This is a genomic window from Kingella sp. (in: b-proteobacteria) (genome assembly GCF_030527935.1).
GTDB lineage: Bacteria > Pseudomonadota > Gammaproteobacteria > Burkholderiales > Neisseriaceae > Kingella_B.
Genome location: NZ_JAUMZV010000016.1, coordinates 1 through 49,410, shown reverse-complemented (window position 1 = coordinate 49,410; position 49,410 = coordinate 1). Strand labels below are relative to the sequence as shown.

Genomic DNA, 49,410 nt, shown 5'->3' with positions numbered 1-49,410 from the left:
TAGGGGAAATTCTAACTTAATGTGAATTTCCTGAGTTATCTAGGACAGCCCCTAATATTTTTTAATAAAGCTCTACTATGCCCTTCTGCTTGGTTAAATAATTTAGCAGACACGGTTATTAATCGAATTTTATCTTCATAGCTGCTGTTTTGATAAAGTGCGGTTTCACGCAGGGGATCAAGAATAACTTTTTTAATTTTAGCAATTTGCTTTACATCGTAGCTATGTGTAAAGGCAATACCTTCATCAGAAGCTAAAAAAGCATTTACAGCTGGCTGAATTTTTGCTGGTAACGGTGCTTTCCCATCCTTTCTGATTTCTTTACCTGTTCTAGCTATTTTATTGATAAATAAATCAATCTCTTTATCCTCAAAAGCCAAGTTAGGTTGATGACTTAATGCCCATCTTTGTGTTGCATGGATTAAATAGGGCGTAGTATCTTTTCTTTGCCCTAAATCATTTTGCATCATGCTAAAAGAATAGCCGCTATTGTCGCGAGGTTCTAGCATAATAATGTTTCCACTACTATCCTTTATTTCTGTGCCCGCAATAACAAGTTGGTATGCTCTTGTTCTTGCTTCGGATGCCGCACCTACGGCAAAATAGGTAATGGCAAATAGCTCATTATCTGAAATTTCATATGATTTTTGTATTGACATAACTATCCTCTCGTTAAGCAAATAAACTCATAAATTAACAACCCCCAATTTTTTTTACAGAAGCTGGCTTATTTTTTCTATCTCTATAAAACATATCAGGCTTCCCCTTTCTTTCTAAATGACTATAATCATTATTATATTTCTTGTAAATAAAATATCGTTTCAATGTATTGTTATTTTTTTTAACAAAAAAATAGTATATGTGTGAATATTTTGGACACACATCAATTAGCGTTCTATATTCATCAGGAGTGCTACATTCTTGAATAAACAGCCTATTTCCTTTAATTACTCCTCTAACTTTTCCTTCATCATAACCTTTTCCTGCTGATGCCCCTCCATTGTAAGTGCCCCATACCTTATGGTCTTTTTGCTTAAAAACATAATTTTCAGCCATATACAAATCGCGTTCACAAAGCAACTCAACAAACCCCCAATGACCCGAAAAATCAGGTATTTTTTCTTTCTGTTTCGCAAATATCTGCGAAGTAAATAGCAAGCCTAATAAACTTGTTGTTATAAACGCTATTTTCTTAACATTCATCATATTTTCATCCAAACCAAATACATTTCAGGCTGCCTAAACAATGCTCTCAGGCAGCCTGAAAATCGGTTTACGAGCGGCGCGCGTTTTTTTGCAACACCAACACTTGCTCTACTTTTTGAGCGGCAGGTTCTGCCACGGGTGCAACAGGGTTGGCAGGTTGTGCGGGCGCGGCGGTGTTGCCCACATCAGGTTCGTTGCCTGCTTGCATTCGTTTGATGTTGTCGCGATGGCGCATAATCACCAGCGCAGCCACCACCGTCAACGACCAGCCCCAGCTGGGGTGATACGGATGTGTCATCACGATAAATGCGGTAAACGGCGCACACGCGGCGGCGATTAAAGCGGCGAGCGAAGATTTTTTGAACTTAAACGCAATCGTTGCCCAAATCAACGCTACCCAAAATGCTGTCCAAAACGACATCGCTAAAATCACGCCAAAGCCTGTTGCCACGCCTTTGCCGCCTTTAAAGCCGAAGAAAATGGGATACATATGCCCCAGCACCACTGCCATCGCCGCCAAGCCCACGGTGTAATCGGGTAAGCCCAGCCAAGTGGTTAAGCAACGCGCCAAGCCAATCGCCAGCAAGCCTTTAAACGCATCGCCCAGCAGGGTAAACGCGGCGGCTTTTTTGTTGCCGCTGCGCAGCACGTTGGTTGCCCCAGGGTTGCCCGAGCCGTAGGTTTTGGGGTCGGGCAAGTTCATTTTTTTGGACACCAAAATGGCGGCTGAAATAGAACCGATTAAATACGCCACTACCGCAATCATCAATGCGAATAAGAACATACAAACACCGCGCCTTTCGTTTACAATAACAAAAATCGTGCATATTTTAACGGAACTTTAAGCAAATGGACAAAATTTTCTTACACGGCATGAAGGCGGATACACTCATTGGCGTGTATGACTGGGAACGCCAGCATAAGCAAACGCTTATCTTGGATTTAGACATTGTTTTGCCCGAAAACAGCCATCAAGACGACAACATTGAACACACCATTCATTATGGCGAAGTGTGCCAGCTTATTCGCCAAGAGCTGGCCGATTGCGATTTCAAATTGCTGGAAAGCCTTGCCGAATTTGTTGCCCAGCTTGTGTTTGAACACTATCCCACGCCGCAGCTGCGTTTGCGCGTGAGCAAGGCGGGCGTGTTGCCCGATGTGCGCGAAGTGGGCATTGAAATTGAACGCCAGCGTGTTTAAGCCGATGAACGGGATGACACACCGCAAAAGCCGTTTAGGCAGCCTGAAACGCCTTGCCAACAAGATTATCCGCTGGGCGCGGATTCGCACACGCCGCGTGATAGGCAGCCTGAAAAACCATTTGCCCGCCAAACCGCCGTTTCCTGTGATGCTGATGCTTCGGCAGTATCGTTTTGTGTGCGCCAAATTGCTGCGCTTGCTGGCGATTAAAGGGCGCACGGCGTGGATATTTTCGCCCGCCTGCCTTGCCTATTTTGTGAACGGCGAGCATCCCGAAAGCCCGAAGCGGCTGGAAGCGATTGAGTGCGTGTTGCGCAAATCGGGCTTGTGGCATTTGTTGCAAAAGATTGAAGCCCCCGAAGTAACCGATATTCAACTCGCGCGGGTGCACACGCGCAAATATTTGAATAACCTAGAAAACCAAATCCCCAGCGATGGCACGGTGAAAATTGAAGAAGACACCTATTTAAGCCGCGACACGCTCGCCGCCGCCCGCCATGCCGCTGGCGCAGCCATTAAAGCGGTGGACATGGTGATGAAAAAGCAAGCCAAAAACGCCTTTTGCGCCATCCGCCCGCCCGGCCATCACGCCCATGCCGATAAGGCCGCAGGTTTTTGTTTTATCAACAATGTTGCCGTTGCCGCCATGCACGCCATCGCCGAATACCGCTTGGCGCGGGTGGCGATTGTGGATTTTGATTTGCACCACGGCGATGGCACGGAAGACATTTTCCGCGACGACCCGCGCGTGATGTTGTTGTCATCGTTTGAGCATCCGCTGTATCCGTTTAGCGGCGTGCCGTTTACGGGCAGCAATCCGAATGTGATTAACTCGCCGCTCAAAGCAGGCGATGGCAGCGATGCGTTTCGCGATGTGGTGCGCGCCCAATGGCTGCCGCGCCTTGCCAGCTTTCGCCCGCAGATGATATTTTTTGCCGCAGGCTTTGATGCCCACCGCAACGACGATTTTGGGCATCTGAACCTAACCGAAGCCGATTATGAATGGATAACCAAAAAAATCATGCTGATTGCCAATCGCCACAGCGAAGGGCGGATTGTTTCGGTGCTAGAAGGCGGCTATAAGCTCACCAGCCTTGCCAAAAGTGCGAAAGCGCATATTGCGTGTTTGGTGAAAGCAAGTCCGTTTATTTAAGGCAGCCTGAAAAATTAAGAAATGCCGTCATTCCCGCGCAGGCGGGAATCTTGCTTAATATTTATAAACTCATGCAAAAACAAATCATTGCGTTAGCTTAACCAAGATTCCCGCCTGCGCGGGAATGACGGAGAATTGACTATTTCTTGTAGTGTTTTAGATTTTGCAAAGGTTTCAGCCTGAGAATGGATGGAAGATATTTTCAGGCTGACTATACCGTGCGCTATGGTTTATAAGGCAGCCTGAAAAAACCATCCGCCAACCCTATTTCAGGCTGCCTAATCCCCCCCCACCAAAAAAACTCTCTTACCATGAACCCCAGCAAATTCCACCGCATCGGCATACTCACCCGCCCCAACACGCCCGACATCGCCCCCGTTATCCACCAACTTATCGCCTTTTTGCACGCGCAACAGCTTGCCATCGTGATAGACAAACCCTGCGCCGACAACGGTTTAGTCAGCGAAGCCGACCAGCAGCTTTGCGCCATCAGCGACAACATCGGGCAAGATTGCGACTTGATTTTGGTGCTTGGCGGTGATGGCACATTTCTTTCCGCCGCCCGCGAAGCCGCACCCTATCGCGTGCCGCTGATTGGTGTAAACCAAGGGCATTTGGGCTTTCTCACCCAAGTGCCGCGCGAAAACATGGTGGCGGAACTGAGCAAAATGCTGGCGGGCGATTATTTGGCGGACGACTGCATCCTGCTGGAAACCACCGTGCAGCGCGGCAGCGAAACGATTTATCACGGTATCGCGCTCAATGATGTGGTGCTGTCGCGCGGAGGCGCAGGGCAAATTATTGAATTTGAAGTGTTTATCAACAACGAATTTGTGTACACCCAGCGCAGCGACGGCTTAATTGTGTCCACGCCCACAGGCTCAACCGCCTACGCGCTGGCGGCGGGCGGCCCGATTCTGCAAACCGCCATCCGCGCCCTGACGCTGGTGCCGATTTGCCCGCAATCCATGACCAACCGCCCGATTGTGATTGGCGATGCCAACGAAATCCGCATCCTGATTACCAAAGCGGGCGACGCGCGCGTGCATTACGATGGGCAATCGTTTGTGGATATTCAAAACATGGATGAAATCATCATCCACCTCTACCACAACGAACTGCGCGTGTTGCACCCGAATAGTTATCAGTATTACAAGACATTGCGGCAAAAATTGCATTGGGGGGAGCAGTTGATTTGAGGGAGCACGCCAAGCAATAGGCAGCCTGAAAACGAGTAAAGCGCGTTTTCAGGCTGCCTTTTTGTTACGCATCGCGCTACCCTGCCCGCCGCGCCAAAAAATCCCGCGCCGCTTCGTCTGCGCCTTCTGTCCGCTCGGCAGCGCGTACCGTTTCATCGCCCGCGCGGCAATCCAGCAAGCCTGCCAGCAGTGATGTTTTCCAAACCGCATCATCGCCGCGCAGCACCGCCGCAATCTCCGCATCAAACGCTTGCTGATGCGGGCGCAAAACCTCTGCCAGCGGCGCAGCAATCAACCAATTGCTGTCTTGCAGCCATGCCAACAGTTCGGGCAGCAGCGGGCGCAGGGTGGGCGCATCGGCGTGCACCAGCGCGACAACGGCGGTTAGGCCAAATTTGTCTTGCGGCGGTTTGATTGGCATTTTCAGGCTGCCTTTTGCCCGTCGTTCCAAAACCGAAGCGGGTACGACCATTCGTTAGACATAAAGTGCGTGCTGTATTGGTTTTGGCAGTCGGGCAGGTATTGCTCGCGCACGGAGTGTCCGTTTACTTGGAGCAAGCCTGCGTAGGAGAGGGCTTGCAGCACTTCTTGGCGGAATTTTTTGTTGCCTGTGCAATGGGGCGCGAGGGTGGTGAGTAGGTCGCTGAGGGTGGGCGGCGGGGTGCGTTGCACGGCGGCGAGAAAGTCGTCTAGCCAGCGGCTTGGGGTGTAGTCGGTTTGGGTGTAGGGCAGGGGCAGGACAAGGCAGACGTAGGGGTGGCAGTCGTGGTAGGCGGAAAAGACTTTGAAGAAGAGTTGCTTGGCGATGGCTTCGGGGGTGAGCGGTTGCGGCCAGCGGGCGATCAGGCGTTCGGCGGTGGCGTGGCGGTAGAAATGGTAGCGGGCGTATTCTTGCACGATGCTGGTGTCGCCGCGCTGGACGGCGGCGGCAAAGCGTTGTTGTAGCTCGGCTTCGTTGGTGTGGGCAAGGGCGTGCAGCACGGCTTGGGCGGCGGCATCGGGGGCGATGGGGGGTTCAGGCTGCCCATGTGGCGAAGCGGAGTGCTTAATATTGACTGCGTGGTTGATGCGGGCGATGGCGGCGGCGAAATCGGCATCGGCGGCGGGCGTTACCCAGCCCATGGCTTCGCGCCCGACTTTGTCGTAGTTCCAATGCAGTCTAAGCAGGGTGTGCAGCCATGCGGGGTCTAGGCGCATTTTCTTTGCCATGTTGGCGATGGTGCGCTTTGCGCCTGTGCTTTGGTTGATTTGGGATAGGGGGAGGGTTTGGGACATTTTGGGGCTTTCTTGGGGATATTGGGAAAAAGGCAGCCTGAAAACGGGTTTAGATGCTGTTTTAGCTTCGCTGAAACTCGCTTCGCTCGTTTTCAGGCTGCCTTTATCCATCAAACCCGCATCGTTACCGCTCAATCAAATTCTCGCCATCCAGCCGATGCAGTCGCGCAAAAATCAAGCCTGAAAACAGGGTAAAGCCGCCGATTGCCAAGAAGGTGCAGCGAAACGCGGTTTGCACATTGCCTGCCAGAGCGGGCAGCGTGGAAAAATAATGCAGCAACGCCGCGCTGATTGCCGTGCCAAAGCCCACTGCAAGCTGTTGATTTACCGACATTAAGCTGGTGCCGCTGGCGGCTTGATAAGGGCGCACATCCGCCAGCGTGATGGTGTTCATGCCTGTGAACTGGATGGAATTGCACGCGCCCAGTAGCAGCAACAGCGGAGTGAGCAGCCAAAGCGGCGTGTGGGCGGTGGGCAGGGCGAGCAGCATAATCATCGCGCCGATGATGGCGGTGTTGCTCATCAGCATTTTGCGGTAGCCAAAGCGCGTTACCAGCGGTTTCACCAGCGATTTGGCGAAAATAGACGCGGCGGCAATCGGGGCTAACGCCCAGCCCGACACGCTTGCGTTGCGCCCAAAGCCCACTTGCAGCAGCAAGGGCAGAATAAACGGCAGCGAACTCATGCCGATGCGCCCCGACAGGTTGCCCAGCAGCCCCAAGCGATAGGTGCGCACTTTGAGCAGATTTTTGTCGTACAAAGGCTCGGCGGTGCGCTTGGCGTGCCACACATAGCCCGCCAGCGCAGCGATGCCCAGCAGCATTAGACCAGCGGCAAGCCATGCTTCATCGGCGCGTTGCAGCGTTTCCACCGCCACGCTCAGCCCCACCGCACCCGCGCCAAATAACAAAAACCCTGCCAAATCAAACTTGCGCGGCGCGGCAACTTGCGCAAAATCGGGCATGATTTTGCGCGTGAGATACGCCGCCGCCAGCCCCACGGGCAGGTTAATCAAAAAAATCCAATGCCAAGAAGCGTATTCCACCAAGTAGCCGCCAACAATCGGGCCAATAATCGGGCCGATGAGCGCGGGCATCACCACATAATTCATCATGTTAATCAACTGGGTTTTGTCGTAGGCGCGCACCATCACAAGGCGCGGCACAGGTGTCATCATCGCGCCGCCAATGCCTTGCACCACGCGGGCGGCAACCAGCAGCGGCAAATTGGTGGCGGCAGCGCACAGGGCCGAGCCGAGCACAAAAATCAGCATCGCGCCAAAAAACACTTGGCGGATGCCGAAACGGTCGCTCAACCAGCCGCTTAACGGCATCAGCAGCGCGAGCGTGAGCGCGTAGGAAACCACGGCGGATTGCATTTGCAGCGGCGATTCGTGCAGGGCGGTTGCCATGGTGGGCAGCGCGGTGTTGAGCACGGTGGCATCCAGCATTTGCATGAAAACGGCGGTGGCAAGGAGCAGGGGGAGAAGACGGTGGGGGATGGGTTGGGTGGTCATGGTGGGGTTTTTTGGGGGATGGGTTCAGGCAGCCTGAAAATGGAAATGGGTGTGGACGAAAATGGGCTTTTGCTTGTGGGATAAGATGTTAGCTTCGTAGAACGGAGTTTCAGGCTGCTTTTAAACATAGCTATTTTTTGCCAGGGCAGGCGTTTCGCCGCCTACCACGAGCAGGGGCAAGCCCCTGCACCCCGTGTAGTGTCAGCCATTCTTGGTATGTTTCAGGCTGCCTTAATCCGCGCCATCGTGTTCGCAACAATGATTTGTGTTAATCATTTAACTAATGTTGTCCGTGTGAAATAGGCAGCCTGAAAATCTAAATACCGCATTTAAAAAACGTTTTAGCTTCGCAGAAACGCACTTCGCTCGTTTTCAGGCTGCCCTAACCCGCCACCCTGTTCACAAAAACAACTCAATCAAATCGTTCAAAAACCGTTGCCCCAGCGCGGTGGGGCGGAAATACAGCGGGTTGCTGTCCAGCAGCCCTTTTTGCTGGGCGGCTTGGATGGCGCGGCTGATTTGGGCGGCGTTGATGCCTGTGCGTTCGGGCAAAAATGCGCTGGGCACGCCGTCCAGCAGGCGCAGGGCGTTCATCATAAATTCGCCTGCTAAATCTTGCGGTGCGATGGGGGCGCGGCGGATGGCGGTTGCAGGCTGCTTTTGCATGGCGGCAAGGTATTCGCTGGGGTGGCGGCTGCGGCTGGTGCGTTCTATGTGGCTGTGGTAGCTGATTTTGCCGTGCGCGCCTGCGCCGATGCCGATGTAGTCGCCAAATTGCCAGTAGTTTAGGTTGTGGCGGGCGCGTTGGCTTGGGGCGGTGGCGAATGCGCTGGTTTCGTATTGGGCGTAGCCTGCGGCGGCTAGGGCGGCGTGTACGGTGTCTTCTATGTCTTGGGCGGTTTCGCTGTCGGGGATGCCTTGCGGCGGGGTGTGCCCGAATGGGGTGTTGGGTTCTAGCGTGAGATGATACGCGCTGATGTGGCTGGTGCCGTGGGCGATGGCGGCTTGGGCATCGGCTTGGGCTTGGGCGAGGGTTTGATGCGGCAGGGCATACATTAAGTCTATGTTTACGCGCTCAAAAATCTGCACGGCATCTTGGATGGCGGCGTGGGCTTCGGCGGTGTTGTGGATGCGCCCGATGCGGGCAAGGTGCGCATCGTTGAAACTTTGCACGCCGATGGATAGGCGGTTGATGCCTGCTGCTTTGAAGCTGTGGAATTTTTCGCGCTCAAAGGTGCTGGGGTTGGCTTCTAGCGTGATTTCGGCGTCGGGCTGGATTTTCACGCGGGCGCGGATGGCGGAGAGCAGCTCGTCAATTGCTTGTGCGCTGAACACGCTGGGCGTGCCACCGCCGATAAAGATGGTTTCTATCGGGCGACCCCAGATGTGCGGCAGCTCGGTTTCTAGGTCGGCAATCAGGGCTTGGATGTAGCTCTGCTCATCCAGTGTGGTTTTGATTTTGTGGGAATTGAAGTCGCAATAGGGGCATTTTTGGATGCACCATGGGATGTGGATGTAGAGCGAGAGCGGGGGCAGGGATGTGAGCGGGGTGGGCTGGAATAGGGGGGTGAGCTGCATGGTGGGATGGGGTTGAGTGTGTTTACAGGGTTTCAGGCTGCCTTTGAGTGGTGAGCATAGGCAGCCTGAAAACGATTATTTGCTGTTCATAAAAAGCAACGACAGCAAGCCGCCCGCAATCAGCGGACCAACAGGAATGCCGTTAAAAAACGTTACTCCAATCACCGTACCCACCAGCAAGCCGATAATCAGATTGGGCTGCGACTGCATCACGCCGATGCCGCGCCCCGCCAGCCACGCCACAAAAATGCCTGTGGGCACGGCGGTGAACAGCTTGATGTCTAGCAATTGGCTGATGGGCGGCAGTTGCACCTTGCCCGATACCAGCGGCGCGAGAATGCCGATGGTTAAAATCAAAATGCCCAAGCTAATCAGCGGGCGGTCGGCTTGCGGCAAATAGCGCGTGAGCACGGTTTGCTGCACCACCAGCAAGATGCTGGATGAAATCCAAATTGCGCCATTTTTGCTGAAATAGCCCAGCGCGATAAACACAATGAGCAGAATGCTAACGGGGTTAAATGTCCAGTTCATAATGCGAAGCCGTTTTCAGGCTGCCTTTGGGGGAAAAGGGGGATTGTAAACCGATGGCGGTATCCCAAAAAGTATGCTGACTTGATTATTGTTGATGGGCAGGCAGCAAGGACTAAGAACCTGTATTCACTGTTTTCATAGGCATCTTTTATGTCCTAAAAACGCGGCTACCGTGTTAAAAATGCTCGCAAGGTGTCCAACCTTGCTGTGCTTTTTGCCTTGTATCCACGTTTTTATGCCATAAAATCTACCTATGCAAATAATGAATACAGGTTCTAAAACTTCTGCAATCTGTTCCTTCCCCCGCTGGCTGGGGAAGGCTAGGATGGAGGTTGTAGGTTAAACAGCCACTCCCGCCAGCGGGAGAGAGAATTACGGCACAACATACTTTTTAAGACACCAACAAACCGATTTGCGGGGCGGGGTTATCGGGATGGCGATAAGGCAGCCTGAAAACCCATTTCGCATAGATAAAACCACTTCACAACCATTCAGGCATTTCAGGCTGCCTAATGCCCCATTTTTCGGGGTAGTCCACGCCCGTGAAATACAAACCGTCCGCCATAAACGTAGGCGGCGCGGTCAAACGGCTTTGCGCGGCAAACATCGCAGCAAACTCGTTCACGCTTAACCGCCCGCAGCCCACATACACCAACGCGCCCACAATATTGCGCACCATGTGATGCAAAAACGCATTGGCGTGAAAATCTATTTTGATTAGGCTGGGGCAGCCTGAAAACGTCAGCGCGTACATCGTTTTCACCGGCGATTTGGCTTGGCACTCGGCGGCGCGGAAGCTGGAAAAATCGTGCTCGCCCAACAGCAGCGCAGCGGCTTGGCGCATGGCGGCAACATCCAGCGGATAATGCGTCCAGCCCGCCCGCCCCACCAGCAACGGCGAGCGCACAGGCGCAGATTGCAGCAGATAGCGATAACGCCGAGCGCAGGCATCAAACCGCGCGTGAAAATCGGGCGCAACGGCTTGGGCGTGCAGCACCGCAATGCCATCGGGCAAATGCGCGTTCACACCGCGTACCCAAGCCGTGAGCGGGCGCGTGGCGTGGCTGTCAAAATGCACCACCTGTGCAGTGGCGTGCACGCCCGTGTCGGTGCGCCCAGCGGCGGTGATGGCAATGGGTTCGCCCGCAATTTGTGCGAGCGCGTGTTCCAGCGCGGTTTGGATGGTGGGGATGCCAGCGGCTTGTTTTTGGAAACCGAAAAATGCGCTGCCGTTGTAGGAAAGGGTAAGGGCGTAGCGGGTCATGGTGGGAATGGGTTACAAAATAATTGGTGTATGCTGGCTTGATGATGGTTGATGGCAAGCAGCATGGGTTAAAAATCCAGCCATCTGTTCCCTCCCCCGCCAGCGGGAGAGGGAACAGCGGTGCAGCGTACTTTATTAAGACACCACCAAATAATTTTCAGGCTGCCTTGGAGGCAGCCTGAAAACAATCACACGGTCAAACGCAAAACATCAAACCCCGCGCAACAACTCATTCACGCTGGTTTTCGCCCGCGTTTTCGCGTCCACTTTTTTCACAATCACCGCGCAATACAAGCTGTGCGAGCCATCTTTGCTGGGCAGGCTGCCCGATACCACCACCGAGCCAGCGGGCACGCGCCCATAGTGGATTTCGCCTGTTTCGCGGTCGTAAATTTTGGTGGATTGCCCGATAAACACGCCCATAGAAATCACGCTGCCTTCTTCCACAACCACGCCTTCCACAATCTCGCTGCGCGCGCCGATAAAGCAGTTGTCTTCAATAATTGTTGGCGCAGCTTGCAACGGCTCTAACACGCCGCCAATGCCCACGCCGCCGCTCAAATGCACGTTTTTGCCGATTTGCGCGCACGAGCCCACGGTAACCCAAGTGTCCACCATCGTGCCTTCGTCCACATACGCGCCAATGTTCACATAAGACGGCATCAGCACCGCATTTTTCGCCACAAAGCTGCCGCGCCGCGCAATCGCCCCTGGCACAGCACGGAAACCCGCAGCCTGAAAATCCGCCTGCGACCAATTAGCAAACTTAGTCGGCACCTTGTCAAAATAACGGTTCACGCCATCGTCCGCCAACTCGTTGTCCGCAATGCGAAACGACAGCAACACCGCCTTTTTCGCCCATTCGTTCACCAACCAATCGCCCACGCCACGGCGTTCTGCCACGCGCAACGAGCCGTTGTCTAGCTGGCGCAAGGTTTCCAACACCGCTTCCTTTACTTCGGGCTGCACATTAGCAGGTGTGATTTCAGCGCGGTTTTCAAAAGCGGTTTCAATAATTTGTTGCAAAGACATGGCTTTATCCTTATAGAAGTTGAGCAAGAAAGGCGCGATTGTAGCGCAAAAACCGTTTTTCAGGCTGCCTAATCCGCCCAATCCCTTTACAATGCCGCCTTTTTTTGGGAAACAACACAATGAAAAAAATCCTTTTTATTTGCTTGGGCAACATCTGCCGCTCGCCGATGGCAGAATATATTTTCCGCGACATGGCAGCCAAGCGTGGCATCCCCGTGCACACCGCCAGCGCAGGCACATCAGGCTGGCACGATGGCGAAGGGATGCACTGCGGCACAGCCGATGTGCTGGATGGATTGGGCATCGCTTCGCGGGATTTTGTCAGCCGCAAAATCAAAAAAAGCGATGTGAACGGCTACGATTATTTAATCGTGATGGACGACAGCAATTTGCGCGATGTGGAAAAACTGTTTGGCAGGCAGCCTGAAAAAATCTTCAAAATCACCGACCTGTTGCCCGCAAGCAGCCGCTACGACCACGTTCCCGACCCGTGGTACACAGGTAATTTCAACGAAACGCGCGATATTCTCACCGCCTGCTGCGATGCGCTGCTCACGCGCTTGCAAGATGGCGCAATGTAGCGAGCGGGGGCAAAACAAATGGTTAGCCTGCGTAATGAAATGTAATTTTCAGGCAGCCTGAAAACGGCTTGCGCTAAAATGCAGCCGCTTTTGGATAACTGGGGCGAGCGTTTTTTGCATCCTTTTCCTGCTAAACCTGCGTTTACAAGCAGACAATGATTACAAACGCAGGTTTTACGATAAAGACGCAGTTCGCCACAATGCCCGCCCTAAGTTATTCAAAGCACCCCAAATTTTCCGAAAGGACGCACGATGAAAAACATCCTATTCGCCTTGCTACTGGGCACGCTGGCTACCACCGCCCACGCAGAACTGATGTATTACGGCGACGACAGCCCAAGAATTGAACTTGACCGCGGCAGAATAGACATTGACCGCAGCGACCGCTACGACCGCCGTTACGACAGATACGACCGTTACAATCGCCGCTACGACCGCGACCGCTACGACCGCCGCTACCGCGACTATGATAATTATCGCCGCCACAATCGCCGTTACAACCGCCGAAATTATGATTACGGCTACGATTACGATAGCAACAACGGCTTCAACATCCGCTACGGCTGGGGCAACGACCGCACCCGCATTGATATGCGCTACGGCAATGACTACCGCAATCGCTATTATGATGACGACTATTACCGTTATCGCGACGGCTGGTAACACGCCCGCATAGGCAGCCTGAAAACAGAAAACACGGCTAATCGCAGGATTGCCGTGTTTTTTTGTGTTTACGATTTAAGCGATACCAAATTGAAACCTTTGCAAAACCCCCAATGACAGCCTGAAACCTAAAATGGAGCGGCGACGGCTCGTTGCCCAATGGTGGATGAAATTAGGATGGCGTTTATCATCAGCCAAAATATTGGCGTGCCATTTTCAGGCTGCCTTTGGGGAATGATTGAGGCAGCCTGAAAACGCCAAATGGTAGGGTGGGCAATTCACTTGCCCGCCAAAACGTTGAAGCTATCCGCCATGGTGGGCAAGCAAGTTGCTCACCCCACACACTGCTGCTAAGGTTTTGCAAAGGTTTTAAATTGGTTTTCAGGCTGCCTATTCCGCTCACCCCATAGGCAGCCTGAAACCCACTAAACCACCCTTGCCCGCAGCAAATCATGCATATTCAACGCCCCCACCAAACGCCCGCCATCTTCGCACACCAACAGCCCGCCAATCCGCTTCTCCTGCATCATCCGCAAAGCCTCGCTCGCCAGCTTATCGGGCGCGATAAACTTCGGCTCGCGCTTCATCACATCATCCACCGTTAGCCCCGCAAACGAATCACGCACTTCAAACAAACGGCGCAAATCCCCATCCGTCAGCACGCCTTTCAGGCAGCCTGAAACGTCCACCACCGCCAGCATCCCCAATCCCTTCTCGCTCATGGTAACAATCGCCGATTTCAACAACGTCTGCTCCGCCACCGCAGGCAATTCATTGCCCGCGTGCATTAAATCCCCCACCGTCAGCAGCAAACGCCGCCCCAAGCTCCCCGCAGGATGGCTCAACGCAAAATCTTCCGAAGTAAACCGCCGCGCTTTGAGTAACACAATCGCCAACGCATCGCCCAACGCCAACACCGCCGTGGTGCTGGATGTGGGCGCAAGGTTAAGCGGGCAAGCCTCGTGCGACACCGCCGCGCGAATATGAATATCCGCAAACCGCGCCAAGCTAGATTGCGCGTTAGACGACACGCCAATCAACACCGTATCCTTGCGCTTTAACGCAGGCAAAATCGCCAAAATCTCATCGCTCTCCCCTGAATTAGACAACGCCACCACCACATCGCCATCCACAATCATCCCCAAATCGCCATGCGCCGCCTCCGCAGGATGCACGAAAAACGCAGGCGTACCCGTGGAAGCCAGCGTTGCCGCCATCTTGCGCCCAATATGCCCCGATTTGCCCATGCCCGTAACAATCACCCGCCCACGGCAAGCCAACATCGCCTGAGCCGCGTGCACAAAATCTGCGCCCAACGCCGCCGACACTTCGCCAATCGCCGCCGCCTCGCTTGCCAAGGCATCACGCGCCCATAAAAGATATTGATGAACCATTGCCACCTCTATTTATAAAACAAATTTAACAGTTATAAAACAAATTTAACAGCATAGCTTTGCTTTGCTGCGTTGTCTCATCCCATTTGATATTTAATATTATTTGCAATAAACCATTTTGCCGTTCCAAATGAGAATTATTTGACTAAAAACAAGATTTTATCACAACAGTTTGGCAAAACTTCGCCCGCAAAAAAGCAAAAATAAAACAAGCATATAGCGCGGTTTAGAGTCGGTGCCTAAAAAATAATATTGTATGAATATTCAGGCTGGATGATAATAACGAAATCACACAAAACTGTGATTTTCCTATGATTTTGGAGATAGGAAACCGTTTAACTTACCCATGCTATAAAAGGATAAAACCATGACACTCGTGTATTGGACACAAGACCTTAACACAGGCTTTGCCGATGTGGATGAACAACATCAAATTCTTGTTGACCACTTTAACAAACTAGACGACGCATTCAAATCCGCCGACTACGAAGCCACCAAAAAAGAACTGCAAGATTTGATTGATTACACCATCTATCACTTTGGCGAAGAAGAAAAAATGCTGGAACAAGCCAACTACCGTATGACCGAGCCACACAAAAAAGTACACGCTAACTTTGTTAAAAAAATGGGCGAATTGCAAGGCCGCTTTGAAAACGGCGACATCACCGCCTTGCAAGAAGTGTTGGATATGTGCGATGGCTGGCTGTTCCGCCACATCCGCTTAAACGACCACGGCTACATCGCCGATGTAAAAGCCGCTGGCGTGCGCTAAACCAGCCACAAAAAGCGTTTTGCAAACCGATTGCGAAACGCTTTTTTGTTTGGGTGATGATGTTGGTGATTATGAGATTACCGTTTTCAGGCTGCCTATTGCGCCCACCATTAGGCAGCCTGAAAACCGTTTCGGCAGAACCCACCCCCCCAAGCCAATAAACCGCCCCTACCCAAATTGTAAAAAAACCTTTACGATTGCCCCTTTTCACGCCACAGCAAAGGAAAACAGCATGACCACCATCAAACAAGTCAAACAACTCGGGCAACAAATCTGGCTAGACAACCTATCGCGCAGCTTGGTGCAAAGCGGCGAGCTGGGGCAATTTCTTGCTGACGGCGTGTGCGGCGTAACGTCCAATCCCGCCATTTTCCAAAAAGCCTTTTCATGCGACGCGCTCTACACGCCCGAAATCGCCGCCTTGAAACAGCAAAACCAAAGCCCCCAAGCCATCTACGAAACCCTTGCTATCGCCGATGTGCAAGCCGCGTGCGATGTGTGCCGCGCCGAATACGACAGCTCAAACGGCAAAACAGGCTTTGTGAGCCTAGAAGTTTCCCCCGAGCTGTCGCACGATGTTGCCCGCACCATCGCCGAAGCGCAACGCCTGTGGGCAGCCATCAACCGCCCCAACGCCATGATAAAAATCCCCGCCACCGATGCAGGTTTGGAAGCACTCACCGCCCTTGTCGCCAGCGGCATCAACGTCAATCTCACGCTATTATTCTCGCGGAAACAAACACTTAAATCCTACGCTGCCTACACCGCAGGCTTAACCCAACTCGCAGCCAACGGCGGCAACCTTGCGCAAATTCAAGTGGTCGCCAGCTTCTTTATCTCGCGCATTGACAACGCACTGGACGGCACGCTGCCCGAACACCTGCGCGGCAAAATCGCCATCGCCCTAGCCAAAGCCGCCTATCAAGATTGGTACGACTACTTCGCCAGCCCCCAATTTGCCGCCCTTGCCGCGCAAGGCGCACACCGCGCGTCGCTGTTGTGGGCATCCACAGGCGTGAAAAACCCCGACTACCCCGCCACGCTGTATGTGGACGCGCTGATTGGCGAACACACCATAAACACCGTGCCCGATGCCACGCTCAAAGCCTTTATCGCCACAGGCACAGCCGCGCGCACCCTGCCCGAAAACATCCCCGCCGCGCTCGCCCAGCTTGCCGAAGCCGAAAAACTGGGCATAGATTTAGAAACCTTGGCAACGCGCCTGCAAAACGACGGTTTGAAGCAGTTTGAAGAAGCCTTTGCCAAGCTGCTCGCGCCATTGGCAGCCTGAAAAGGTATGAGCGTGGTTTCGCCGTTTTCAGGCTGCATCAGCATCCCAAAGGCAGCCTGAAAAAGCATAGATGATGGCGTTTGACCATTTTCATGGCGTTGCGCCGCCATACCCACGCTTTGAGTGCGCAGGTTGAAATACCCTTTTCAGGCTGCCCAACCATTGCAAAGGCAGCCTGAAACGTTTGCGAAATCTAAAATAAAACAAGCGATGTAGGGTGTGCAGCTTGCTGCGCACGCGGTTGGCAGAAACGCAGTTCAGCGCAGCCAAAACAAACAAAGCAAAAACCGTAGCCAAAACCATTTTCAGGCTGAAAACTTTGCAAAACCCAAAACGCAACAAGAAATAGTCAATTTTCCGTCATTCCCGCGTAGGCGGGAATCTTGGTTAAATTTATACAATGGTTTGTTTTTTCGTAGATTCTTGAATATCAAACAAGATTCCCGCCTACGCGGGAATGACGGCATTTCTTACTTTCAGGCTGCTGTTAGGGTTTTGCAAAGGTTTCAGGCTGCCCTAACTCCACCCATTCCCAAGGAAACCACCATGCAAAAAGTCATCGCTATTGACGGCCCATCCGCATCAGGCAAAGGCACCATCGCCGCCCGCGTTGCCGCCGCGCTGGGCTGGGCATACCTTGATTCAGGCGCACTCTACCGCCTAACCGCCTTGCACGCGCAAAATCAACACGCCGATTGGGCAGACGAAGCCGCCGTCGCCGCGCTTGCCGCCCAACTGCCCGCCGAATTTCGTGGTCAAACCGTGCTGCTCAACGGACAAGACGTAAGCCAAGCCATCCGCAGCGAACGCATCGGCATGGGCGCGTCTGCCGTTGCCAAACTGCCCGCCGTTCGCGCCGCGCTGTTGCAACGCCAACGCAGCTTTTTAACCGCGCAAGGCTTGGTAGCAGACGGGCGCGACATGGGTTCAACCGTGTTCCCCGAGGCCGCGCTCAAAATTTTCCTGACCGCCAGCGCGCAAATCCGCGCCGAACGCCGCGCCAAACAAATCGGTGTAGCGGTAAACAGCCCCGCATTCGCGCAAATTCTCGCCGATATTGAAGCCCGCGACGAAGCTGACCGCAACCGCGCCGCCGCCCCCTTGCAGCAACTGTCCGATGCCAAGCTGCTGGACACATCCCACCGCAGCATAGAAGACACCGTGCAGCAAGTGCTGGATTGGTATCACGCTAGCCAAAAGGCAGCCTGAAACGCAGTAAACACCTTATCGCCCAAAATAACAGCAAGCCTTTTAACCGCGCTAAACTGCGTTTCAGGCTGCCTAATTCAACCATCCAAAGGCAGCCTGAAACACGCGCTTCAACATTCCCCAGCATAAAAAACACACCCCACCTGCGCAAAAAGCACACCCCCATTTTCAGGATGCCCACTTGCTCCCAATAAATCTCCATCACCAAAAAACACACAAAAAAACAGCCTTCTACCCTACACAAAAACCAAAAAGCGCGTATAATGCGCCGTTTTCCTTTTCCAGCGCAGCCCCGTTTAGGCAGCCTGAAACCACCTTGTTTATGAGCCAAGGGCATAAGCAAATCAACCAACCCAACCCCGCACACCTTGGCGGTGCATTGAAAGCAAAACCAAACATGGAAAATTTTGCCCAGTTATTGGAAGAGTACTCTAACACCCAAGAAATGAACTATGGCGAAGTGATTACCGCCGAAGTAGTGGACATCACCGACAAATTCGTCATCGTGAACGCAGGCTTAAAATCAGAATCGCTGATTGACATCGCCGAGTTCAAAAACCCCTTGGGCGAACTGGAAGTTAAAGTAGGCGATTTCGTAACCGTAACCATTGAATCCGTAGAAAACGGCTTTGGCGAAACCAAACTCTCACGCGAAAAAGCCAAACGTGCAGCCGATTGGATTACCTTGGAAGAAGCCATGGAAGACGGCGAAATCCTATCAGGCGTTATCAACGGCAAAGTAAAAGGCGGCTTGACCGTGATGGTTAACAGCATCCGCGCCTTCTTACCGGGTTCTTTGTTGGACGTACGCCCCATCAAAGACACTTCACAATTTGAAGGCAAAGAAGTTGAGTTCAAAGTCATCAAATTGGACCGCAAACGCAACAACGTAGTCGTATCCCGCCGCGCCGTGCTAGAAGCCACTTTGGGCGAAGAACGCAAAGCTCTGATGGAAACCTTGCAAGAAGGCACCATCGTAAAAGGCATCGTGAAAAACATCACCGACTACGGCGCATTCGTAGATTTGGGCGGCATCGACGGCTTGCTGCACATCACCGACCTAGCATGGCGACGTGTGAAACACCCAAGCGAAGTGCTGGAAGTGGGCAAAGAAGTAGAAGCCAAAGTATTGCGCTTTGACCAAGACAAACAACGCGTTTCCTTGGGCTTGAAACAACTGGGCGAAGACCCTTGGGAAGGCTTAGCTCGTCGCTATCCACAAGGCTCACGCCTGTTCGGCAAAGTGTCTAACCTAACCGATTACGGCGCATTTGTAGAAATTGAACAAGGCATCGAAGGTTTGGTTCACGTTTCCGAAATGGATTGGACCAACAAAAACGTACACCCAAGCAAAGTCGTGCAACTGGGCGACGAAGTGGAAGTGATGATTTTGGACATCGATGAAGACAAACGCCGCATCAGCTTGGGCATGAAACAATGTCAAGCGAACCCATGGTTAGAATTTGAAGCCAACTACAACAAAGGCGACAAACTCAAAGGCGCGGTTAAATCCATCACCGATTTTGGCGTGTTTGTGGGCTTACCAGGTAACATTGACGGCTTGGTGCACTTGTCTGATTTGTCTTGGACTGAATCAGGCGAAGAAGCGGTTCGCAAATACAAAAAAGGCGAAGAAGTGGAAACCGTTGTGTTGGCGATTGATGTTGAAAAAGAACGCATTTCTTTGGGCATCAAACAGCTTGAAGGCGACCCATTCAACAACTTCTTGTCTGTAAACGACAAAGGTGCGTTGGTGAAAGGAACAGTGAAATCTGTTGAAGCCAAAGGCGCAGTGGTTGCCTTGGCAGACGAAGTGGAAGCCTACTTGCCTGCATCCGAATTTGCTGTCGACCGCGTGGAAGACTTGACCACCAAGCTGAACGAAGGCGACGAAGTAGAAGCCATCATCTTGTCGGTTGACCGCAAAAACCGCAGCATTAAATTGTCTATCAAAGCCAAAGACCGCAAAGAAGACCAAGATGCGTTGAAATCCATCAACGCCGCCAGCGCAGTCAATGCAGGCACAACCAGCTTGGGCGATTTGCTTAAAGCATCTTTGAACAAAAGCTAAATAAGGTAAAACACAATGACCAAATCAGAGTTAATGGCTCGCTTGGCTGAATTGTTTATTGAAAACAACGAAGGCACGGAGCTACAAGCCAAAGACATTGAATACGGCGTAAAAGTTTTGGTGGACACCATGACTCGCTCGCTTGCAAAAGGTCAGCGTATTGAAATTCGCGGGTTTGGTAGTTTTGACTTGAACTACCGCCCGCCCCGCGTTGGACGCAATCCGAAAACAGGCGAACGAGTGGAAGTGCCCGCCAAGCGCGTGCCCCACTTTAAACCAGGTAAGGAATTGCGCGAACGCGTGGACCAAGCCTTCGCAGCTTGATACGTTTATTGGTTTGCTTATGATGAAGAAACCGTATCTTTTGGGATACGGTTTTTTTGTTGGGCGGCGATGATAGGCAGCCTGAAACCTAAAATGGAGTGTCGGCTCACCGCCTTGTATAAAACTTAATTGAAACGACTATAAACATCGCATGACTGATTTGCCAAAATGTCGGCGAGCCGCCGATGCTCCATCGGTTACAGGTTTTGCAAAGGTTTCAGGCTGCCTTAATCGCCTGACGAGACATAAAAGGCAGCCTGAAAACCCATCCATCCAACAAAAAACCATTTGGCGAAACAGCAAACGGTTTTGTTTTCAGGCTGCCTTATCATGGCGACAACGCTAAATATTCGCCGTGAGCCGATTTCTTAACCAGCGCACCGTTTCGGCAATCTCGCCCGCCAGCAAGCCAATGGGTCCGACTTGCATATACGCCAAAATCTCCGATGCCGCGCCGTGCAGCCAAACTGCTGCCGATACGGCTTCTTCCGCCGCAATGCCTTGCGCCAGCAAGCTGCCCACAATGCCCGATAGCACATCGCCGCTGCCTGCGGTTGCCAAGCCTGCGTTGCCTGTTTTGTTAATGTGCAAAAAGCCACGCGCCGATGAAATCACGGTTTCATGCCCTTTTAAAATGCACCACGCGCGATAGCGGTTGGCGATTTCACGCGCCGCCCATGCGCGGTTGCTTTGCACTTGGCTGGGGCTGACATCCAGCAAATGCGCGGCTTCACCAGGGTGGGGCGTGAGCACCAAATCGGTGTGCCGCGCGGGCGGGAACAATTTGGGATGGTTCACCAGCAAATGTAGCGCGTCCGCGTCTAGGATAAGCTGCGGATGGCTGCTGTTCCAGATGGCGTGCAAGGCGCGGGCGGCGGATTCGTTTTGCCCCAAGCCGCAGCCAATCACCCATGTGTTGATGTGGTCGCGCTGAACCGTTCGCGCGGCAGAATCTAGTATTAATTCGGGATGATAGGCATAAGCCGCGCTGGGCGGCGTGGCTTGGTTGAAGCCGATGAACACTTTGCCGCAGCCCGTTTGCAAGGCGGCAATGCCTGCCAACAATGCCGCGCCTGCCATGCCATCGCCGCCGCCAATCACGCCCACCGTGCCAAACGTGCCTTTGTGGCTGTTGTTGGGGCGGGGGCGGAGCAAGCTGGGGAAATGTTGTTGCGCGTGGGCGCGATAGGGGGCGATGTTGGGCGGGGCAATGTGGAACATAATCAATCCTTGTTGAATAAAGGGTTTCAGGCAGCCTGAAACGCTGTTGGGCGAGCCGTAATACGCATTTCAGGCTGCCTATTGCATCTCATAGGCAGCCTAAAAATCATTTTCCGTATTCGCGTTTCGCCAAGCGTCCTTGTTTGCGCACCTGCGCGCGCAATTCTTCATCGCTGTTGCGCGCTTTGGTGTCCAAGCAAAACGCATCGTATAACACGCGGCGCACGTGGTCGGTGGCGTTGCGCTTGCCGCCCAGCGTAACCCATTGCGAATGGCGCGGCTCAATCCAGCGGTGGTTGACCAAATCGGCATAGCCATAAGTTTTCAGCTTAGAGCCTTCCGAATCCAGCAGTTTCGTGCCCGTAACGCACAGCAGCCCTTCGGCGGTGATGTTGTCGTAGCCCGCTTCGGAGCGATTGTTGAACACATAACGCACGCTGCCATCCTGCGCCTGCGTGATGCTGCTCAACAAAATGCGCGGGCTGCCTTTGTACATATTATCAATATACAGCTCAAACCAATCGCCTTCGTTGGGATTGGGCACGGCAGGCATCGGCACGTCCACTTCGCTGAACTCTTTGTTGTATTCGGTAATATTTTGCATAAAGATTTGTTGCCGCCTATCCAAATGGTCAGCCCCATCCGCCAAGGCAGCCTGAAAACCGCCGCACAACAATGCCGCAAGCCAAATTCTTTTCATCGTTTGCATCCTTTCTATGCTTTAAGGCAGCTTGAAAACAGGTTTGGCAATATTGCTTTCGCTTCGCTAAAACCCGCTTTACTCGTTTTCAGGCTGCCTTATTGTTGATTATTGCTTCAACGCCGTTATCACATCGTCTTTTACGCGTTCAACCGCTTGCGTGCCATCCACCTTAATATAACGCGGCGCGTGTTCGCCTGTTAATTGGCTGTAAAAGCCCACCAAAACTTCGGTTTGCTCGTGATACACCGCAAGGCGTTTTTTTACCGTTTCTTCTTTGTCATCATCGCGTTGCACCAAATCTTCGCCTGTTTCGTTATCCTTGCCAGCCACTTTGGGCGGATTGTATTTCACATGATAAGTGCGCCCTGATGGCAAATGCACACGTCGCCCGCTCATGCGCTCCACAATCGCCGCATCGGGCACATCAATTTCCACCACTGCGTCCAAATCCACCCCCGCTGCCACCATCGCCTCGGCTTGTGCCAACGTGCGCGGAAAGCCGTCAAACAAAAAGCCGTTTTGGCAATCGTTTTGCGCGATGCGCTCTTTCACCATGCCGATGATGATGTCATCGTGCACCAAGCCGCCCGCATCCATGATTTTTTTCGCTTCCAAGCCCAAAGGCGTGCCCGCTTTAATCGCCGCGCGCAGCATATCACCCGTAGAAATTTGCGGAATGTTAAATTCGCGTGTGATGAATTGTGCTTGTGTGCCTTTGCCTGCGCCCGGTGCGCCCAGTAGTAAAACTTTCATGTGTTTGCTTTCGTTAACAAGAGTGGGAAAAACACATAATAATAGGTTTTCAGGCTGCCTAAAAGGGGCGGGGGTGTGCTGTTGCGTTAAGTTGTGGTAAGTAAGCTATATTCTGGGCGGTTTAACGCAGTTCTACTTGGCAGAAACAGGGATAAAAGGCTATCATAACGTTTTAAGAATTGTTAAGAATCTGTATTCACTATTGGCATAGGCAGATTTGATGACATAAAAGCGTGGATACAAGGCAAAAAGCGCAGCAAGGTTGGACACCTTGCGAGCATTTTTAACGCAGTAGCCGCGTTTTTAGGGCATAAAAGATGCCTATGCCAATAGTGAATACAGGTTCTACGCTTTGTATCAGTCCGTTTGCGGGCGTTCGCACGGATAGGGAGATGAATTTTGAAAACGAATACAAAAATGATTGCCGCATCGCTGTCGCTAATCACATCATTTAGCGCAGTAGCGGGCATGGGCGGCGTGAACGTGCAATCCAATCTGGGCGAACCTTTTTCAGGCAGCATCGTGGTAACAGGGCAAGAAGCCCAAGCGGTATTGCAAAACGGCGCAAGCGTGTCAGGTAGCGGCATCAGCGGCTCTGTTGCCCCGCATGGCGATGGCAATGCTATTATTCGTCTCCGTTCCAATTCTGCCGTAAACGACCCCATTTTGACTTTCACTGTTCGCGCGGGCAATCAAACTCGCCAATATACCGCCATGATAAATCCTTCGCACTATCGCCCTAATCTTTCACAGGCGCATTCTAATCGCGGCACGCGCAAAGCGGTTGAACTGAAACCACAGCAACAACGTCGCGTTATTGAAAGCGATGATATTGAAATTCAACAAGAAACAGCCGAAGTTGCACCACGCGCAGAAAGAACACACGCCGCTAGCCCGCGCTACCATCGTGTGCATTCAGGCGAAAGTTTGGCTTCCATCGCCGCGCGTTATCGCCCGCATGGCATGAGCGTACAACGCGCCATGCGTGCCTTGATGGCAGCCAACCCACGCGCATTCCGCAATGGCAGAATGTATCGCAATGTAACGCTGTATATCCCCACCGCATCGCAATTCCATGCCTACGCCAAATCAGCGCAGCGCAAACATCAATCGCCACGCATTTCGCGCGGCGCAGCCATTGTTGCCCCCGCCGTAACCGAAAATACAGCACCTGATGCAGTTGAAACCACACCAAGCAAAGTGGTTACACCGCCGCCTGTAAAAGGTAAGTCTGTTAAACTTGTTGAACCCGTTAAACCCCAAGCAGAAGACAAGCCTGCTGCGGAAAAACCTGCGGTAGAAAAACCCATAGCAGAAAAACCTGTCAAAGAAGAACCAGCCAAACCAGTAGAGCCTGCGAAACCAGAAGCGTCTAAACCTGCGCTTGAAGAAAATAAACCAGCTAAACCCGAAGCATCGCCTGTGGAAGATATGCAGCCTGAAAAACCTGCTGTGGCTTCTGACAGCCAAGCAGCTTCGGTTGAAACCGCATCGGTTGCAACACCGCCTGCTGCGGAAGAAAAACCCGAACCGCAACAACCCGAGCCACAACCCACACCGCCAGCAGAAGAGCCTGCTGCGGAAGAAGGCTTGGATTGGACGTTGATTGGCGGCGGCGTGGCTGGCGCAGCCGTAGTAGGCTTGGGCGCGGCTTACTTGTTGGGTCGCCGCAAAAAATCGCGTGCTGATTCGTTTGATGACGACAGCGCAGCAGCCAGCGATGATGAATTTGACGGCAGCGATATTCAATTTGATGGCACAGCCAGCCCAGAGACCGACGATTGGATGCTGGATGCCAACGTGGAAAAAGCCGATGAAGTCGGTGATGATTTCTTTGACTTGCCGCCTGATGACACCGTTGCTGCGCCTGCCGCTTCCAGCCAATCATTTGATTTGGACAGCTTTGAACCCGAGCCATTTGATGATACTTCGGACGAATGGGCGGTATCCGATGAAGCAGAAACTGAAACGCCCCACGCCAATCCCTTGCTGGTAGCAGAAAATGCTACATCGTTTGACGCGAACGATTGGCAAGTGGACGACATCGTTTCTATTGAGCCAGCAGACGAAACGCCTGCGGTATCGCCCAGCAGCCATAGTTCGTTTGCTGCCGATGATTTCATTATTGATGACACGCCCATTGGGCAGCCTGAAACGGCAGTCAGCGCGGATGACGATTTCTTGTCGTTTGACGATTCATCAGATGACATCATTCCCGCGCCTGCCGAAGAAGCATCGTTTGATTTGGAAGCGTTTAACAATGCGTTGCCCGATATTGTGGACACGCCTGCCTCCGCAGCAACCGCATCCAGCGATGATTTCTTAGATTTTGATGCCAGCGATATTGTTGCGCCTGCCGCAGCCACCGCCGCCGTTGCCGCTGCTGCTTCTCATGTGGCAACGCCCGATGTTGCGTTGGATGATTTCTCGCTGGATACGCCTGCGGCATCGTCTGATTTTGATTTGGATGTGCCTGCGGTTGCGGAAGTTGCGCCTACGCTGGATGCGCCCGAAGTGCCTGAATTTGCGGCTGATTTGGATGCGCCTGCGATTGCTGAGCCTGCGAGGGAATTTACCGCGCCCGAAGTGGCATTGGATGATTTCAGCGTGGATGCGCCCGCTTTGGATGCACCTGTTGCCGAAACGCCAGCGGTTGATAATGCTATGGATTTTGCCTTAGACGACTTTGCGGTTGAAACGCCCGCTGCGCCTGCGGCAGAGATGGCATTGGATGATGGTTTGGATTTCGCGCTGGCGGATGAGCCTGTGGCAGAGCCTGCTGCGGTTGATTTTGGTTTGGACGATGCGTTTAATACGCCTGCGGCTGATTTTGCAGCGCAAACGCCAACATTTGAACCTGTTGAGCAGCCATTTGCTGATTTGTCGCTGGAGGAGCCTGCCGTAGCTGCGCCATCATTGGACGATTTGTCGTTTGATGAGCCTGCTGCGCCTGTGGCAGAGCCTGCGGTTGGTTTTGCCGATGATGCCTTGTTTGACCAACCTGCATCTGCGCCATCGTTTGATGATTTGGCGTTTGACGAGCCTGCCGCGCCTGCGCCCGAGCAAGCGGTGGACGATTTGTCTTCTTGGGATATGGCAGAATTGTCTGAAACGCCCAATAACGATGCGGGCTTTGTTTCCGAAGCGGTGGGCTTAACCGAGCCTTTGGAAGCGAAACTGGAATTGGCAAAAATGTATTTGGAAATTGATGATGCCGTGGCGGCGCGCGAAACCTTGCGTGAGCTGGTTACGGAATCCAATGGCGATATTCAAGCGCAAGCGCAGCAATTGCTGGATGAATTGGGTGGCTAATTGCTGTTGAGATGAAAAACACCGTTATGTTTACAGGCATAGCGGTGTTTTTTTGTGGCGAGTGGATAGGGCAGCCTGAAAACGGTTGATGCGGTTTCAGGCAGAAGCCTTTGCAAAACTCCAATGGCAGCCTGAAACCTAAAATGGAGCGGCGGCTCGCCGCCAACACTTCAAACATTACATGACTGATTTGCCAAGATGTTGGTGAGCCACCGACGCTCCATTGGTTACAGGTTTTGCAAAGGTTTCAGGCTGCCTAAACGCGGGCGGGATAGTTGTTGAGCAGCCTGAAACTGTCCCCGCGCTGCTACGGCTTGCTGGCAAGCCGTGTTTTGGTTTTTAGAAATGGTTGGATGCCGTTTCAGGCTGCATTCGTTTTCAGGCTGCCTATTGGATGGGTGATTGGGCGACGAGCCGTTGCCGTTCCATTTTGGTTTTCAGGCTGCCTAAACTCAGGTGGGGGAATATTAGGCAGCCTGAAAACAAGATTAAGCCCTGCGTTAGCCTTGTGCGCAGAAAAGGCGGAATGTAAATCCGCCTGTTTGCATGGGTCGGTGGGCATTGCATTAGGGCAAAATCAAAACGGCTTCGGCTTCCACCAATGCGCCGCGCGGTAAGGATGCTACGCCGACGGCGGCGCGGGCGGGGTAGGGCGCGGCGAAATATTGTTCCATCACGGTGTTGAAGGTGGCGAAGTGGGATAAATCGGTCAGGTAGGCGTTGAGCTTGACGATGTGGTTCAGGCTGCCGCCTGCGGCTTCGCACACGGCGCGTAGGTTTTTGAAGACTTGGTGGGCTTGGGCTTCAAAGTCGTCGCCTGCAAGCTGCATGGTTTCGGGGACAAGGGGGATTTGTCCGCTTAAATAGACGGTGTTGCCTGCGCGGATGGCTTGGCTGTATGCGCCGATGGCGGCGGGGGCTTGGTTGGTGTGGATAACGGTTTTGGTCATGATAAAGTCCTTGGTTAGGGGTGGGGAATGGTTTTCAGGCTGCATTGGTAGCGGGCACGGTTATCCATAGGCAGCCTGAAAAGCCGAAAACGCATAGCGAACGATAAAGCAAGCGGGTAAAGGTAAACATAGTTTCAGGCTGCCTTTTTCCGTGTGATGACGGGCAGCCCTGTGGCTTGGGCGATGCGCTGGGCGGTGTAGGCAGTGTTTTCGTTGGCGACAAACTGGTTGGGCTTGCCTGCTGCGCCACTCAGCCAGACTTGGTTGTGTTCTTGCAGGATGCCGATGAAGTCTTGCGCGGGGGCGGTGGCTTCGGTGTGCCAGCGCAGGTAGGGGTCTAGCGTGCGCCATTCGAAGGTGTCGCGGTCGGCAAGGTAGCGGAAATGGCGTGTGTCTTGGGCGGTTTGCCAAGTGCTCCACAGGATAAGGCTGGCGGCAAAGAGTGTTATCAACGCGGCGGGCAGGTCGTTTAGGTTGAACGCTAGGACGAATAGCGCGCTGATGATGGTGGCGGCGAACCAGAGCGTGCGCGAGAAGCCTGTGGTTTGCATGGAGCGGCGGGCGGCGGTGGGGTCGCGCGGGGGAATGCTGCGGGCGGTTGTGACGGGTTGCTGGTTTTGTGTGCGGGGGTTGCGCCATCGCGTGTAGCTTTGTAGGCAGCCTGAAAAGGCATACAGCCCAAGAATGCCTGCGACTGCCCATACGGGTGGGCGAAGCCATTTTTCGTTGGCAAACTGGGGCGCGTAGTGCAAGGCGGCGATGGCGGCGGCGATAACGATGCCCGCCCAAATTAGGTGCAGGATAAACACCCGCGGCGGATTGCTGGGGGCTGGGGCGGCCTGAAACTGCTCTGGGGCGGTGGGCTGCTCGCTCAAATCGGCTTGGCGCAGCACGCAGGGGATGATGGGGAGATGGGTTTGCTGGGCGATGCGCTGCTGTGCTTGCTGCATGGCTTGGAAGCCTGTTTCGCGGTCGGGGCGGAAGGTGGCAAGGGTGTAAAGGCTGGGATGGGGGCTAGGGATGGTGGTTTCCAGCCAGATGCGGGCGGTGAGCGGGATGCCGTTTTGATAGATTTGCTCGGCGGCGATGCCTGCGATGTGGTGTTTGGCAAGGGTGTGCTGCACTTGCCAGCGGGTGCGCTGCCATTGGCAGTATTCAAAAATTTGGCTGTGCGACTGGTAACGCCATGTGGTTTGCTGGGCGAAGTATTGGCGGTTGGCGAGCCATGCGGCGGCAGGGCAGGCAATCAGCAGGGCGACGCGGGGCAGCCATGCGAACCAAGGTGGCGCGGCAAATAGCTGGGCGATGCTGTTGATGGCGATAAGCAGCCAAACGGCGGCAAGGCTGGCGAAGATGGGGATGATGGGCGGCGTGTTCAGATAGATGGGGCGGGACATGATGGGTGTTGGGTGGGGTAGGGCAGCCTGAAAAACGGTTTCTCCCGTTTTCAGGCTGCCTATATTGCCTTTGTTCACATAATACTAACCATGCAACGCTCGCTTATCCGCCGCCAATGCCGCTTCGTGCAACACTTCCGATAACGTGGGGTGCGCGTGGATAATCCGCGCGATGTCTTCGCTGCTGGCTTTAAATTCCAGCGCGGCAACGGCTTCGGCGATGAGTTCGCTGGTCATCGCACCAATCATGTGCACGCCCAAAATGCGGTCGGTTTGCGCGTCTGCCAACACTTTTATCGTGCCTTTGGCTTTGCCCAAGCCCAAGGCGCGTCCGTTTGCGCCAAAGCCCGATGTGCCTTTTTTGTAGGCGATGCCTGCGGCTTGCAACTGCTCTTCGGTTGTGCCCACCCACGCGATTTCGGGGTCGGTGTAGATGATAAAGGGCACGTTGCCCAAATCCACGTGCGGTTTTTGCCCTGCGATGCGCTCGGCAACTGCCACGCCTTCTTCGCTGGCTTTGTGCGCCAACATCGGGCCGCGCACCACGTCGCCAATCGCCCACACATTCGGCAAATTGGTGCGACATTCATCGTCCACCGCAATAAAACCGCGCTCGTCTATCGCCAAGCCCACGTTTTCCGCGCCCAAGCCTTGCGTAACAGGCACGCGCCCGATGGCAACAATCAGCTTGTCAAACTGCGCGGTGTGTTGCTTGCCCACCACTTCGTATGCCACCGAAACGCCGTCTTTGTATTCGGTGATTTGATGGAGCTTCATGCCCAAATCAATCGCCAGCCCTTGCTCTTTGGTGAAATATTTAAACGCTTCTTTGGCGATTTGCTGGTCGGCAGCGGGCAAGAAAGCGGGCGCGGCTTCCAAAATATGCACGTCCGCGCCCAAGCGTTTCCACACCGAGCCCAGCTCCAAACCAATCACGCCCGCGCCAATCACGCCCAATTTTTTGGGCACTGCGGTCAAGTTCAACGCGCCTTCGTTGTCCAACACGTTCACATTGCTGATTTTTGCTAAATTGGGCAATCCGCGCGGTGCAGAGCCTGTGGCGATGATAACGTGCTTGGCGGCGATTTGCGCGCCGTTGTCTACATTCAGCAGCCAGTCATCGCCTTGTTTGCCCGCAAACGAAGCGCGCCCGAAAACGCTTTCAATTTTGTTTTTTTGGAACAAAAATTTAATCCCGCCTGTGAGCTTGTTCACAATGGCATCTTTGCGTTCAATCATTTTGGCGGCATCTATTTTCAGGCTGCCTGAAAACGAAATACCGTGTTCGGCAAAATCGTGTTGCGCGGCGTGAAAATGCTCGGACGATTGCAGCAAGGCTTTGGATGGAATGCAGCCCACGTTCAGGCAAGTGCCGCCCAGCGCGGGGGCATCGCCCGCTTTATTTTTGCCCGCGTCAATGCACACGGTTTTGAAGCCCAGTTGCGCGGCGCGAATGGCGGCAATGTAGCCCCCCGGCCCTGCGCCGATAACAGCAACGTCAAATGATTGAGACATGGTTTTTCTCCTATGGGAACAATGGTTTGTCGTGTGGTTGGCCAGCCTGAAAAATCCTGTAAAGTTAGGCTTTCAGGCTGCCTAACTATGTGAAATTGTGTTAAATTACACTTGGCTGCTTTAGCCGTCAAGCTGTAAGGAGAACGAAATGTTTGGCGCGTTGATTCTGTTAATTTTCGGTAAGCTGCAAGACACATTTCAGGAAACTTCGCGCACATGGCAATGGGCGTTGGCTTATGGCGTGATTATGTTTTTGTTGAGCGGTGGCGCATCGCTGCTGGGGATGATTATTGGCGGAGTGATTACAGGGCTTTATGCGTGGGGCTACTTTAAGCTGCTGCGCAATCTGGCAGATAATTTGATGCTGTGGCTGCTGGTGTTTTTGGCGGGGCCTGTATTCCCCTTTGTGCTGTTTGCGATATTGCTGAACGCGGCGGATAAGGCAGCCTGAAAACGCGCGCAGCCACGATAGCCCGCTATCAGCCATCTGCCGTTTCAGGCTGCCTATGCGGCGCATGGTTCACACTTATCATCTTGTTTAAAAGGAGAAATCATGAAAATTACCACCCAATGGTTAAGCAATAAAACTTTTGTATCCGCCAACGAATACGGCAACAGCATTGTGATGGATGGCACGCCTGCGGCAGAAGGCTGGAAGCGCGGGGCAAGCCCGTTGGAAGTGATGCTGATGGGGATGTCGGGCTGCACCAGCGTGGATGTAGCCAGCGCGTTGCGCACGCAGGCGGGCTTTGTGGATTGCATTGTGAGCGTGGAAGCGGAACGCGCAGCAACTGCGCCCAAGGTGTTCACGCAAATTCATGTGCATTACAAGGTCATCGGGCGCGGTTTGGACGCGGTGCAAGTGGGTAAAATCATCGCCGATTCGTTGGCGCACGATTGCTCGGCGTGTGTGATGATGAGCAAAATCGCGCCGATTACGCACAGCGTGGAAGTGGTGGAAGCCTAATGCCAACGCGTTAAGGCAGCCTGAAACGCAGGGATGCTTATCGTAACCCCATCAAAAAAGGAAAAAATCATGGCTCTTTGGACTTATTGGCTGATTGCCGCCGTGGCTGTTTTTATGTTGGAGCTGTTTAGCGGCACGGTGTATTTGCTGGTGTTATCCGCCGCATTGGCAGGCGCGTGGCTAACCGCGTGGCTGTTCAACGCCAGCGCGGTGGCGAGTATGCTGGTGGCGGCATTTTTATCGGCGGTGGGCACGCTATACGTTTACCGTTTGCGCGGCAAATCGCCGAAAAACAAAGCCTTGCAGCAACACAACGATTTGGACATCGGCAGCGTGGTGCAAATTGAGCAGCCGCTATCAGGCGGCGCATGGCGCGTGTTTTATCGCGGCACCACATGGGAAGCCCGCGCCGCCCGTCCGCACGCGCATTTTCAAATGGGCGACAACGCCCGCATCTGCGGCAAAGATGGGATTACGTTGTTGATTGAACCTTTGGCGTAATCAGCGTAAATATATTTTCAGGCTGCCTATGGGCATTGAAACAGGGCTTAAAGGTAGCCTGAAAATCATGTAAACCGCCCCCAATCCCCCAACCCAACCCAAGAAAGGAAATCTGATTGATGCTTACCACACTCTCGCTCCCCATTATTATCCTTGTTGCCCTGATTATCATCGGCTTCAAAGCGTTTAAAGTTGTGCCGCAGCAAGAAGCGCAAATCGTTGAACGGCTGGGTAAATACCACGCCACGCTCGCCCCTGGGTTAAGCATTCTTGTGCCCTTTCTTGACCGCGTTGCCTACCGCCATTCGCTCAAAGAGATTCCGCTGGACGTGCCCAGCCAAGTCTGCATCACGCGCGACAACACCCAGCTCACGGTGGACGGCATTTTGTATTTCCAAGTAACCGACCCCGAACGCGCGTCTTACGGTTCAAGCAACTACATTCTCGCCATCACCCAGCTTGCCCAAACCACGCTGCGCTCCGTGATTGGGCGCATGGAATTGGACAAAACCTTTGAAGAGCGCGACGACATCAACCGCACCGTGGTTGCCGCGCTAGACGAAGCCGCCGTATCGTGGGGCGTGAAAGTCTTGCGCTACGAAATCAAAGATTTAGTGCCGCCGCAAGAAATCCTGCGCTCCATGCAAGCGCAAATCACCGCCGAGCGCGAAAAACGCGCCCGCATCGCCCAATCCGAAGGCTTAAAAATTGAGCAAATCAACTTAGCAACGGGCGAGCGCGAAGCTGAAATCAAAAAATCCGAGGGCGAAGCGCAAGCCGCGATGAACGCTTCCGAAGGCGAAAAAGTGGCACAGATTAACCGCGCCGAGGGTGAAGCCCAAGCCTTGCGCCTTGTTGCCCAAGCCAGCGCGGATGCCATCCGCACCGTTGCCGCCGCCATCCAAGAACCGGGGGGCGACGAAGCCGTGAAGCTGAAAGTGGCGGAGCAATATGTAGAAGCGTTTGCCAAGCTCGCCAAAGAAAGCAACACCGTGATTATGCCCGCCAACGTGGCAGACTTGGGCGGCTTGATTTCGGCAGGGTTGAGCATTGTAAAAGGGCAATCGCCGGCCAAATAAGCCCCAATAGGCAGCCTGAAAACGCAAAAGGATGGAGTGTTCCGCCCTTTTTTAGCGGGCAAAACAAGGCGGTTTACACCTTAAATATATACGATAACCGCGCCATGCATTCCGCCTAACATTTCAGGCTGCCTTTTATGGCTGATATTTCAATGCGTTATCTTGCAAACCAACCGCACGTGCCACGGTCATCTTTACAGTCATCAATTCCCGCAAAGAAACGTTTAATTGTTTAAAGTAGGCTGACAGCACCATTTTGCCTTGTTAGACTGCCCGCACTTGACCTTGATTGGGAGTAATTCTCATCAAGGTCAAGTGTTTTTGAAAACTCATATTAAGGATGTACTTATGAAAAAAGTTCTCGCACTCTTAGCCATTACCACTTCTTTTGCCGCCGTTGCCTCGCCTGTTGCTAAGCACGCAGGCAAAGCCGCACACAAAGGCGCGCACGCCGCAGTAGAAAAAGCGCAAGGCAAGGCTGCGAAAGGTAAATCCGTAGCCAAAGACGCGCCACAAACCATGGAAACTGCGCCCGCCGCCGTAGCCCCCGCGCCGCAACAAGCCACGCCCGCAGTAGAAAAAACCGCACCGCAAGCCCCAGCGGCGCACTAATCTCTCTATAAAAAACAGCCAAGGCAATGCGCTTTGGCTGTTTTTGTTGATGGTGGCACACGTTTTCAGGCTTCCCCATCGCGCTGCCACAACGTTTTCTTGGCAAAGACCAGCTTGTTATCGGTAAATTCAACCGTTGCCAAGCGCAATGCCCACGCATCGCTTTTCATCGCAAGCGCAGAAGGATGCACCTTGTAAAACAACGATTTGGCGCGTTCGCCCGCCGCATCATCGGCAAGTAACACCGCTTGCGCGGTAAACTGAATGCCGCTGATTTTGGCGATGCTGTGCGGCTGCCCCGCAATCGTGCCCGCCACGTTCGGCTGCGCTGCCATGTTCGCGCCGTGTTGCGTGGTGCGCGAAGTGAAACACAATCAGCTGCGCGTTCTCTGCGTCAAATACATAAAAACAACACGCGCTCCACAAGCCCTGTTGCGACGAAGTGGCAATGCTTACCACATGATTTTCGCTGAAAAACTGCGCCATATTTTGCGGAATGGGCTGCATGATTTTGTCCTTTCTATTGGTTTGCCTTTTTCAGGCTGCCTGCGCCTTGCATGAATTAGGCAGCCTGAAAACGTGTTTACGGCGCAATAGGGTTCGCGCAAAAGATGCTGCGGCATCAGCCCGCGCCCCTTGCCGCCGTTGCCTTTCAAAAGATGCAGATTTTACGCTTCTTTTGCGTTACACTCGCCCCCTTTTACGTTTTCAGGCTGCCTATGATTACCCAACTCACCCCGCAACAAGCCCAAACCCTTTTGCAACAACGCCCCGACACGCTGTTGCTGGATGTGCGCGAAGAACACGAAACGCAAATCTGCCAAATCGCAGGTAGCACGCACATCCCGATGAACCTGATTCCCCTGCGCCAGAACGAATTGTCCGATGGCGTGGCGATTATTGTGTATTGCCACCACGGCTTGCGCAGCCTGAACGTTGCCCGTTTTTTGCAACACGCGGGCTTTGAGGAGCTGTATAACTTGGCGGGCGGCATAGAAGCATGGGCGCAGCAGATTGCGCCTGATATGGCAAGGTATTGATGAGGCAGGGTGTGGCAATCTAAACTTGCGACCCAAACCCAAGGCAGCCTGAAAACGGTTTTGTTGCGCGAAAGCGTGTAAACTGTTTTCAGGCTGCCTTGTTGGCTTGATGTAGGCAAAAAAATACGCTCGTTTTGCAACGAGCGCGAAATCTACAAAGGAGAAAATAGAGGAGAAATATCCAACCGCAATGTGCGACTGAATGGGGCGTATTATGTATTTTTATTTCACGGCTGTCAAATCAATAATGGCGCAAATTGTGCTGAATTCTGCTTAATTTTTTTTGATATACAGCATTTTATGCTTTTTGTTGTGGCGGTTGGTGTTGTGTAGGCGTATATCAACATTCGTGGATGTTTGTTTTGTGTATTTATCCAACATAGGCAGCCTGAAAATAGGCAAAGTTCAAACTGAAATTTTTGCAAAACCTGCAACTGATGGAGTGTCAGCGGCTCGACGACATCTTGCTAACCAACAAAATCATGTTGAATAACCATTTGGCGACGAGCCGTCGCCGCTTCATTTTAGGTTTCAGGCTGCCTATTTCTTCTGCCACGCGCGTTTCACGATATGCAGCCAGTCTTTCCAATCCAGCGTGGGACGATGTTGGAATACATCGTATTGATTGGCAGCGATTTTTTCCAAAATGCGATTGCCGCCAAGAATAATCATGCGGATTTCAAAGCCGATGCGCCCTGTGAGTGCTTTGCCCAGCGGGGCGCCTGCGTGCAGGATTTTTTGCGTTTTGTCGCATTGGTGGGCGATGAGTTGGCGCAATGGCGGGGTGATTTTGCCTTGTGCGATGTCTTCTTCGCGCACTTGGAATTTGGCTAGGTCGTCTTGCGGCAGGTAAACGCGGTTTTTTTGCCAATCTAGGGCGATGTCTTGCCAAAAGTTGATGAGTTGCAAAGCGGTGCAAATGCCGTCGCTTTGGGCGATGTGATAGGGGTCGGTTGTGCCGTTGAGATGGAGCATGATGCGCCCGATGGGGTTGGCGGAACGGCGGGCGTAGTCAATCAGCTCGGCGAAGTTTTGATAGCGCGTTTTTTCGGTGTCTTGCTGAAAGGCGGAGAGCAGGTCGTAGAAGGGTTTGAGCGGCAGGGCGAATGGGGCGATGGCTTCGCGGTGCAGCCGATGCATCAGCGGGGTTTGCGCGGCTTGGTTGTCGGCGATGCGGTCTAGCTCGGCTTTGAGCGCGGCAAGTTGGGCTTGGCGTTCGGCAGGGGGGGCGGTGCCTTCATCGGCGATGTCATCGACGGTGCGGGCAAAGGCGTAAACGGCGTGGATGGGGCGGCGCAGGCGGCTCGGCAGCAGGATGGAGCCGACGGGGAAGTTTTCGTAGTGGTTGGGTATGGTCATGGTTGGGTTTCGTGTTGGGGGTTTTCAGGCTGCCTTTGCAAAACGTACAAAGGCAGCCTGAAATCTAAAATGAGACAGCAACGGCTTGTTGTTAAATGGCGTATTTAAAAGAGTTTGAAACCTTTGCAAAATCCCTAACAGCAGCCTGAAACACAAGAAATGCCGTCATTCCCGCGCAGGCGGGAATCTTGTTTAATATTCAAAAATTTCCTTAAAAACAATTTATTGCGCAAATTTAACCAAGATTCCTGCCTGCGCGGGAATGACGGAGAATTGACTATTTCTTGTTGTGTTTTGGGTTTTGCAATGGTTTCAGGCTGCCTAAATAGGCTTGGGCAGCCTGAAACACAAAACCCGATAAGCGTGTTATCGGGCAGGGATTTAATCGGCAAATTGTTTTTTCAAGCGTTCGCGGCGTTCTTGCGCTTCTACGGATAGCGTGGCGGTGGGGCGGGCGAGCAGGCGTTTTAAGCCGATGGGTTCGCCTGTGTCGTGGCAGAAGCCGTATTCGCCTTCGTCAATGGCGCGGATGGCAGCTTGGATTTTGGCAAGCAGTTTGCGTTCGCGGTCGCGGGCGCGCAGTTCCAGTGCGTATTCTTCTTCTTGGCTGGCGCGGTCGGCAGGGTCGGCAGCGGATGCGGTGTCGTGTTGCATACGGTCGGTGGTGGCATCGGCTTTGTTGATGATTTCGTCTTGTTGCTTGGTGAGCAGATTGCGGAAAAATTCTAGATGCTGCGCGTTCATGTAATCATCTTCTGGGCCGTCCCATGCGATGATGTCTTTTTCGGTGAGCTTTGCCATATTTTTAACCTTATATTCGTAAAGCGGTGAATTTTGAAGCGGCGGATAATATCATGTTTTCTGCATGGCGGTTTGGTTTTTGATGGTTTTGCCTTGTATAATGTGTTTTTTTGCGACTTATGTGTTTTCAGGCTGCCTAAACGGCTTTTTTGTGTTTTTTCGGAGCATTTATGATGTTTAAACGATGTGTCTTGTTGGTAATTTTGGCTTGGGCTGCACCTGCGATGGCGGAGGATTTGCATTACAACGTGGTGGCGTTTTCGGAAAGTGCGAGCGTGCGCGTGCCCAACGATACGATGTCGGTTACGCTGCGGGTGGTGGAATCGGGGGCTGCGCGCGAGACGGTGAGCAATAAGGTTACCAAGCGGGTGAATGCGGTATTGGCGCGGGCAAAGGGCAATCGGGCGTTTGAAGTGGAATCAGGCAGCCGCAGCGTTTATCCCGAATACGATGCGAAGCGCACGGGGATTAAGGGCTGGACGGATTCGGCGGAGATTTTTGTAAAAAGCACTGATTTTGCGGCGTTGAGCAAGCTGGTGGCGGATAGTCAGCAGGATGCGATGTTGGGCGATGTGTCGTTTAGCGTGTCGCCGAAAAAATATGCAGCGGCGGTGGACGAGGCAAGCGAGCAGGCGTTGCGTTCGTTTCGTGCGCAGGCGTTGAATGTGAGCAAAACGCTGGGTTTTTCGGGCTACAAAATTGTGCGCGTGGAATTGAATCAGTCGTTTGAAAACGGGGACAATGGCGCGGAGGTGATGCCGATGGCGGCAAGTTTTGCGCGTAGTGCCAAAGCGATGGAGGCTGTGCCAATGGATATGAATGCGGGCGTGCGGACGGTGCGACAAACGGCGCATGGTTCGGTGCAGATGCAGTAAGAACCAGTATCCACTATTTTCAGGCTGCCTTGCTTTGATAAGGCAGCCTGAAAATATATTTGCAGCAGGCAAAACAAAAACGACGCTGAATCAACAAGCGTCGTTTTATAAGTGGCGGAGTAAGAGGGATTCGAACCCTCGATGCAGGTTTAAGCCCACATGCACCCTTAGCAGGGGTGTGCCTTCAGCCTCTCAGCCATTACTCCGAAAAGGAAAGATGGCGATGATATAGATGCGGTGGTGTTTTGTCAATCTTGGTAAAGATGGTTTGGGGGATTGGTTTGTTTTTATTGTAGAAATTTTCGCATCAGCATACAGCGGGTGGCGACGCTTTGGTTGAACGGCATAATGGCTTCGCCAAGGGCTTCGTAGCCGTTGAGCGCGTAGAAATTGACGGAGTTCATGGAAGCGTAGAGTTTGAGCACGCTTAAATTGGCGGCGATGCTGAGTTTTTCGGCGCGTTGGAGCATGGCTGTGCCTAAGCCGTTGTTTTGCAAGAAGGGGTGGACATAGAGCGCGTCTAGCAGGGCTTCTTGGGTGTCCAGCAAAAAGAAACCGCTAAGGCGGTTTTTGTATTCAATTACCCACATGGTTTTGTGGGGGTTATCCAGCGCGGCGGCGTATCCATTGGGGTTGAGCTGGCTGAGCCATGCGTCTAGGATTTCTTGGTTGTAGCTTTTGATGCAGGTGTGGCGCACGGATAGGCGGTGCAGCTCGTAGATGGCGTTGCAGTCTTCGTGTTTGGCGGGGCGCAGGTGGGCGATGAGTGGGTTCATGGTGGTGTTGGGTGGAATAGGGCAGCCTGAAAATGGGTTTTGTTACGGATGATGCGGGTAACTATATCATTAAATCGCTTGGATTTTGTTTTCAGGCTGCCTAATCAATACACAAAACAGGCATCTATGCGCAAGACGCCTGCTGGGCGGTTTAGCGTTTGGTTTTTAGGTTGAGCCAAAGATGGGTTTGCAGTTTGATGGTTTCGGGGGTTTTGGGCAGCACAATAAAGCTGTTGGCTCGGGTTTCTGCGCTGGGGAAAATGGATGGGTTGTCGGCGAGCGTTTTGTCCATCAGGTCGCGCGCGCCTTGGCTGGCAGGGGCGTAGGTTACAAAATTGCCGTTTTGGGCGGCGACTTTGGCTTCCAGCGTGTAGTTGATGTATTTATGCGCGTTGGCGATGTTTTTGGCATCTTTGGGAATCATAAACGAATCCACCCAAATGCCTACGCCTGTTTTGGGGGTGAGCACTTGAATGTCGTTGTTGCCGATTTCGGCGGCGCGGCGTTTGGCGATGTTTAAATCGCCGCCGTAGCCAATGGCAACGCATAAATTGCCTTGTGCTAGGTTGTTGATGTAGCTGGATGAGCTGAATAATCGCACGTCGCCCCGCACTTTGCGCATGGCGGCGGTGGCGGCTTCTAGGTCGGCTTTGTCGTTGCTGTTGGGGTCTTTGCCGATGTATTTGAGCACAAGGGGGAATTGTTCGGTGGGGCTGTCAAAAAAGCTGATGCCGCAATGTTTGAGCTTTTTGGTGTATTCGGGGTTGAAGACCAAATCCCATTCGTTGGCGGGCAGTTGGTCTGTGCCTAGGGCTTTGGCGACGAGTTTTTTGTTGATGGCTAGGGTGTTGATGCCCCAAAAATAGGGCACGGCGTATTTATTGCCTGCGTCCACTAGCGCCATGAGTTTGAGTAGCTCGGGGTCTATGTTGTTGTAGTTGGGGATTTGGCTTTTGTCTATTTCTTGGTATGCGCCTGCTTTGATTTGTCGCGCCACGTTGGCGATGGATGGCACCACAAGGTCAAAGCCTGATTTGCCTGTTAAAACTTTGGCTTCTAATGCTTCGTTGCTGTCATAAAACGCTTGGGTTACGGCAACTGAATTGTTTTTTTCAAATTGGGCGATGGTGTCGGGGTCGGTGTAGTCTGACCAAATATACAAGTTCAGTTGGCTGGCGGCAGCGTTGTTTTTTTGCGCGGATTCGGATGAGACAGCAGCCGATTGGTCTTGGTTATCCGAACCGCTACACGCACCCAAAAATAGGGCGGCGAGTGTGCTGATAAGCAGGGTTTTGTTCATGGTGATTCCAAATAAAAAGGGCGTGATTTCCATCACGCCTAGGGTCAATAAAAGGCTTGAAAAAGCAGGTGCGATTAAACGAAAAAATAAGGAGCAACGCAAGCGGTTTTTCGCGCAAACGGTAATTATTTTAGAGCAGCGAACCAAGCCCACAAAGCAACCGCTTTCGGGTACAATTCGCCCCCATTCTATTTGCTATTTTTATTACCATTTTCAGGCTGCCCCAGTCGCAAAAGGCAGCCTGAAAACCATTTCCCAAGAGATAAACCATGCTAACCAAAGACCAATTCGCCGATAACCACTTTATCCGCACGCTAATTGAAGACGACCTGAAAACAGGCAAACACACCGCCATTCAAACCCGCTTTCCGCCCGAGCCCAACGGCTATCTGCACATCGGGCACGCCAAATCCATCTGCCTGAATTTCGGGCTGGCGTATATCTATGACGGGCAATGCAACCTGCGCTTTGACGACACCAACCCCGAAAAAGAAAGCGACGAATACGTCAATTCCATCAAAGAAGACGTTGAATGGCTGGGCTTTCATTGGGCGGGCGAACCGCGTTTCGCGTCCAACTATTTTGACCAACTGTTTGACTACGCCGTGGGTTTAATCAAAGACGGCAAAGCCTATGTGGACGATTTAACGCCTGAGCAAATGCGCGAATATCGCGGCACGCTTACCGAAGCGGGCAAAAACAGCCCCTACCGCGAGCGCAGCGTGGAAGAAAACCTTGATTTGTTTTATAAAATGCGCGACGGCGCGTTCCCAGACGGCAGCAAAACCCTGCGCCTGAAAATTGACATGGCATCGGGCAACGTAAACATGCGCGACCCCGTCATCTACCGCATTCGCCGCGCCCACCACCACAACACAGGCGACAAATGGTGCATCTACCCGATGTACGACTACACCCACTGCATTTCCGATGCCATCGAAGGTATCACCCACTCGCTGTGCACGCTGGAATTTGAGGCGCACCGCCCGCTGTATGATTGGGTGTTGGACAACATTCCCGCGCCGCACGCCACGCGCCCGCATCAATACGAGTTCTCGCGCTTGGAATTGCTGTATTCCATCACATCAAAACGCAAACTGAATCAACTGGTTACCGATGGCTATGTGAGCGGCTGGAACGACCCGCGTATGCCCACCATTTCGGGTATGCGCCGCCGTGGCTACACGCCCGAGGGCTTGCGCCTGTTTGCCAAACGCGCGGGCATTTCCAAATCGGAAAATGTGGTGGACATGAGCGTGTTGGAGGGCGCAATCCGCGAAGAATTGGAAAACACCGCGCCGCGCCTGATGGCAGTGCTAAACCCGCTGAAAGTTACGCTGACCAATTATCAAGACGGCGTTACCCAAAGCCGCACCGCCGCGTTCCACCCGAATAACCCCGAATTTGGCGAGCGCGATGTGCCGATTAGCGCAACGATTTACATTGAGCAAGACGATTTTGCCGAAGTGCCGCCCAAAGGCTGGAAGCGTTTGACGCTGGGTGGCGAAGTGCGGCTGCGCCACAGCTATGTGATGCGCTGCGATGAAGTGGTGAAAAACGAGCGCGGCGAGATTGTGGAACTGAAATGCAGCCTTGACCACGACACGCTGGGCAAAAACCCCGAAGGGCGCAAGGTGAAAGGCGTGATTCATTGGGTGTCCGCCCAGCACGCGGCGCAAATCAACGTACGCCTGTATGACCGCTTGTTTACGGTGGAACGCCCCGATGCGGTGCGCGGCGAAGACGGCGAGTATTTGCCGCTTACCGATTTTCTCAACCCCAACTCGGTGCAAGAAATCACCGCCTACGCCGAAAGCATTGCCGCCGATTTGCCACCCGAAAGCCGCTGGCAGTTTGAACGCTTGGGCTATTTTGTTACCGACCGCTTTGACCATCAGCAAGGCAAGCCTGTGTTTAACCGCACGGTTACGTTGAAAGATACTTGGCAGGCGAAATAGGGTTTTCAGGCTGCCTATTGATATTCGCATCAAGGCAGCCTGAAAATGCGTTTTTGCCGCTCCATTGCTTGCCATAAGCCAAAATAAAAACGGTATGAGTAAAGGTGTGTTGCTTTGCCGCGCACCGTTTAGCCCTATTTCACGGCGTGCAAACACGTTCACACACAACGCACTATTCCGCTATATAGGATTAGCGGGTGGTGTCCTAAAAAGTATGCTGCACTGCTGTCCCCTCTCCCGCTGGCGGGGGAGGGTTAGGGTGGGGTGGGGTGGCTGTTCAAACCTACCTCCCCCATCCTAGCCTTCCCCCGCCAGCGGGGGAAGGAACAGATTGCAGAATTTCTAACCAATACTGCTTTCTATCAACAATAATTAAGCCAGCATACTTTTTAGGACACCACCAGATTAGCGTTTTACAGCTTTTCAGGCTGCCTATTCATCTTTACCCCAAGGCAGCCTGAAAACGAGCAAAGCAAGTTTCAGCGAAGCTAAAACACCCCATCCCCCCTTTCAGGCTGCCCCAATCCCATCCCTCACCCACCCCAAAATGCTCTCCATCCCACTCATCAACCACATCCTATCCCACAACCCCCAAGTCTGCGCCCAACTCGCAGGCTACAACGGCATCGCCATCACCCTGCAAACAGGCAGCCTGAAAATCATCGGGCGCATCAACGCCCAAGGCACGCTAGACCCCACGCAGCAAGCCCCAAGCTGCACGCTTATCCTACACAACGATGCCCTGCCCAACATCCTGCGCGGCACCATGCCCCATTTCAGCGACCTTGCCATAGAAGGCGATGCCACCATCGGCATGAACCTGATGCTCTGTTGCAGCCAACTGCGCTACACGCCGCAGCAAGACTTGCAACGCATCTTTGGCGAAGACCAAGCCCACGCGCTCGCGCAAAAAGCCCAGCAAATCGGGCAAACCCTGCAAAACATCGGGCAGTTTCTCCGTTTTAACTCCGTTGAAACCTTCGGTTTTCAGGCTGCCGCAGATAGCCCGAGCAGCCCAATCAATCAAGAACAATACAACCAACTCACCCAGCAGCTTAACGACTGCCAACAACAGCTTGGCAAACTGCAACGCCAAATAGAGCATACCAACCGCCGCCTAGACAACCTAGAACGCAAAATGCGCGATTACGATGTGGATTAGCCCTAAGACAGCCTGAAACTTTTGCAAAACCCCAGCAGCAGCCTGAAAGTAAGAAATGCCGTCATTCCCGCGCAGGCGGGAATCTTGTTTAATGTTAAAAAATTGTCGTAAAAACAATCTGTTGTTTTAACTCAATCAAGATTTCCGCCTGCGCGGGAATGACGGAGAATTTACTATTTCTTGCTTCATTTTAAATTTTGCAAAGGTTTCAGGCAGCCTGAAACCATCATCCCTTTACACCATAAAACGCGCCTTTTCCACCATTTTCCCCAACAAGATGTCCCTATTATCCGCATCTTGTTTTTTTGTTTTTGGAGCCCCCCATGCACACACAAAACCTAATCATCGGCTTTGGCAAAGCAGGAAAAACGCTGGCCGCCGATTTAGCCCAACACGGGCAAAGCGTTGTTTTAGTAGAACAAGACGAGCAAATGTACGGCGGAACGTGCATCAACATCGGCTGCATCCCCAGCAAAAAACTGCTGGCAGAAGGCGCGAAGCACCACGATTTTCAGGCTGCCATGCAAGCCAAAAACACGCTGATTCCCAAGCTACGCGCCGCCAATTTCGCCAAGCTAGACAACATGGCAAACGTGCAAATCATCCACGCCCAAGCCCAGTTTCAAGACGAGCACAATGTAATACTGCGCAGCGCAGCAGGCGAGCAAACCATCCACGCCGAGCGCATTTTCATCAACACAGGCGCAGCGTCCAACCCGCTCAACATCGCAGGCGCAAACAGCCCGCGCGTGTATTACAGCAGCGAAATACTGTCGCTTGCCCAACGCCCCGCGCGGCTGGTGATTATTGGCGGTGGCTATATTTCGCTAGAATTTGCCTTTATGTATCAACAATTTGGCAGCCAAGTAACCATTTTGGACAACAGCCCCGTTTTCCTGCCGCGCGAAGACCGCGACATCGCCGAAGAAATGCTGCGCGTGTTAAACAGCCGTCAAATCAACGTGTTGCCAAGCGTTCAAACCACCGCCTTTGTGGAGCAGGGCGACAGCGTGCTGGTGCAAACCAACCAAGGCGACTTTGCCGCCGATGCCGTGTTGGTGGCGATTGGACGGCATCCCAACACCGCCGCGCTCGCGCTGGAAAACGCAGGCATCGCCACCACCGAACGCGGCTTTATCGCCACCGATGAACAATGCCGCGTGCTGGGCAAAGCGCATATTTGGGCGATGGGCGACGTGGCGGGCAGCCCCATGTTTACCTACATTTCGCTGGACGATTACCGCATCGTGCGTGACCAACTGCTCGGCAACGGCACGCGCCGCCGCAGCGACCGCGCCACCTTCCCCACCACCACTTTCACCGAGCCGCCGCTTTCGCACATCGGCTTAACCGAAACCGCCGCCGCGCAATCGGGGTGCAGCTACAAAGTGCTGAAACTGAAAGCCGAAGCCATTCCCAAAGCCAAAATCTTGGGGCAAACCGATGGCTTGCTCAAAGCCATTGTGGACAGCGAAAGCGATGAAATTTTAGGCGTAACCCTGTTTTGCGCCGAATCGCAGGAGCTGATTAACCTGTTCAAAATGGCGATGGATAACCGCATCCCCGCCCGATACCTGAAAAACCAAATCTTCACCCATCCCACCATCGCCGAAGGGCTGAATGATTTATTTGCGGCAGCCTGAAAATAAATAACGGCACAGTTTGCCCACCCCCAAGGCAGCCTGAAACGAGTATTAGTCCGTTTCAGGCTGCCTTTTGCATGGTTCTCAGGTATCATTGCATGGCTTGCCATCGCGCATTGATGCAGCCTGAAACAGGAGAAAGCCATGCCCAAACCCCAGCCGATTGTTGTCCATTATCATCGCGCCAATCTGCCCTTGCTTGGGTTGGCATTCCTAGCGATGGCAGGCATATTTATCGTGCAAGCATGGAAGTAAACCGAGATGCTTTACGCCATACCGTTTTGGATAATGGCAGCGTTATTCATCGTTATGAGTGCGCCGTTTATCGTCCGCGAGATGTGCCGTCCCGCGCAAAATGAAATTTTGATTGTGAACGAACGCGGCATTTGCTACCGCCACCCATCTGCCAATGTGGGGTTTATCGCATGGCGCGATATTGCTGGCATAGATGTTCATCATAATGGCAAATATTGGCTTCTGCGCCTGTATCTGCGCGACAATGCTCCCTATCTGGCAAAATTAAACCCGATTAACCGATTATTTGCCCACTTTTATCAGCTTCAATTCAACACGCCATTTTGCGTATTTCCTTTTCGGCATCATATTGATGTGAATGTGCACGAATTATTAACAGAAATAGAACGCGAATACGGCAACCATTACCACCCCACTCCGCCCATTCAGGCAGCCTGAAACCCTTTTCCCAACCCCTTGCAAAGGACTTTTATCATGTCATTTCTCAAACTCACCGACCAAAACGTCAACGGCAAAACCGTGTTAATCCGCGCTGATTTAAACGTGCCCTTTAAAGACGGCAAAATCAGCGACGACACCCGCATTCGCGCTTCGCTGCCGTCCATTCAATATTGCTTGGATAACGGCGCAGCGGTGATTGTGATGACGCATTTGGGTCGCCCCACCGAAGGCGAATTCCACGCCGAAGACGATGTTGGCCCCGTTGCCGCGCATTTGGGGCGATTATTAGACCGCGACATCACCGTGCTCAATAATTGGCGCGAGCGCAAACCCAGCCTGAAAGCGGGCGAAGTGGCGTTGCTGCAAAACGTGCGCGTGAATAAAGGCGAAAAGAAAAACGACCCCGAGCTGGGCAAAGCCTACGCCGCTTTGTGCGATATTTTTGTGAACGATGCCTTTGGCACCGCGCACCGCGCCCAAGCATCTACCGAAGCCGTTGCCGCCGCTGCGCCGCTGTCGTGCGCGGGCATTTTGATGACGGCGGAATTGGACGCGCTGGGCAAAGCCTTGAAAACTCCCGCCCGCCCGCTGGTGGCGATTGTGGCGGGCAGCAAAGTGTCCACCAAGCTCACCATTTTGAACAGCTTGGCAGATAAAGTGGAGCATTTGATTGTGGGCGGCGGCATCGCCAACACCTTCTTGCTGGCGCAAGGCAAAGCCATTGGCAAATCGCTTGCCGAGCCTGATTTGGTGGACGAAGCGAAAAAAATCATCGCCAAAATGCAAGCCAAAGGCGGCGTTGTGCCCTTGCCTGTGGACGTGGTTACCGCCAAAGAATTTGCCGAAAGTGCGGCGGCGGAGCATAAATCGGTGGACGATGTGGCAGCAGACGATATGATTTTGGACATCGGCAAACAATCTGCCGCCCAACTTGCCGATATTTTGAAAAACGCGGGCACGATTGTGTGGAACGGCCCTGTGGGCGTGTTTGAATTTGCCCAATTTGCGGGCGGTACGGAAGCAGTGGCACGGGCGATTGCCGAAAGCGCGGGCTTCTCCATTGCGGGCGGCGGCGACACGCTGGCGGCGATTGCCAAGTTTGGCATCACCGAGCAAATCGGCTACATCTCCACAGGCGGTGGCGCGTTTTTGGAATTTTTGGAAGGCAAGGAATTGCCAGCGGTGGCGGTGTTGGAGCGGTTCGCCAAATAATATGAACTAGCTGGTTAGGGCAGCCTGAAATGACCTTTTTTTGTTTTCAGGCTGCCTTTGTGTGTTCGCATAACGACCCAAGGTAACTTGCGTAGCGCAGCGAAGTTGCGAAGCTAAAACCCAGCCAACCCCATCCCCACGAAAGCCCGCCATGCCCACGCCTTTAGGTTCAGGCTGTTGTTGGGGGGGCAAAGGCAGCCTGAAAAGCGTGGCAAAGCGTTTTCAGGCTGCCTTTTTGTGGTGGGGCAGGGGATGTTGATGGATTTCAGGCTGCCGCCCATTACTCGGTGCAAATCGCTTGCTTGGGCACGCGCGCCATGTTCCAGTTTGCCACTGCCCAAGCCAGTATGTCGCGCGGTTGGTTGACGGCGGGGGCGGGCGGGATGTTGAGATAGGCGCACACTTGGCGCAGCAGGGTTTCTTTTGTGGCTAAATCCAGCGCGGGGGCGAGCGTTTGTTTGCTCCATTTTTGCCTGTGGGCGTTCACCAGCAGGGGCAGATGGGCGTAGTGCGGCGTGGGGGCGTTAAGGCAGCGTTGCAGGTAGATTTGGCGCGGGGTGGAAACCAGCAGGTCTTGCCCGCGCACAATATGGGTGATGCCTTGCGCGGCATCGTCCACCACCACGGCGAGTTGATACGCCCAATGTCCATCGGCGCGCAGCAGTACAAAATCGCCGATGTCGTGGGCGAGATTTTGCGCGTAATGCCCGACGATGGCATCGGTAAAGGCGATGGTTTCATCGGGTACGATGATGCGCCATGCGGGGGTTTTGTTATCATGGTTAGGCAGCCTGAAAGCGGGGGTGGGGCGACACGCGCCGTTGTACACAAAGCCATCCACGCCCATTTGGGCGGCGGCGTGCCAATCTTTGCGGCTGCAATAGCAGGGATACGCCAAGCCTGCGCTTTTCAGGCTGCCTAATGCGGCGCGGTAGAGCGCGTGGCGTTGGCTTTGGTAGGCAACTGCGCCGTCCCATTCAAAGCCGAATTGTTCTAGTGTAAACAAGATGTTGTCTGCTGCGCCTGCCATTTCGCGCGGGGGGTCTAGGTCTTCCATGCGCAGCAGCCATTGCCCGCCGTGGGCGCGTGCGTCGGCATAGGATGCAACGGCGGTGAGCAATGAGCCTATGTGTAACAAGCCTGTGGGGCTGGGGGCGAAGCGTCCGATGTAGTGGGGCATAAAGGCAGCCTGAAAAAGGGGGAAAGGGCGGATTATACGGGGTTTGGATTGTTCCAACGAAACGCGCTGCGCTCGTTTTGGCTTCATCCAAACGCATTAAAGCGTTTTGGCTTCATCCAAACGCAAAAGCGTTTTGGCTTCGCCGAAACTCGCTGCACTCGTTTTCAGGCTGCCTTAGGTGTAGTAATATCGCGCCCGCCAACTCCCAAACGTGTTTTAGTCAGGCAGCCTGAAAAGCCAGTTTGCAAATCCATCATTCTATCCATCTCCCCCAAAGGCACGCCCAAAATGCTACTCGCCCTATCCCTGCAAAACTTCGTCATCGTAGAAAAACTCAACCTAAACTTCCAAAACGGCTTCACCGTGCTCACAGGCGAAACAGGCGCGGGCAAATCCATCACGCTGGATGCCATCGCCCTATTGCTCGGCGACAAAGCCGATTACAGCCAAATCCGCACAGGCGCAAACGAAGCCCAGCTTTCCGCCCTGTTTGACATCAGTGAACACCCCGCCCTGCAAGCCGAATTGCGCGAACAAGGCCTGCTGGATGACGACAGCAGCGAACTCGCCATCCGCCGCACCATAGACATCAAAGGCAAAAGCCGCAGCTACATCAACAACCAAGCCGCCACGCTAGCCCAGCTCAAACACATCGGTTCGCAGCTCATAGACATCCATGGGCAAAACGCCCACCAATCGCTCAACCAAGAAGCCGCGCAACGGCAACTGCTGGATGCCTTTTCAGGCAGCCTGAAACTGGTGGAACAAACCCAAGCCGCCTACCAAGCATGGCAAGCCGCCCAACGCGCCCTAAGTGAAGCCCAAACCCAAGCCGAAAACATCGCCATAGAACGCGAACGGCTAGAATGGCAATACAACGAACTAGACCAACTCGCCCCCGAAGCAGGCGAATGGGAAAGCCTAAACCAAAGCCACGACAGCCTAGCCAACGCCGCCGAGCTACTGCAAGCCGCCAGCGAAGTGCAAGACTATATAGACAGCGACAACGGCATCGCCCGCCAAATCAGCCGCAGCCAACGCACGTTGAGCAAACTCGCCCATATAGAACCCCGCTTTGCCGAAAGCCTAGAAATGCTAGACAGCATAGAAGCCGAATTAAGCGAAATCAGCCACAACCTAGGCGACGTGCTCAGCGACATAGAAATCAACCCCAACGAATTGCACGCCAAAGAAGAACGCATCGGCGAACTCATCAGCATCGCCCGCAAATACCGCATAGAACCCGAAGAGCTGCCCAACAAGCTCGCCGAAATTCAGGCTGCCTTGCAACAGCTAGAAGCCGCCGCCGACATCGCCGCCCTGCAAAAAAACGTCGCCCAAACGCAAGCAGACTATATGCAAGTGGCGCAACAGCTATCCAGTGCACGCCACCAAGCCGCCAGCCAACTTGCCGCCGAAACCACCGCCCATATGCAAACACTCGCCATGCAAGGCGCAAAATTCCACATAGAACTGCAACCGAGCAGCCCCACCGCCCACGGGCTAGAACACATCCAATACCAAGTCGCCGCCAACAAAGGCACACCGCTGCGCCCGCTCAACAAAGTCGCATCAGGTGGCGAACTCGCCCGCATCAGCCTATCCATCCAAGTGGTAACCAGCCAATACACCCAAGTGCCCACCCTGATTTTTGACGAAGTGGACACCGGCATCGGCGGCGGCGTAGCCGAAACCGTAGGACGCGCCCTGCGCACGCTGGGCAAACAACACCAAGTGCTCGCCATCACCCACCTGCCCCAAGTCGCCGCCTGCGGCGAACACCATTGGCAAGTCGCCAAACACAGCGACGGCGAACAAACCATCAGCCAAATCAGCGTGCTAGACAACACCACCCGCGTCAACGAAATCGCCCGCATGCTCGGCGGCGAAAAAATCACCGACACCACGCGGCAACACGCAGCGGAGATGTTGGCAAATGCCACGAAATAAGAACCCATGTTTAGAACCTGTATTCACTATTTTCATAGGCATCTTTAATACCGGCGTAAGTAACAAAATGGAGGCTGTCGTTACGGTTTTATTGAGAAGTAGTCCTTAATAAACCTAACCTTGCCTTCCTTGCGCATCCCCTGATGACACCTCAAAAGCCGTTTCATGTCCGAGAATGTGCCGTCCAAG

Annotated in this window: 54 protein-coding genes and 1 tRNA gene; 28 read left to right on the top strand and 27 right to left on the bottom strand. The window is 53.3% G+C overall.

Annotated elements, in window-relative coordinates; genetic code table 11:
* Nucleotides 1-35: 35 nt before the first annotated feature.
* The 3 genes from Q4A85_RS06735 to plsY are packed head-to-tail and all read right to left on the bottom strand — an operon-like array spanning nucleotide 36 to nucleotide 1,990.
* Nucleotides 36-659 carry a hypothetical protein gene (locus Q4A85_RS06735; RefSeq protein WP_303108797.1) on the bottom strand — a complete coding sequence of 208 codons (624 nt, stop codon included), beginning with the start codon at nucleotides 657-659 and terminating at the stop codon, nucleotides 36-38.
* Nucleotides 660-693: 34 nt separating this feature from the next.
* The gene (locus Q4A85_RS06730; RefSeq protein ID WP_303108795.1) at nucleotides 694-1,218 is read right to left on the bottom strand and encodes a hypothetical protein; all 525 of its coding nucleotides are present in this window, start codon (nucleotides 1,216-1,218) and stop codon (nucleotides 694-696) included.
* 55 nt (nucleotides 1,219-1,273) lie between these two features.
* Nucleotides 1,274-1,990: a glycerol-3-phosphate 1-O-acyltransferase PlsY gene (plsY, locus tag Q4A85_RS06725; protein WP_303108793.1), complete on the bottom strand. Its 717-nt coding sequence runs from the start codon at nucleotides 1,988-1,990 to the stop codon at nucleotides 1,274-1,276.
* Nucleotides 1,991-2,055: 65 nt separating this feature from the next.
* On the opposite strand from plsY, the gene folB reads away from it, so the two are divergent.
* The 3 genes from folB to Q4A85_RS06710 all read left to right on the top strand — a co-directional run bounded on the left by folB (nucleotide 2,056) and on the right by Q4A85_RS06710 (nucleotide 4,758).
* Entirely contained in the window at nucleotides 2,056-2,406 is a 351-nt protein-coding gene (gene folB / locus Q4A85_RS06720) for a dihydroneopterin aldolase (protein WP_303108791.1), read from the top strand.
* Between the two features lie 13 nt (nucleotides 2,407-2,419).
* Entirely contained in the window at nucleotides 2,420-3,559 is a 1,140-nt protein-coding gene (locus Q4A85_RS06715; protein WP_368500194.1) for a histone deacetylase family protein, read from the top strand.
* A 311-nt stretch (nucleotides 3,560-3,870) separates the two neighbouring features.
* On the top strand, nucleotides 3,871-4,758 hold the full coding sequence (locus Q4A85_RS06710) for an NAD(+)/NADH kinase (protein ID WP_303108790.1): 888 nt from the start codon (nucleotides 3,871-3,873) through the stop codon (nucleotides 4,756-4,758).
* A 76-nt stretch (nucleotides 4,759-4,834) separates the two neighbouring features.
* Here Q4A85_RS06710 and Q4A85_RS06705 read toward each other — a convergent pair whose 3' ends face one another.
* A complete protein-coding gene (locus Q4A85_RS06705; protein ID WP_303108788.1) occupies nucleotides 4,835-5,179 on the bottom strand; it encodes a DUF5071 domain-containing protein in 345 nt (114 codons plus the stop codon).
* A 2-nt stretch (nucleotides 5,180-5,181) separates the two neighbouring features.
* Entirely contained in the window at nucleotides 5,182-6,033 is an 852-nt protein-coding gene (locus tag Q4A85_RS06700) for a hypothetical protein (protein WP_303108786.1), read from the bottom strand.
* A gap of 1 nt (nucleotide 6,034) precedes the next feature.
* On the opposite strand from Q4A85_RS06700, the gene Q4A85_RS06695 reads away from it, so the two are divergent.
* On the top strand, nucleotides 6,035-6,217 hold the full coding sequence (locus Q4A85_RS06695) for a hypothetical protein (protein WP_303108784.1): 183 nt from the start codon (nucleotides 6,035-6,037) through the stop codon (nucleotides 6,215-6,217).
* Here Q4A85_RS06695 and Q4A85_RS06690 read toward each other — a convergent pair.
* The 5 genes from Q4A85_RS06690 to dapD all read right to left on the bottom strand — a co-directional run bounded on the left by Q4A85_RS06690 (nucleotide 6,158) and on the right by dapD (nucleotide 11,954).
* Nucleotides 6,158-7,549 carry an MFS transporter gene (locus Q4A85_RS06690; protein ID WP_303108783.1) on the bottom strand — a complete coding sequence of 464 codons (1,392 nt, stop codon included), beginning with the start codon at nucleotides 7,547-7,549 and terminating at the stop codon, nucleotides 6,158-6,160. The two genes, Q4A85_RS06695 and Q4A85_RS06690, sit on opposite strands and share 60 nt — an antisense overlap.
* A gap of 399 nt (nucleotides 7,550-7,948) precedes the next feature.
* On the bottom strand, nucleotides 7,949-9,127 hold the full coding sequence (hemW, locus tag Q4A85_RS06685) for a radical SAM family heme chaperone HemW (protein ID WP_303108781.1): 1,179 nt from the start codon (nucleotides 9,125-9,127) through the stop codon (nucleotides 7,949-7,951).
* A gap of 75 nt (nucleotides 9,128-9,202) precedes the next feature.
* Nucleotides 9,203-9,658 (bottom strand): DUF441 domain-containing protein, encoded by a 456-nt coding sequence (locus Q4A85_RS06680; protein WP_303108780.1) that lies wholly within the window; start codon nucleotides 9,656-9,658, stop codon nucleotides 9,203-9,205.
* Between the two features lie 481 nt (nucleotides 9,659-10,139).
* Entirely contained in the window at nucleotides 10,140-10,922 is a 783-nt protein-coding gene (truA, locus tag Q4A85_RS06675; RefSeq protein WP_303108778.1) for a tRNA pseudouridine(38-40) synthase TruA, read from the bottom strand.
* 210 nt (nucleotides 10,923-11,132) lie between these two features.
* Nucleotides 11,133-11,954 (bottom strand): 2,3,4,5-tetrahydropyridine-2,6-dicarboxylate N-succinyltransferase, encoded by an 822-nt coding sequence (gene dapD, locus Q4A85_RS06670; protein WP_303108776.1) that lies wholly within the window; start codon nucleotides 11,952-11,954, stop codon nucleotides 11,133-11,135.
* 119 nt (nucleotides 11,955-12,073) lie between these two features.
* Between dapD and Q4A85_RS06665 the strand changes: the two genes are divergently transcribed.
* Together Q4A85_RS06665 and Q4A85_RS06660 are read left to right on the top strand one after the other, a co-directional pair.
* Nucleotides 12,074-12,535 (top strand): low molecular weight protein-tyrosine-phosphatase, encoded by a 462-nt coding sequence (locus tag Q4A85_RS06665; RefSeq protein ID WP_303108775.1) that lies wholly within the window; start codon nucleotides 12,074-12,076, stop codon nucleotides 12,533-12,535.
* Between the two features lie 252 nt (nucleotides 12,536-12,787).
* Nucleotides 12,788-13,198, top strand: coding sequence for a hypothetical protein (locus Q4A85_RS06660; RefSeq protein ID WP_303108773.1), 411 nt, complete (start codon nucleotides 12,788-12,790; stop codon nucleotides 13,196-13,198).
* Nucleotides 13,199-13,623: 425 nt separating this feature from the next.
* Here the strand turns inward: Q4A85_RS06660 and Q4A85_RS06655 are convergent, their stop codons facing one another.
* Nucleotides 13,624-14,592, bottom strand: a complete 969-nt coding sequence (locus tag Q4A85_RS06655) for an SIS domain-containing protein (protein ID WP_303108771.1) — start codon at nucleotides 14,590-14,592, stop codon at nucleotides 13,624-13,626.
* Nucleotides 14,593-14,959: 367 nt separating this feature from the next.
* On the opposite strand from Q4A85_RS06655, the gene Q4A85_RS06650 reads away from it, so the two are divergent.
* The 3 genes from Q4A85_RS06650 to cmk all read left to right on the top strand — a co-directional run bounded on the left by Q4A85_RS06650 (nucleotide 14,960) and on the right by cmk (nucleotide 17,864).
* Nucleotides 14,960-15,364 (top strand): bacteriohemerythrin, encoded by a 405-nt coding sequence (locus Q4A85_RS06650; RefSeq protein ID WP_303108769.1) that lies wholly within the window; start codon nucleotides 14,960-14,962, stop codon nucleotides 15,362-15,364.
* A 232-nt stretch (nucleotides 15,365-15,596) separates the two neighbouring features.
* Nucleotides 15,597-16,655 (top strand): transaldolase, encoded by a 1,059-nt coding sequence (gene tal / locus Q4A85_RS06645; protein WP_303108767.1) that lies wholly within the window; start codon nucleotides 15,597-15,599, stop codon nucleotides 16,653-16,655.
* A gap of 546 nt (nucleotides 16,656-17,201) precedes the next feature.
* Nucleotides 17,202-17,864, top strand: coding sequence for a (d)CMP kinase (cmk, locus tag Q4A85_RS06640; protein ID WP_303108805.1), 663 nt, complete (start codon nucleotides 17,202-17,204; stop codon nucleotides 17,862-17,864).
* On the opposite strand, the gene Q4A85_RS06635 is transcribed toward cmk, so the two are convergent.
* Entirely contained in the window at nucleotides 17,845-18,081 is a 237-nt protein-coding gene (locus Q4A85_RS06635) for a hypothetical protein (RefSeq protein ID WP_303108766.1), read from the bottom strand. The genes cmk and Q4A85_RS06635 overlap by 20 nt on opposite strands.
* A 180-nt stretch (nucleotides 18,082-18,261) precedes the next feature.
* Between Q4A85_RS06635 and rpsA the strand changes: the two genes are divergently transcribed.
* The 3 genes from rpsA (at nucleotide 18,262) to Q4A85_RS06620 (ending at nucleotide 20,605) form a co-directional block, all read left to right on the top strand.
* Nucleotides 18,262-19,935, top strand: coding sequence for a 30S ribosomal protein S1 (rpsA, locus tag Q4A85_RS06630; protein ID WP_303108803.1), 1,674 nt, complete (start codon nucleotides 18,262-18,264; stop codon nucleotides 19,933-19,935).
* 15 nt (nucleotides 19,936-19,950) lie between these two features.
* Nucleotides 19,951-20,259: an integration host factor subunit beta gene (locus tag Q4A85_RS06625; protein ID WP_003797524.1), complete on the top strand. Its 309-nt coding sequence runs from the start codon at nucleotides 19,951-19,953 to the stop codon at nucleotides 20,257-20,259.
* Between the two features lie 151 nt (nucleotides 20,260-20,410).
* Entirely contained in the window at nucleotides 20,411-20,605 is a 195-nt protein-coding gene (locus Q4A85_RS06620) for a hypothetical protein (RefSeq protein ID WP_303108763.1), read from the top strand.
* On the opposite strand, the gene Q4A85_RS06615 is transcribed toward Q4A85_RS06620, so the two are convergent.
* From Q4A85_RS06615 to adk, 3 genes are all read right to left on the bottom strand, one after another.
* Nucleotides 20,602-21,480 (bottom strand): NAD(P)H-hydrate dehydratase, encoded by an 879-nt coding sequence (locus Q4A85_RS06615; RefSeq protein WP_303108761.1) that lies wholly within the window; start codon nucleotides 21,478-21,480, stop codon nucleotides 20,602-20,604. The genes Q4A85_RS06620 and Q4A85_RS06615 overlap by 4 nt on opposite strands.
* Before the next feature lie 106 nt (nucleotides 21,481-21,586).
* On the bottom strand, nucleotides 21,587-22,180 hold the full coding sequence (locus tag Q4A85_RS06610) for a CNP1-like family protein (protein ID WP_303108759.1): 594 nt from the start codon (nucleotides 22,178-22,180) through the stop codon (nucleotides 21,587-21,589).
* A 108-nt stretch (nucleotides 22,181-22,288) separates the two neighbouring features.
* Nucleotides 22,289-22,936, bottom strand: coding sequence for an adenylate kinase (gene adk / locus Q4A85_RS06605; protein WP_303108758.1), 648 nt, complete (start codon nucleotides 22,934-22,936; stop codon nucleotides 22,289-22,291).
* 399 nt (nucleotides 22,937-23,335) lie between these two features.
* On the opposite strand from adk, the gene Q4A85_RS06600 reads away from it, so the two are divergent.
* Both Q4A85_RS06600 and Q4A85_RS06595 read left to right on the top strand, forming a co-directional pair.
* Nucleotides 23,336-26,248, top strand: a complete 2,913-nt coding sequence (locus Q4A85_RS06600) for a FimV/HubP family polar landmark protein (RefSeq protein WP_303108757.1) — start codon at nucleotides 23,336-23,338, stop codon at nucleotides 26,246-26,248.
* 278 nt (nucleotides 26,249-26,526) lie between these two features.
* Nucleotides 26,527-26,865 carry a hypothetical protein gene (locus Q4A85_RS06595; RefSeq protein ID WP_303108756.1) on the top strand — a complete coding sequence of 113 codons (339 nt, stop codon included), beginning with the start codon at nucleotides 26,527-26,529 and terminating at the stop codon, nucleotides 26,863-26,865.
* On the opposite strand, the gene Q4A85_RS06590 is transcribed toward Q4A85_RS06595, so the two are convergent.
* The 3 genes from Q4A85_RS06590 to lpdA form a co-directional block, all read right to left on the bottom strand.
* The gene (locus Q4A85_RS06590) at nucleotides 26,815-27,198 is read right to left on the bottom strand and encodes a RidA family protein (RefSeq protein WP_303108755.1); all 384 of its coding nucleotides are present in this window, start codon (nucleotides 27,196-27,198) and stop codon (nucleotides 26,815-26,817) included. The genes Q4A85_RS06595 and Q4A85_RS06590 overlap by 51 nt on opposite strands.
* 134 nt (nucleotides 27,199-27,332) lie before the next feature.
* On the bottom strand, nucleotides 27,333-28,673 hold the full coding sequence (locus tag Q4A85_RS06585) for a hypothetical protein (RefSeq protein WP_303108753.1): 1,341 nt from the start codon (nucleotides 28,671-28,673) through the stop codon (nucleotides 27,333-27,335).
* 6 nt (nucleotides 28,674-28,679) lie between these two features.
* Entirely contained in the window at nucleotides 28,680-30,110 is a 1,431-nt protein-coding gene (gene lpdA / locus Q4A85_RS06580) for a dihydrolipoyl dehydrogenase (protein WP_303108751.1), read from the bottom strand.
* Between the two features lie 148 nt (nucleotides 30,111-30,258).
* Between lpdA and Q4A85_RS06575 the strand changes: the two genes are divergently transcribed.
* The 5 genes from Q4A85_RS06575 to Q4A85_RS06555 all read left to right on the top strand — a co-directional run bounded on the left by Q4A85_RS06575 (nucleotide 30,259) and on the right by Q4A85_RS06555 (nucleotide 33,269).
* Entirely contained in the window at nucleotides 30,259-30,561 is a 303-nt protein-coding gene (locus Q4A85_RS06575) for a hypothetical protein (RefSeq protein WP_303108749.1), read from the top strand.
* 102 nt (nucleotides 30,562-30,663) lie between these two features.
* Nucleotides 30,664-31,077: an OsmC family protein gene (locus Q4A85_RS06570; RefSeq protein WP_303108747.1), complete on the top strand. Its 414-nt coding sequence runs from the start codon at nucleotides 30,664-30,666 to the stop codon at nucleotides 31,075-31,077.
* Between the two features lie 69 nt (nucleotides 31,078-31,146).
* Nucleotides 31,147-31,578: an NfeD family protein gene (locus Q4A85_RS06565; protein ID WP_303108745.1), complete on the top strand. Its 432-nt coding sequence runs from the start codon at nucleotides 31,147-31,149 to the stop codon at nucleotides 31,576-31,578.
* A 119-nt stretch (nucleotides 31,579-31,697) separates the two neighbouring features.
* Complete coding sequence (locus tag Q4A85_RS06560) at nucleotides 31,698-32,657, top strand: SPFH domain-containing protein (RefSeq protein ID WP_303108729.1); 960 nt, start codon at nucleotides 31,698-31,700, stop codon at nucleotides 32,655-32,657.
* 348 nt (nucleotides 32,658-33,005) lie between these two features.
* A complete protein-coding gene (locus Q4A85_RS06555) occupies nucleotides 33,006-33,269 on the top strand; it encodes a hypothetical protein (protein ID WP_303108727.1) in 264 nt (87 codons plus the stop codon).
* A 65-nt stretch (nucleotides 33,270-33,334) separates the two neighbouring features.
* On the opposite strand, the gene Q4A85_RS06550 is transcribed toward Q4A85_RS06555, so the two are convergent.
* The gene (locus tag Q4A85_RS06550; protein WP_303108725.1) at nucleotides 33,335-33,643 is read right to left on the bottom strand and encodes a hypothetical protein; all 309 of its coding nucleotides are present in this window, start codon (nucleotides 33,641-33,643) and stop codon (nucleotides 33,335-33,337) included.
* 345 nt (nucleotides 33,644-33,988) lie between these two features.
* Here Q4A85_RS06550 and Q4A85_RS06545 point away from each other — a divergent pair, with 345 nt between their 5' ends.
* Nucleotides 33,989-34,309 (top strand): rhodanese-like domain-containing protein, encoded by a 321-nt coding sequence (locus Q4A85_RS06545; protein WP_303108801.1) that lies wholly within the window; start codon nucleotides 33,989-33,991, stop codon nucleotides 34,307-34,309.
* 540 nt (nucleotides 34,310-34,849) lie between these two features.
* Here Q4A85_RS06545 and hpnC read toward each other — a convergent pair.
* From hpnC to dksA, 3 genes are all read right to left on the bottom strand, one after another.
* Complete coding sequence (gene hpnC / locus Q4A85_RS06540; protein ID WP_303108723.1) at nucleotides 34,850-35,668, bottom strand: squalene synthase HpnC; 819 nt, start codon at nucleotides 35,666-35,668, stop codon at nucleotides 34,850-34,852.
* Between the two features lie 134 nt (nucleotides 35,669-35,802).
* Nucleotides 35,803-36,060 (bottom strand): hypothetical protein, encoded by a 258-nt coding sequence (locus Q4A85_RS06535; protein ID WP_303108721.1) that lies wholly within the window; start codon nucleotides 36,058-36,060, stop codon nucleotides 35,803-35,805.
* Nucleotides 36,050-36,469, bottom strand: coding sequence for an RNA polymerase-binding protein DksA (gene dksA / locus Q4A85_RS06530; RefSeq protein ID WP_303108719.1), 420 nt, complete (start codon nucleotides 36,467-36,469; stop codon nucleotides 36,050-36,052). The genes Q4A85_RS06535 and dksA overlap by 11 nt, the downstream gene beginning before the upstream one ends.
* Nucleotides 36,470-36,642: 173 nt before the next feature.
* Between dksA and Q4A85_RS06525 the strand changes: the two genes are divergently transcribed.
* On the top strand, nucleotides 36,643-37,344 hold the full coding sequence (locus tag Q4A85_RS06525) for an SIMPL domain-containing protein (RefSeq protein ID WP_303108716.1): 702 nt from the start codon (nucleotides 36,643-36,645) through the stop codon (nucleotides 37,342-37,344).
* 112 nt (nucleotides 37,345-37,456) lie between these two features.
* Here the strand turns inward: Q4A85_RS06525 and Q4A85_RS06520 are convergent.
* From Q4A85_RS06520 to Q4A85_RS06510, 3 genes are all read right to left on the bottom strand, one after another.
* Nucleotides 37,457-37,550, bottom strand: a tRNA-Ser gene (locus Q4A85_RS06520).
* An 81-nt stretch (nucleotides 37,551-37,631) separates the two neighbouring features.
* Nucleotides 37,632-38,120 (bottom strand): GNAT family N-acetyltransferase, encoded by a 489-nt coding sequence (locus Q4A85_RS06515; protein WP_303108714.1) that lies wholly within the window; start codon nucleotides 38,118-38,120, stop codon nucleotides 37,632-37,634.
* A 151-nt stretch (nucleotides 38,121-38,271) separates the two neighbouring features.
* Nucleotides 38,272-39,420: a polyamine ABC transporter substrate-binding protein gene (locus Q4A85_RS06510; RefSeq protein WP_303108713.1), complete on the bottom strand. Its 1,149-nt coding sequence runs from the start codon at nucleotides 39,418-39,420 to the stop codon at nucleotides 38,272-38,274.
* Between the two features lie 22 nt (nucleotides 39,421-39,442).
* Between Q4A85_RS06510 and Q4A85_RS06505 the strand changes: the two genes are divergently transcribed.
* The 6 genes from Q4A85_RS06505 (at nucleotide 39,443) to Q4A85_RS06480 (ending at nucleotide 46,091) form a co-directional block, all read left to right on the top strand.
* Complete coding sequence (locus tag Q4A85_RS06505; protein ID WP_303108712.1) at nucleotides 39,443-39,718, top strand: hypothetical protein; 276 nt, start codon at nucleotides 39,443-39,445, stop codon at nucleotides 39,716-39,718.
* The gene (locus Q4A85_RS06500) at nucleotides 39,690-41,378 is read left to right on the top strand and encodes a glutamine--tRNA ligase/YqeY domain fusion protein (RefSeq protein ID WP_303108710.1); all 1,689 of its coding nucleotides are present in this window, start codon (nucleotides 39,690-39,692) and stop codon (nucleotides 41,376-41,378) included. Before Q4A85_RS06505 ends, Q4A85_RS06500 begins: the two co-directional genes overlap by 29 nt.
* Nucleotides 41,379-41,925: 547 nt before the next feature.
* Nucleotides 41,926-42,540, top strand: a complete 615-nt coding sequence (locus tag Q4A85_RS06495) for a hypothetical protein (protein WP_303108708.1) — start codon at nucleotides 41,926-41,928, stop codon at nucleotides 42,538-42,540.
* A 323-nt stretch (nucleotides 42,541-42,863) separates the two neighbouring features.
* Nucleotides 42,864-44,183: an FAD-dependent oxidoreductase gene (locus tag Q4A85_RS06490; RefSeq protein WP_303108706.1), complete on the top strand. Its 1,320-nt coding sequence runs from the start codon at nucleotides 42,864-42,866 to the stop codon at nucleotides 44,181-44,183.
* A 261-nt stretch (nucleotides 44,184-44,444) separates the two neighbouring features.
* Nucleotides 44,445-44,876: a hypothetical protein gene (locus Q4A85_RS06485; RefSeq protein WP_303108705.1), complete on the top strand. Its 432-nt coding sequence runs from the start codon at nucleotides 44,445-44,447 to the stop codon at nucleotides 44,874-44,876.
* A 36-nt stretch (nucleotides 44,877-44,912) separates the two neighbouring features.
* Entirely contained in the window at nucleotides 44,913-46,091 is a 1,179-nt protein-coding gene (locus tag Q4A85_RS06480) for a phosphoglycerate kinase (protein ID WP_303108704.1), read from the top strand.
* A gap of 113 nt (nucleotides 46,092-46,204) precedes the next feature.
* Here the strand turns inward: Q4A85_RS06480 and Q4A85_RS06475 are convergent, their stop codons facing one another.
* Complete coding sequence (locus tag Q4A85_RS06475; protein WP_303108702.1) at nucleotides 46,205-46,384, bottom strand: hypothetical protein; 180 nt, start codon at nucleotides 46,382-46,384, stop codon at nucleotides 46,205-46,207.
* Entirely contained in the window at nucleotides 46,372-47,271 is a 900-nt protein-coding gene (gene gluQRS, locus Q4A85_RS06470; RefSeq protein ID WP_303108700.1) for a tRNA glutamyl-Q(34) synthetase GluQRS, read from the bottom strand. The genes Q4A85_RS06475 and gluQRS overlap by 13 nt, the downstream gene beginning before the upstream one ends.
* Before the next feature lie 288 nt (nucleotides 47,272-47,559).
* On the opposite strand from gluQRS, the gene recN reads away from it, so the two are divergent.
* Entirely contained in the window at nucleotides 47,560-49,221 is a 1,662-nt protein-coding gene (recN, locus tag Q4A85_RS06465; RefSeq protein ID WP_303108799.1) for a DNA repair protein RecN, read from the top strand.
* Nucleotides 49,222-49,410: the final 189 nt, after the last annotated feature.

What these genes read in the sequence shown, in the direction of transcription:
- Q4A85_RS06735 (WP_303108797.1), bottom strand. Translation starts at nt 659, where the DNA reads ATGTCAATACAAAAATCATATGAAATTTCAGATAATGAGCTATTTGCC.
- plsY (WP_303108793.1), bottom strand. Translation starts at nt 1,990, where the DNA reads ATGTTCTTATTCGCATTGATGATTGCGGTAGTGGCGTATTTAATCGGT.
- folB (WP_303108791.1), top strand. Translation starts at nt 2,056, where the DNA reads ATGGACAAAATTTTCTTACACGGCATGAAGGCGGATACACTCATTGGC.
- Q4A85_RS06715 (WP_368500194.1), top strand. Translation starts at nt 2,420, where the DNA reads ATGACACACCGCAAAAGCCGTTTAGGCAGCCTGAAACGCCTTGCCAAC.
- Q4A85_RS06710 (WP_303108790.1), top strand. Translation starts at nt 3,871, where the DNA reads ATGAACCCCAGCAAATTCCACCGCATCGGCATACTCACCCGCCCCAAC.
- Q4A85_RS06705 (WP_303108788.1), bottom strand. Translation starts at nt 5,179, where the DNA reads ATGCCAATCAAACCGCCGCAAGACAAATTTGGCCTAACCGCCGTTGTC.
- Q4A85_RS06700 (WP_303108786.1), bottom strand. Translation starts at nt 6,033, where the DNA reads ATGTCCCAAACCCTCCCCCTATCCCAAATCAACCAAAGCACAGGCGCA.
- Q4A85_RS06690 (WP_303108783.1), bottom strand. Translation starts at nt 7,549, where the DNA reads ATGACCACCCAACCCATCCCCCACCGTCTTCTCCCCCTGCTCCTTGCC.
- hemW (WP_303108781.1), bottom strand. Translation starts at nt 9,127, where the DNA reads ATGCAGCTCACCCCCCTATTCCAGCCCACCCCGCTCACATCCCTGCCC.
- Q4A85_RS06680 (WP_303108780.1), bottom strand. Translation starts at nt 9,658, where the DNA reads ATGAACTGGACATTTAACCCCGTTAGCATTCTGCTCATTGTGTTTATC.
- truA (WP_303108778.1), bottom strand. Translation starts at nt 10,922, where the DNA reads ATGACCCGCTACGCCCTTACCCTTTCCTACAACGGCAGCGCATTTTTC.
- dapD (WP_303108776.1), bottom strand. Translation starts at nt 11,954, where the DNA reads ATGTCTTTGCAACAAATTATTGAAACCGCTTTTGAAAACCGCGCTGAA.
- Q4A85_RS06665 (WP_303108775.1), top strand. Translation starts at nt 12,074, where the DNA reads ATGAAAAAAATCCTTTTTATTTGCTTGGGCAACATCTGCCGCTCGCCG.
- Q4A85_RS06660 (WP_303108773.1), top strand. Translation starts at nt 12,788, where the DNA reads ATGAAAAACATCCTATTCGCCTTGCTACTGGGCACGCTGGCTACCACC.
- Q4A85_RS06655 (WP_303108771.1), bottom strand. Translation starts at nt 14,592, where the DNA reads ATGGTTCATCAATATCTTTTATGGGCGCGTGATGCCTTGGCAAGCGAG.
- Q4A85_RS06650 (WP_303108769.1), top strand. Translation starts at nt 14,960, where the DNA reads ATGACACTCGTGTATTGGACACAAGACCTTAACACAGGCTTTGCCGAT.
- tal (WP_303108767.1), top strand. Translation starts at nt 15,597, where the DNA reads ATGACCACCATCAAACAAGTCAAACAACTCGGGCAACAAATCTGGCTA.
- cmk (WP_303108805.1), top strand. Translation starts at nt 17,202, where the DNA reads ATGCAAAAAGTCATCGCTATTGACGGCCCATCCGCATCAGGCAAAGGC.
- rpsA (WP_303108803.1), top strand. Translation starts at nt 18,262, where the DNA reads ATGGAAAATTTTGCCCAGTTATTGGAAGAGTACTCTAACACCCAAGAA.
- Q4A85_RS06625 (WP_003797524.1), top strand. Translation starts at nt 19,951, where the DNA reads ATGACCAAATCAGAGTTAATGGCTCGCTTGGCTGAATTGTTTATTGAA.
- Q4A85_RS06620 (WP_303108763.1), top strand. Translation starts at nt 20,411, where the DNA reads ATGACTGATTTGCCAAAATGTCGGCGAGCCGCCGATGCTCCATCGGTT.
- Q4A85_RS06615 (WP_303108761.1), bottom strand. Translation starts at nt 21,480, where the DNA reads ATGTTCCACATTGCCCCGCCCAACATCGCCCCCTATCGCGCCCACGCG.
- Q4A85_RS06610 (WP_303108759.1), bottom strand. Translation starts at nt 22,180, where the DNA reads ATGAAAAGAATTTGGCTTGCGGCATTGTTGTGCGGCGGTTTTCAGGCT.
- adk (WP_303108758.1), bottom strand. Translation starts at nt 22,936, where the DNA reads ATGAAAGTTTTACTACTGGGCGCACCGGGCGCAGGCAAAGGCACACAA.
- Q4A85_RS06590 (WP_303108755.1), bottom strand. Translation starts at nt 27,198, where the DNA reads ATGACCAAAACCGTTATCCACACCAACCAAGCCCCCGCCGCCATCGGC.
- lpdA (WP_303108751.1), bottom strand. Translation starts at nt 30,110, where the DNA reads ATGTCTCAATCATTTGACGTTGCTGTTATCGGCGCAGGGCCGGGGGGC.
- Q4A85_RS06575 (WP_303108749.1), top strand. Translation starts at nt 30,259, where the DNA reads ATGTTTGGCGCGTTGATTCTGTTAATTTTCGGTAAGCTGCAAGACACA.
- Q4A85_RS06570 (WP_303108747.1), top strand. Translation starts at nt 30,664, where the DNA reads ATGAAAATTACCACCCAATGGTTAAGCAATAAAACTTTTGTATCCGCC.
- Q4A85_RS06565 (WP_303108745.1), top strand. Translation starts at nt 31,147, where the DNA reads ATGGCTCTTTGGACTTATTGGCTGATTGCCGCCGTGGCTGTTTTTATG.
- Q4A85_RS06560 (WP_303108729.1), top strand. Translation starts at nt 31,698, where the DNA reads ATGCTTACCACACTCTCGCTCCCCATTATTATCCTTGTTGCCCTGATT.
- Q4A85_RS06555 (WP_303108727.1), top strand. Translation starts at nt 33,006, where the DNA reads ATGAAAAAAGTTCTCGCACTCTTAGCCATTACCACTTCTTTTGCCGCC.
- Q4A85_RS06545 (WP_303108801.1), top strand. Translation starts at nt 33,989, where the DNA reads ATGATTACCCAACTCACCCCGCAACAAGCCCAAACCCTTTTGCAACAA.
- hpnC (WP_303108723.1), bottom strand. Translation starts at nt 35,668, where the DNA reads ATGACCATACCCAACCACTACGAAAACTTCCCCGTCGGCTCCATCCTG.
- dksA (WP_303108719.1), bottom strand. Translation starts at nt 36,469, where the DNA reads ATGGCAAAGCTCACCGAAAAAGACATCATCGCATGGGACGGCCCAGAA.
- Q4A85_RS06525 (WP_303108716.1), top strand. Translation starts at nt 36,643, where the DNA reads ATGTTTAAACGATGTGTCTTGTTGGTAATTTTGGCTTGGGCTGCACCT.
- Q4A85_RS06515 (WP_303108714.1), bottom strand. Translation starts at nt 38,120, where the DNA reads ATGAACCCACTCATCGCCCACCTGCGCCCCGCCAAACACGAAGACTGC.
- Q4A85_RS06510 (WP_303108713.1), bottom strand. Translation starts at nt 39,420, where the DNA reads ATGAACAAAACCCTGCTTATCAGCACACTCGCCGCCCTATTTTTGGGT.
- Q4A85_RS06500 (WP_303108710.1), top strand. Translation starts at nt 39,690, where the DNA reads ATGCTAACCAAAGACCAATTCGCCGATAACCACTTTATCCGCACGCTA.
- Q4A85_RS06495 (WP_303108708.1), top strand. Translation starts at nt 41,926, where the DNA reads ATGCTCTCCATCCCACTCATCAACCACATCCTATCCCACAACCCCCAA.
- Q4A85_RS06490 (WP_303108706.1), top strand. Translation starts at nt 42,864, where the DNA reads ATGCACACACAAAACCTAATCATCGGCTTTGGCAAAGCAGGAAAAACG.
- Q4A85_RS06485 (WP_303108705.1), top strand. Translation starts at nt 44,445, where the DNA reads ATGCTTTACGCCATACCGTTTTGGATAATGGCAGCGTTATTCATCGTT.
- Q4A85_RS06480 (WP_303108704.1), top strand. Translation starts at nt 44,913, where the DNA reads ATGTCATTTCTCAAACTCACCGACCAAAACGTCAACGGCAAAACCGTG.
- gluQRS (WP_303108700.1), bottom strand. Translation starts at nt 47,271, where the DNA reads ATGCCCCACTACATCGGACGCTTCGCCCCCAGCCCCACAGGCTTGTTA.
- recN (WP_303108799.1), top strand. Translation starts at nt 47,560, where the DNA reads ATGCTACTCGCCCTATCCCTGCAAAACTTCGTCATCGTAGAAAAACTC.